Here is a 55699-nt window from a genome sequence, read left to right as displayed (position 1 = left end):
CGGAAACGCGCAAGCTAGTGCAGCGTCTGCGCCACAGCCCGGCTTCCAGTTTGGAGGCATCATCGGCGCTGCGCGAACGTATTCAGCAGGCCGAAATCAGCTTGATGGCGCAGGCGGAAACCGCCGAGGCCCAGCGACAAGCCGGTCAAATAGCCCCCGATGCGCTAAATCAGTTTTTGCTCACCTTTGGCGATCATATCCAGGGTTTGATCGATAAAATTCGCGATGCCGGTCAGCCGATAACTGCCTCGGTCATGCAGGAGTACGCGCCGATAATGGGGCAGTTCGCCCAGCGCGCAGAGGATATTGGCAGTGAAAGCACCGCCGAAATAGCGCAGGCCCTGCAGGTATTGCTCAGCCATGGTCGCGACCCATTACCGGCCGAGTTCTTGCAGTTGACCGAGCGTGCCCTCGACCAATTGATGGACGACTTGAATCAAATTGCTGCGGAAAACAGTGCCGAGGTGAATGCAGAGCTGCTTGAGCAGCTGCGCGACTTCGACGCCTCGGCGCTTGTCGAAACGCCCGCCGCTGCTCTTGCCGCTACTCCGGCATCGGCTGAGTTGTCTGAAGACAGTACCGCGATGGCAGCGCCATTGCCCGCGGCCGATATTGAGGATATCGACCCGGATATTCTCGAAATCTTTATGGAAGAGGCGAGGGACTTACTGGAGGGCTTGGACAATGCCCTGCACAGTTGGGATGAAGATCGCGACAATCCCCGCTACCTAGACGATGTGCAGCGTTATTTGCACACCTTTAAGGGCGGTGCGCGCCTTACTGGGCTAACGGCGATGGGTGATTTCGCCCACCAGATGGAAACCGAAATCTCCGAATCCCTCGCCAAAGGCGAAGCGTCGTTGGCGGACTTGCTGCCGGTTGTTCAGCAGGCGCAAGACAAACTGGTAGCAATGCTCGACGGTTTGGACACCGAGGTAGCCGCCCCAACCCCCGCAGAACCGGTTGTGACCTTAGAGGTCCCACCGGCGTCGGAGGAAGTGGCTCCTAAACCTGCTGAAGGCACGGCGCCGCAGTGGTCAGCTATACAGGCACGCGGCCCGCAGGAGATGATCAAAGTACCTTCTGAGTTGTTGGAGCGCCTGATCAACCTCGCCGGTGAAACCTCGATTGCTCGTGGTCGTATCGAAGAGCAGGTGAGTGAAGTTCATTTCTCGCTGGAAGAAATGGAAATGACCGTTGAGCGCTTGCAGGAGCAGGTGCGCCGGCTGGACATGGAAACCGAAGCGCAAATTATTCACCGCCAGGAGCAAATGGAGAGTGAGGGGGCTGAGGGCTTCGATCCATTGGAGTTCGACCGCTACTCACAGCTGCAACAGCTGTCGCGAGCACTGTTGGAGTCGGCATCGGATTTGGTCGATTTGCGCAATACGGTCGTCGATAAAAGTCGCGATATGGAAACCTTGCTATTGCAGCAGTCGCGAGTAAATACCGAGCTTCAAGAAGGCCTGATGCACTCGCAGATGGTGCATTTCTCTCGCATGGTTCCGCGTTTGCGGCGCGGCGTTCGCCAGCTCTGTGGCGAGCTGAATAAAGACGTCGACTTCAAGGTTTACAACGCCGAAGGCGAAATGGACCGCAGGGTGTTAGAGCGGATTATTCCCGCGCTGGAACACATGCTGCGAAACGCCATTGACCATGGCATAGAGTCGGCGGAACAGCGCCAGCAAAGCGGTAAGCCTGCTCAGGGTGAACTGTCGATGCGCTTTGACCGCCAGGGCGGTGATGTCGTGATTACGATTAGCGACGATGGCGCGGGTATTGATTTGGCCGCGGTTCGGGCCAAGGCTGAGCGTATGCACTTGGTTGCAGCGGGGGCTGAACTTAGCGAGCGTCAGTTACTCGATTTTATTTTCCATGCAGGCTTTTCCACAGCAGACAATGTTACGCAGATCTCCGGCCGCGGCGTGGGTATGGATGTGGTGCACAGCGAGATCAAGCAGCTCGGCGGTTCCATCGAGGTGAGCACCTCGCAAGGCCAGGGCAGCCGCTTTGAAATTCGCCTACCGTTTACGGTGTCCGTTAACCGCGCTCTCATGGTCAGTGTCGGGGGCGAGGTCTATGCCGTACCGCTGAACAACATCGAAGGCATCGTGCGCGTCAGCCCTTATGAGCTGGAGGTTTACTACGAAGACGGTGGCCCGGATTTTGAGTATGCCGGCCAGCAATACAAGCTGCGCTATATGGGGCAGTTGATGGGCGTGTCTGCCCCCCACCTAGAGGGCCAGTTGGAGCCGAAACCTGTACTGCTGATTCGCAATGCCGAGCCGGCCACCGCAGTGCAGGTCGACTCATTGATGGGCTCGCGGGAAGTAGTGGTGAAATCACTGGGGCCGCAGTTTGCCGCCGTGCCGGGATTGTCTGGCGCCACGGTGCTGGGTGACGGCAGTGTGGTGGTGATTTTGGATATGCTGGCCAGTATCCGCGCCGACGCAACGCGGCGCTTGAGTGGTTCCGAAATGCAGGGGCAGTTGCCGAGCAGTGACGTTCCCGTCAAACATGTCATGGTTGTCGACGATTCGGTGACTGTGCGCAAGGTCACGTCGCGCTTGCTTGAGCGCCAGCAGATGAAGGTCACACTGGCGCGCGATGGGCTGGAAGCCGTCAACCAGTTACAGGAAATGGATGCGCTGCCGGATGTCATATTGCTGGATATAGAGATGCCGAGGATGGACGGTTTTGAGGTGGCTAGCCGCCTGCAGAGCTCGCCGCGCTTCAAGGACATTGCCATTATTATGATTAGCTCGCGAACCGGCCAGAAACACCGCCAGCGAGCGTCAGGCCTGGGTGTCACGCGCTTCCTGGGTAAACCTTATCAGGAAATACAGCTGCTAAAAGCGATTGAGGAAGTTATGTCTAAGGTGGACGCGGAATGATGTATGCCTTACCTGATGCCTCCTTGGCGAACCTGATCATGCCCATCTCCGGTGGCGGGCTGCTGCTACCGAATAGCTGCGTGGTGGAGGTTGCCAGTGCGCGACAGTTGAGCTCTGCCATGTCATCGACCTTCATCTTGGGGATGTTGCGCTGGCGCCAGCGCGAGATTCCACTGGTGTGCTTTGAAGGCTTGCGCGACGGTGAATTGCCTGCGGAGCCAGCGATCCGGCAAGTGGCGGTGATGGCCGGACTAAACGACCGCGAGCGCCTGCCGCACTACGCGATCTTGCTGTCGTCAGTGCCCCACTTGTTAAGTGTTCACGCCGGCGATGTTAAAACCTTGGACCACTGCGAGGATCAGCCGGCGATTTTTGCCGACGTTGAAGTGCATGGCCAACGCTTGTTGATACCGGACATTGACGTACTTGAGGAAAAAATACTCACCGAACTCTCCCCTGCAGAGCAGGCGGAGTGATCGCTAGGTAAAATCTCCCCAGCGCGCCTGAAGAACACTGATTGCCGCCAGTGGCGCCGTTTCGGTGCGCAGAATTCTCGGCCCCAGGGCCATGCAGTTAAAGCCCAGGTCGATGCTGCGGGTAACCTCATCGTCAGTGAGCCCGCCTTCGGGGCCCACCAGTAAGGCAACACTTTTTGGGGCCGCGGATGGAGCGACGCCGTCGCTGTGGTGAGGGCTGAGCACCGCTCTGTAATCGGCGCGGCAGCTATCGATCCAGTGCTCAAGTTCCTGAGGGGCGGCGACATCTACCAGTTGAGTGCGGCCAGATTGTTCGCAGGCGCTGATCATGACTTGCTGCCAATGCCGCCATTTCTTTTCTTCGCGCTCGGCATTGAGCTTCACATCGACCCTTTCGCTGCGCAAGGGCACTATCCGCGCAACGCCCAGTTCAGTCGCTTTCTGAACAACCCAGTCCATGCGGTCGCCCTTCGAGAGGCCAATGCCCAGCTCGATTCGCAGCGGTGACTCGCAGTCCTGCGAGCTGTCGACATCGGTGACTGAGCACCACAACTGGCGCCGGTTGGCGTCGGAAATAGTGGCCAGATAGTCGTTGCCGTCGCCGTTAAACAGGCGCACAGAGCGGCCCACTTTCATGCGCAGCACCTGCAGCAGGTAGTGTGCTGCGCGCTCCTCCAACTCAAGCTGCTGGCCATTGCTTAGGGCTTGCGAGGTATAGATTCGGGGAATTCGCATTATCTAACTACCTTCCCCGTTAAAGTGCTTTGATAAACGCTTTTGAGTTGCGTTGAAAGTTGTAGAGTTTCTGTTTGGCTTCGGGCAATTCGGTAAAGGGGCATTGCACATAGCCCTGCTCTTGAAACCAATGAGCGGTTTGCGTGGTTAGTACAAAAACCTGGTTTAGCCCCTGTTGCCGGGCTTCCCGCTCAAGTTGGGCCAGCAGTCGCTCGGCGCGATCGGCGCCGCGGTAGTCGGGATGCGTGGCGACGCAGGCTATTTCCCCGGCGCCGGATTCGGCGTAAGGGTAAAGTGCTGCGCAGGCGATGACCATGCCATCGCGAACCAAAATCTTGAAATGACCGATTTCATTTTCCAACAACTCGCGCGAGCGTTTCAGCAATACGCCCCTCGCCTCCAGCGGCTCAATTATCGCTAAGATGCCACCGATGTCGTCAATGCTGGCGGTGTGGAGTTGCTCGTAATGCTCCTGGGTTACCAGCGTACCCGCGCCGTCGCGAGTAAAGAGCTCTTGCAATAGGGCGCCGTCCTCGGAATACGACACCATGTGGCAGCGATCAATGCCAAGGTCTCCGGCGTCAACAACTGCTTGCACGATACTGTCTCTTCCCAAGGTGGGCTGTCGTTGCAGCTCGGCATCGACATCACGGTATTCGCACTGGCGGATCAGGCGCTGTTCGCTGTCTAATAAACCTGCGGCGCCAGTGAGCAAAATCAGCTTGTCGGCTTTTAGGGTCGCGGCGGTATGAACGGCGACGTCTTCGGCGCTCAGGTTGAAGATTTCTCCCGTTGGCGAATAGCCGAGTGGCGACAACAATACGATGGCCTGCTGATCCAGCTGCTGGCGGAGTGCGCTGGCATCGACCTTGCGGACCACACCGGTGTGCTTAAAGTCGACACCGTCGATCACGCCCATCGGGCGGGCTGTGACAAAGTTGCCTGAGCAAACGCGAATGGCCGCCCCGTGCATGGGCGAGTTGGCAACGCCCATCGACAGCAGGGCTTCGATATGGGCGCGCAGTGAGCCGGCGGCATCGGTTACGCAGCGCAGCTCTTGTTCGTCAGTAATGCGTAAGTCATTGTGGAATTGGCTGGACAGGCCTGCGTCGCTGACGCGCTGTTCTATCTGAGGTCTGGCGCCGTGTACGAGCACCAGCCGCACCCCAAGGCTGTTTAGCAAAGCGATATCGTGCACAATATTTGCAAAATTGGCATCGGCTATCGCCTCGCCGCCGAGCATCAGTACAAAGGTTTTTCCACGGTGGGCGTTGATATACGGTGCGGAATTTCTAAACCATTTCACGTATTCGGTGTGTTCTGACATGGCGGTGGCCGCTTGCTGTGTTAATAGGAGTATTTTGTTTGCATGGTCAGTAGCTTACAAGGCATTTTTGAAAAATGCTCGGGCCTAGTGAGCGCAGGTGACCGCGGTGAGCTCTAGCCGGGAGTCTTCGCGGGCTGTGGAGCAGTGGGCGAGCGAGCTGGCCGAGGATATCGACCGGCACTTCCTGCAAGCGCATGAGCGGCTGGATGACGTGTACCGTCGCGAGTTCAGGGCCTTGCCCGCCGTTGTGCGCCGTCACTGGCAGCACCGCCGAGATATTCCGGCGGATTTAGCGGCACTGCCGCGCAGCCTGTGGCGGATCGTTCGCCGCAGACCTCACAGCGTTAGGCCACTTACCGGTAAAGAGCAGGCTGTTGCCCAGCTGTTGGCAGACCACGTGATTGACCTCAATGGGCTGCAAACGCTGCTGATGAATCGGCTGGCGTCTCACCCAGATTACGACCCCAATGCGGTCGCGCAGCTGCAGTCCGAGCTGGCGCCCTTGCAGCCAGAGTTGGCTGAGCGGCGCCTGAAGCAAGCCGTCGCACGATGGGGGCTAAGCCAGGATAGCAGTCGCGATATGCTGGTGTTCCTCGCTCTGGGGCTTGCCGGCAGAGGCCTGAGTGACAAAGTGTTGTTTGGCAGCGCGTCTCTGTTGGGGGCGTCGGCAGCCAGCTCTTTATATATCGCCAATCAAGGCTGGTTAGCCGCCTGGTGGTCGAGTTGGGTTGGTGTGCCTGCGTGGGTTTCTATCAGTGGTGCGGCGGCGGGGATGGTGGGCGTATTACTGCTGACACCGCTAGCTGCGCCCTTTGTTGAGTGTGGCATGAACCGGATGTGGCGTCGGCAACGCTTGCACCGATTGTTAGACGAGGTGCATCGCCAACTGCGCCCGCCGCTGCGCGAGCAGCTGTGGCATTACGGCAGCTACTTGCAGTTTTTGCCTGATTTATTGTTGCTGCTGCGGCAGCTCAAATAAAAGATGTATTGGCAGGGCTGGCGCGGGTTACACTCCGCGACTTTCTAGCCGCTATTTTCTGGGGGTGGTGTGGCAACAGAGCCATTGGACAGCGCGCAGTCGCGCGAAGCGATGTTTGATGAGCTGGCAGCGGCGCTGTCGGAGCGCGGCTATGCGGTTATTCAATCTGCGCTTCCCAGCCGCTTAGCGAGCCCGTTGCAGCAGCGAGTCGCTTCTCTGGATGACAGTGCCTTCCGCCCTGCGGGAGTGGGGCGACAGCAGGCCTATCAGCGTGACGACTTTGTGCGCAGCGACCATATACGCTGGTTTTCTGACAGCGAGCCGAGCGAGGCGGGGTATTTGGCGTGGATGGAAATGCTGCGCGTCGGTATCAATCGGCGGCTTTTTCTCGGCTTGTTTGATTATGAGTGCCATTTTGCGCGCTACGCTCCGGGTAGTTTTTACAAAAAACATGTCGACGCTTTTCGCGGACGTAGCAACCGCGTACTGTCGACGGTGTTCTATCTCAATCCGCAGTGGGGTTCTGCCGATGGCGGTGAGCTGCTGATATACAGTGGTGACGGTCAGGTGGAGGCGTCGGTTAAGCCGACGATGGGAACCCTGGTGGTGTTCCTCAGCGAGACGGTTCCCCACGAAGTGCTCCCCGCCGCGCGCCTGCGCCATAGCATTGCGGGTTGGTTTCGGGTCAATGCGAGCTTGGGGGCAAACATCGACCCACCGTCGTAGCTTACAGGCGCCGCAAAATACCCAGACTATTCACACGCTCGACCGCTTCAAATAAGCCGGAGGCAAGTGCCAAGCGATAGATAGCAATAGGCGCTTGACCGCCCTCTTCGGGGTTGGGAAATAGGTCGTGAATAGCCAGAATGCCGCCGCGTTGAATGTGGCTTGTCCAGCACCGGTAGTCGTTTAGGGCTGCCTCGAGACTGTGCCCACCATCGATGAAGACCATTGCTAACGGGGTTTGCCAATGCTTGGCACACACTTCGGAGGGCGCAACCAGCGGCACCACCCACTGCTCAAAGTTAGCGCGACGGATATTTCGGCGAAACTCTGCAAAGGTGTCGAAGTGGGCGTCGTTGGCGTTGTACAGCTCGGGGTCGTGAAACATTTCCCCCAATTGGTGTTCTTCGGAGCCGATGTGGTGGTCAACGGCGTACACAACACCGCTCTCTGGGGCGCTATCCTGGCAAGCCTTGGCAAGATAGAGAGTAGATTTTCCGCAATAGCTGCCCACTTCTAACAGGGCGCCCCGCGGGGCTTGCTCGCAGCCGTGGCGGTACAGGGCATCGGCTTCGTCATCGGCGAGAAAGCCTTTCACAAGGGCGATATCGATGGGCAGAGAAACGGGCATGGTGTTCACCAAAAAATACGGAAGCGAAACCTTAGCCAAAGTCCTGTCGGTGAGCAACTTACCATCCTGTCAGCTTTCACTCTGTTGTGTCGCGTGTCTATACTGATGAGCTTATTACCTCGATCTGGAGAACAACATGCTTAAGCTCTATGGGTTTGCTGTGAGTAATTATTTCAACATGGTTAAGCACAGCCTGTTGCATAAGGGCATTGATTTTGACGAGGTCACGGTATACCCGAGTGCCGAGCCCGACTACCTGCGCAAGAGCCCACTGGGCAAGGTGCCTTGCATTGAAACCGATCAGGGCTTCCTCGCAGAGACCAGCGTGATAGTGGAGTACTTGGATGCGCGCTACCCAGACCAGCCGCTGCTCCCAAGTGACGAGTGGCAGCGAGCGAAGTGTCGGGAGTTAATGAAGATTATCGAGCTGTATTTAGAGCTTCCTGCTCGCCGGTTGCTGCCAGCGGTGCTGGGGGCAGCAAAAGCCGATGACAGCGTTGTCGCCGAGGTTGCTGAGGCACTCGACAAGGGCGTTCGGGCGCTGTCGGCGCTGGTTTCGCCTCAGCCCTTTGTTATGGGTGAGCAGATGACGGCTGCGGATATTGTATTGCGCTACGCTCTGGTCGTTGTTGAACTGGTTAGCGGCGCCTTGTATCAGCGAGATATCTGCGCCGAAGTGGCCGGTCTGCCTGAGTGGAAAGCGCGCATGGCAGAGATGCCCATCAGCCAGCAGCTGGATGCGGAGTCTGAAAAAGCCATGGCGGCCTTCATGGCAATGGTTCAGGGCAAATAGCCCGCCAGCACTGGTAGGCTCAGTCTGCCAGTGCTTCCAGTTGTTCTTGCAGTTCCAGCCACGCCTCTTCCGCAGTGTTGTTTTCTGTTTGCAGGCGCGCCTGCTCAGCCAACAGTGTTTTCAATTGTTGTTTGTTGGCCTCATCGTACAGGCTGGTGTCGGCGAGCTGAGCTTCTATGGCCTGCAACTGCTCGGAGACTTTTTGCAGTGTTCGCTCTAGTTTTTTTATCTCATTGTTGAGGGGGGCCAGTTTTGCGCGTTTCGCGGCGGCGTCTTGGCGCGCTTTCTTCTTGTCGACAACGGGCGCCGTGCTGGCCGACTGCGGCTTATCGCCAAGTTCTCTGTTGCGGCTCAATAGCCATTGGCGGTAGTCATCCAGGCTGCCGTCGAAGGGGCTAACCGAGCCATTGTCGACCAGCAGTAGCTCGTCGACGGTATTGCGCAACAGGTGGCGGTCGTGGGAGACCACAATCACCGCACCTTCAAATTCCTGGAGGGCGCTGGTGAGCGCGTGACACATCTCCAGGTCTAGGTGGTTGGTGGGCTCATCGAGTAGCAGTACGTTGGGCCGCTGCCAAACAATAATGGCGAGCGCAAGGCGCGCTTTTTCACCGCCGGAGAAATGTAAGCAGCTACCCTCGGCGCGCTCACCCTTAAAGTTAAAGCCGCCGAGAAAGTTACGAATATCCTGCTCTCGGGCGTCGGGCCGAAGACGCTGAAGCTGCAACAGCGGGCTGGCATTGAGGTCCAAAGACTCCAACTGGTGTTGGTGGAAGTAGCCCATGTGCAGGTGTTCGCCGCTGTGGAGCTGCCCGCTGAGTGGCGTTAGTGTCCCCGCGAGGGACTTCATTAGTGTCGACTTACCCGCGCCATTAGCACCGAGCAGGCCTATTCTGCTACCTGGGTGAATGCTCAGGTTTACCTTGTTGAGTAAGGGCTCACTATACCCCAGCGCGGCATTGCTGAGTCCCAGCAGCGGGTCGGAGTACTGGCTCGGCGCATAAAAGCGAAAATGGAAGGGGGAGTCTACATGCGCGGGAGCGATCTCGCTCATGCGCTCAAGGGCTTTAAGTCGGCTTTGTGCCTGCTTGGCTTTACTGGCTTTGGCGCGAAAGCGGCGCACAAAATCTTCCATATGGGCGCGCTCAGCCTGCTGCTTTTCATAGGCTTGCTGTTGCTGCGCCAGGCGCTCTGCTCGCTGGCGTTCGAAGGCACTGTAATTGCCGCGATAGCGATGGAGTTGATGGTGTTCCAGGTGAACGACAAAGTCGCAGCAGGCGTCGATAAAATCGCGGTCGTGGGAGATAAGCAGCAGCGTACCTTCATAGCGTCGCAGCCACTGTTCCAGCCACAGACTGGCGTCGAGATCCAAGTGGTTGGTCGGTTCGTCGAGCAGCAAAAGGTCCGATGGGCACATCAGGGCCTGGGCTAGATTGAGGCGGATGCGCCAGCCCCCCGAAAAGTCACTGACCGGCTTGTCCACCTCTGTCAGCGCAAAGCCCAGCCCCTGCAGGAGTTGTTCGGCGTCGCTGCGAATTTGGTAGGCGTGGATCAGCTCCATCTCCGCCAACAGCTCGGCAAGGCGATGGTCGTCATTGCAGGCCTCGATATCGGCCTCGATGCGGCGGTAGTGCTGGTGGCCGTCAATCACGTATTCGATTGCCGGCCGGTCACTGGCCTCTACTTCCTGGCGCATTTGCGCGATCTGCCATTGCGCGGGCATCTGCAGGTCGCCGCTGTCATAGCTGAGCTCATTGCACAGCAGTTTAAACAGGCTGGATTTACCGCTGCCATTGGCACCAACCAGCGCCATGTGCTCGCCGGGATTCACGCGCAGCGACGCCTCCTCTAGCAAGGCTTTGCCACCGCGTTGTAAGCTGAGATTTATCAGTTCAATCATGGGGCGCGATTATAGCGCGGGTGTATAGGTGAGTCGGCAGATTTTATGGCAAGCGAGACAGATTCTTCACAAAGCGGTGTGTTGTGGGACTATGCGCTTGAGCGTTATGCGCGCGATGGCGTCGCCGAATGCTGCATAGCCTTGCAAGATGAAGCCGGGGTAAACGTACTGTTAATTATGGTTGCGGCCTATCTGGCCGAGCGCGGCATACCGCTGACAGGGCCGCGTGTGCAAGTGCTGGTTAGCGGCGCGAGCGCGCTACAGGATTCGCTGATAGAGCCGCTTCGCGCGTTGCGGCGTGCCAGCCGGCCCCAGGGCGGCGAGGCCTGTGAGCGGCAGCGCGATACCTATCAGAGCCTGAAACAGGCGGAGCTTGCGGCCGAGCGCTGGCAGCTGGCACAGCTAGAGGAGCTAGTCTTGCCTTGGAATCCAGAGCAAGTGCCAACGCTGCAATTATTGCAACGTAATATCCGCGCTGTTGCCGGGGCCGCCGAGAAGACCGTTCTTGATCGTCTCGTCAGGGCATTAAGCACAGAACGGTAAAGGCGGTGTTAGAAGTCGTCGAACAGACTTGCCAGGCGGTCTTCGGCCTTATTCGGGTGGCTGGGAATGTCGCTCATCCGCTTGGGCAGACGTTGTCGTGGTGTGGCTTTCTTCGCCAGCGTTGCGGTAGTGCTGGTAGCGTCAGCGCTTTTTGGCGTGGCTGGCGCTTTTGCTTTCGGCGGAACCTGGCTTTTTTTCGGTGTTACAGGCGTTTCAGGCTTTTTGGCGGCTTTTGGTTCTGACTTCGGCTTCGGCTTTGACGCGGCTTTGGTCGGGGAGGAGCTTTCTTTCGGTGCGGCCTTGGTACTTTTTGTTGCGGGTGCTTTCGCCGTTTTGGTCACTGCTGGCGCTTTTTTTGTCGCTTTGAGTGATTTTTCGGCATCATTCATTGCTTTGATTACCGCTTTTTCTTTGCGCAACTGGAGCTTTAGGCTCAATGCTTCACTGCGCAGCTCCGCAAGCTGGGTTTGTGCATCGTCCAGCTGTTGTTGGGCCCTGGTCAGGCTGTCTTCCGCCCGCTTGATCAGGCTGGGTTTCTCGCCTTGCTTGTCGCGCAGCCGCTGTTTCGCTTCACTGTGGTTGTGGCGCGCCTTCTCTGTTTTTGTTTTCTGCGTTTCTACTGATTTTTCAATGGCTTGTAGCTGTTTTTCGAGGGTGGCGAGCTGTTTGGCGCGCAGCGTTTCCAGTTCTGACTGGAGGCGCTGCAGCTCGGCCAAGGGCTTCTCTTTTACTTTCTTTTTATTAAATACCATAGTTATGGGCCCGCGGAATGATTAAAAAACCGTCAAATTCCATTATACAAACTTGTTGGCGGGAAGCTATCTGCTGGTTGGCGCCAATTTTTGTCTGCGCCTGTGTCTATGTGAACGCTTGTGGCAGACTATGGTCTGACACAGGTGTCGCCGAATGACTCGGCGGTTCCCAATTCCCTAAGAACTAAGGTAGTTTCATGAAAAAAACAGTAGTGGGTGCGGTGGTAATGAGCGGGTTGCTGGCTGCCTGCGGTGGCAATAACTCTGAACCATCATTAGATTCCGAGATTGCGAAGGTAAGCTACGGAATTGGCGCAAATATTGGTTCGCGATTCGGCGACGACTTACCGCTGGATGTCGATGCATTTAGCGCGGGTGTACGCGACGCCATTGCCGGCGGTGAGCTGAAAATGAGCGATGAAGAGATTATGTCAACGCTGCAGGCTTACCAGCAAAAGCAGATGGCCGAACGTCAGGTGGAATCTCAGGCCCTGGCTGAAACAAACCGTAAAGAAGCTGAGGCATTTCTGGCAGAAAATGCGTCTGCCGAGGGTGTTGTCGTCACCGACAGCGGTCTGCAATACAAGGTACTGGCAGAAGGAGATGGCGCGAGCCCGAGCGAGAGTGACACGGTAGAAGTGCACTACGAGGGAACATTGCTGGATGGCAGCGTGTTTGACAGCTCCTATCAGCGGGGTGAAACCGTAAGCTTCCCGGTGAATGGTGTGATCGCGGGCTGGACTGAAGCGCTGCAGATGATGAAGGTTGGCTCCAAGTGGAAACTGTTTATCCCCTCTGACCTGGCCTACGGCCCTGGTGGCGCGGGACAGATGATTGGCCCCAATGCGGCACTGGTTTTTGAAGTGGAACTGCTGGGCATTAAAGGCAAGTAAACGAAGATAAGGGCTCTTTTGTGCGGGTGCTCAGAGAGCTCTTATTGGCATTTTACCCCCAATAAAAAAACCCCAGTGTTCGCTGGGGTGAATTCTTTCTAGATCGGAGATAGTGCCTCAGGGAGCTTTTGCTGAGCGATGGTATAACGCCGCCATTGTGCATAGTTTGGGAAAGAGCTGCAAAGCCGTCTCTGCATAATGTGGTGTTTCACTGCCTAGCAGAAAACCCAAGTGGTGCGATACGTCCTTGTATGCACCGGTGTCATCCTTGACACCTTCATCATAGCTTTTCCTCGTTCTGCCACCAGACGAGATCAGAGCGAGATAATGTGAGACATCGTCTACTGGTGACGGTCGGGGTGTTGGAGCGCATCGTCGAGCATACGGTCAATGGTGGGAAAGTCGAAGGAAAAACCTGCCCTCAGTAAGCCGTCAGGAATAATGCGTTGGGAGCAGTAGAATAACTCCCGCATTTCTCCAAACAGGATCTTCGCGGCAAATTCAGGAATTGAAAACAGCAGGGGCCGCCGCAGTTTATTTGCCAGTAACTGGCTGAACTCGCGATTTGTGACAGGCTCGGGCCCGCTGATATTGAATGCGCCCTCTAACTCCTTGTTCTCAATCAAAAAGAGCAGCGCTTTAACGGCGTCATGGCGATGGATATAGGCCTGCCACTGCTTGCCGTGGCCGAAGTAGGCGCCAACACCGAGTGAAAAGGCCGGCCGCATTTTCGCCAGAGCGCCTGCCTCTCTGTCTCTGTCCAGCACGACCGCAAACCTGGCGATAATGGTCCGGCAGGGGCTGTTGATGCTCTCTTCCCAGCGTTGGCAAAGTTCAGCAGAGAATCCTCGGCCAATTGGGGAATTTTCATTGAGCGCTTTGTCACCGCCATCGCCATAAATGCCGATCGCCGATGCATTGATGAAGGTGTGAAGTGACGGCCAGTGTTTTACCGCGACGTTTACTTGCTCGGTCGCTGAGAGGCGGCTGCTCAGTAGTCGGTCTTTTTGCTGTGCGCTCCATCGCTTTGCGGCAATGTTTTCCCCGGCCAGATTCACCACGATATGGGCGTCGATCTCACGCAAGGTGCTGTAATCATGCAGCTGGATGTCAGCTTGCCCTTCCCCAAAAATTGCTTGTAAATGGGCCTTCGAGCGACCCACCGCGTGCACCTCGTAGCCCTGAGCGAGCAGTTGGCAGCACAGTGCCTGGCCTATAAAGCCGCTGGCACCAATAACCGCGACACTTTCCTGTTGTGTTCCCATAACGTGCTCCTTGGCTACCCGGTTATAGATACGGCGCCAGTTGGTCTTCTAGCCACTGTTCTAGCCAGGCTTGTTGCGATGCACTGGGCTCGGTGCCCGGTATTACCGACGTCGGGTGCGGCTGCCGGTCTAGCCAGAGCGCTCCGCTGCGCGGTAATTTCGCTGCGGATGCCAGCCAAACTGCGGTATCTGCAGCCATTCGGCTGTCGCGCAACACCCCGGACATCAGTCGGTTAAACGCAGGCAGTGACTTTTCCACGCCGGGGGTGGCCGCCCAGCCTGGGTGCATAGCGTAGGTGGCTGGCAGAGTCTCTTGCTGTTGAATTTGGGTATAGCACAGCAGCGCTCGCTTCGCGTTTGCGTAAGCGCCACTGCCGTTGTACTTCGACTTGCGCCATTGCATGTCCTGTTGGCGAAGGGCCGACAAATACAGGCCGCCAGACACAACATTGACGATCCGCGAACTGTCAGTAAAAGCGGGGCTGAGCAGTTTGCTCAGCAGCACTGGGCTGAGCAGATTTACCGCCAAGGCAAGTTCGTTGCCTTCTTCGGTTTCTTCACGTTCAGCAAACAGTGCTCCGGCATTGTTGATGAGCACATCAATGTTTGGAAAGTCAGTGAGCAGCTGTTTGGCCGTCGCCGAGGTTTGTGCGAGGGAGGATAGCTCGACGTTGTAAGAGTGTATGTTACTGGTCTCGCAACCACTGCTGTTGAGAATGTTGCGAGTGCAGTCCCGCAAGCGCTCGTCACCGCGCCCGAGTAGTACCAACGTAGCCCCCAGGCCGGCCAGAAGTTTAGCCGCGGCGAGCCCCAAACCGCTGGTAGGCCCCGTTAACACCACGACTTTGCCATCCATGCGTTCGCTCAGCGCTTTGTCTGCCATGCTTAAATAGCCGTGCTTACTGAAATTTATGGCGCCGGGCAGGATAAGTTGGTCGTGAATACGCGTTGACAGTTTGGGCTTGGCGCGGGGGCTAGGCTTCGGATTCAGGGCATCGGCAATCCCCTTTGCCACGCGTTTACTGAGCCGGTTAAGGGCAGGCTTGAAAAGCGGAGAAAGTGCCGACGGTAAGCCGTCGAAGGTGAGCGTTGCGCGGTAGCGAATTTCGGTGAGTTCGGGCCCGAGCGCTTCAAACTCGATATCGTCCACGGCGTGCAGACGGCCGGGGTTGTCACCGCCGTCATCTGCCAGTGAATAGCCCTCCAAGGACACCAATTTATTTTCCTCAGCGTGGGTTTCCCGATAGTGCATGGTCAGCTGTTTGCTGGGCCTGTTAAAGCTGAGTCTGTAGTTAGCGGGCACCGATGAGGCGGCCTCGAGTTTTTCGGCGCGATACACCGACGGATCCCACTGCTCGATGTTGGAGAAGTCGCGCAGGTACGAATAGCACTCGCTCACGGCTCGCTGTACCCGGATACGCTCAAATAATTGCTGTTGCATCTCGTCACTCCCTGAAGGATTTATCACATTTACGCGGTGCAAATGTTTACAGATCAAGGACGAGTGGTGTCGGTAAGGCCGTGGCTTAGTGAATCTCTGGGAGGAATAAGGCCAACACCAGCATGGCACCGGTGAGAATCATAAGGTGGTTATTCAGGGTGTTATTAAACATAGCTGCGTTCCTTCGTGGCAAAACCGTCGGATCCATCCGAGAGACGCATTATCTAATAGCCGGTAACAAAGCCCTATCGAGAATTTTGGCAATAATATTAGGCCGAAGGGGTGAGGCACTGCGGAAGAGAATGGAAAAAGGCCGCGAATGGCCCGCCCGAGAGGATTCGAACCTCTGACCTTCGCCTCCGGAGGGCGACGCTCTATCCAGCTGAGCTACGGGCGGTTTAGCAGCGCGCAACTATAGCAGAGCAAGGTGGGACTCTCAATTTGGAATTTCGGCAGATTCATGCCTTGCCACCGGTTCTGCACGGGGCTTGGGCTGCGGCATTTTGGTCAGTGGAGTAATAGGCAGCATGTGGATATAATGCGCAGCAGAATTTTTAGGCTGAGCAGCCGCAATTTCGAGAGGGTGGAAAATCGTGATGAATCAGATGGGTAAAATGCTGGTAGTGGTCGTTGCGTTGCTGGCCGGTGTTTCAGCATGGGCAATGACTGATAAGCAGCGTGCAGAGGTTGAGTCTCGCATCGCGCCAGCTGGCCAAGTTTGCTTGCAGGGCGACAGCAGCTGTGGCGCCACCGTGGCGGCTGCGGGCGGCGCGGCGAAATCAGGCGAAGAAGTGTATACCAGCAGCTGTCAGGGCTGTCATGCGGTTGGCGCGGGTGGTGCGCCAAAGTTGGGTGACGTTGCTGACTGGGCGGCGCGCACGGAAAAAGGTTTGGACGCCGTCTATGCTAATGCTATTAACGGTTTCAGCAACATTGGCATGATGCCGGCGAAAGGCCTGTGCATGAGCTGCTCAGACGACGAGGTGATCGCCGCCGTCGACTACATGATTGAGAACAGCAAGTAATTGCTATTCAGTCTGCCGAAGCCGCGCTAGTCGCGGCTTTTTTTTTGCGTTGAAAAAGGTACTGGCGGCATCTACACACTGTGACATTCCGTAGAGTTTTGAGTAATAGCTGCGTACATTATGCAGTAACTAGCGAGCGGGGCAGGCGAAACGTGATGAACAAGGTACTCATTCTGATAGCGGCAGGTTGCTTGATAGCCGCCTGTGGTGGCTCCTCCTCGAGCGGCGGTAATACGCCGAGTTCACCGGAGGCCCCAACAGGGGGCGGTCAGCCGCCGGTGAGTGGCGGTGGTGGAGCCGTGAGCTTTGGCGAGCCGCTGGCGACTCAGATACGTCCCGGTGTTGAGGTTGTTGCCGACGGCTCCAGCTGCACGAGTAATTTCCTCTACCAGCTCAACGCCGAAACGGTGTTTCTTGGGGTGGCCGCACATTGCTTTAGCCCAGACACCAACAGCGGGGTTGACCCCTGTGAGAGCCGCAGCTTGGATATCGGCTTTAATCAGGTGATAGTCGAAAATGCTCAGCAGCCAGCGGAGCTGGTATATAGCAGCTGGCGGGCGATGCAAGAGGTGGGTGAAACCCCCGGTTCAGATGCGTGCCGCTACAACGACTTTGCCCTGGTAAAACTGCACCCCGATGATATTGCGAATATTCATCCTGCCACCGTCGCTTTTGGTGGCCCCGTTGCGCTGGCCACTGGCACGGCTGACGTGGGAGAGGATATTTTTCTCTACGGCCATTCGTCACTGCACTTTGGTGTTCGGGAGTTAGAAACGATGGTGGGGAGTATTGTTGCGGTTGAGGGTGGCGGCTGGTCTTACAGCGTATCTACCGATACGCCTGCGGTGCCGGGAGACAGTGGCGGGCCGGTATTAGACAGTCAGGGCCGAGCGCTGGCAACCACGAGTGTGCTTTCTGTTGGTGTGCGACTCGATCCGCTGAGAAATGGCGTTGTTAATCTTGATCGGGCGTTGCGATATGCCAAGGACAATGGCTTTGTCGACAAGGGGTTGAGCTTGATTACCTGGCCAGACTTTCGCCCCGGCGGTGATCTCTAACTCAGCCAAGCATGTCGCGCAGGCTGGCCAAGGTTTCACCGCCGCGTTTTTGATTTTGCGCCGGGTCGGCGTCGGCGCGACCTTCCCACTCGACATCATCCTGCGGCAGCTCAGCTAAAAAGCGGCTGGGGTCACAGCTGGTAAATTCACCGAAGCTTTTGCGCTTGGCGCAGTAGGTCATCGTCAGCGTGCGTTGGGCGCGAGTGATACCGACGTAGCAGAGCCGTCGCTCCTCTTCCACCATGTCATCGTCGATACTGTTTTGGTGAGGTAGCAGCCCTTCCTCCATGCCGATCATAAACACGTGGGGAAACTCCAAGCCTTTTGCAGCGTGCAGTGTCATCAGCTGCACTTGATCGGCACTTTCTTCCTCGTCGGCCTGGCGCTCCATTAAATCGCGGAGCACCAGTCGGCTAATCGCTTCCTCAAAGCTCTCGTCGCGTTCCTCGTCGTTGAGGTTTTGCTCCAGCGAGGCAATGAGGGTGTGCACATTGTTCATGCGTCGTTCGGCGACGGCGACCGATGAGCTGTTTTGTATCAGCCAGTCCAGGTAGTCGATATCGTTGCAGAGCTGTTTAACGGCTGCGATGGCGTCGTCCTCGTAGCAGCGCCGCCGCATCCCGTCCAGCCATTGAGTGAACTCACGCAGGCGGGTGATGGCCGATTCCGGCAGTCGTTGAGCCAAGCCCATTTCCTCGCAGGCGCTGTATAGGCTAATTTCCCGCTCGGTGGCGTAGCTCCCCAGGGCTTCGAGTGTTGAGGTACCAATTTTGCGGCGCGGCACGTTGACGATGCGCAGAAAGGCGTTGTCATCATTCTGGTTAATGATAAGCCGCAGATAGGCCATGATGTCCTTGATCTCGTTGCGACCAAAGAAGGAGGTACCGCCGCTCAGCTTGTAAGGTATTTGGTGGCTTTGTAGTTTGAGTTCCAGCAGGCGTGACTGGTGGTTGCCGCGATAAAGCACGGCGTAATTACCAAAGCGACCGCCGGTGCGAATCTTGTGGTCGAGAATCTCGACTGCCACCCGCTCGTTTTCGGCATCTTCATTGCGGCAGCGAATAATGCGGATGGGGTCGCCAAAGCCCAGGTCCGACCACAATGCCTTGTTCAGCTCGTGGGGGTTGTTGGCGATAACGGTATTGGCCGCTTTAAGAATGCGCGCGGTAGAACGGTAGTTTTGCTCAAGCTTGACGACCTTCAGGTGAGGGTAGTCCTTGCCGAGTAGTGACAGGTTTTCCGGTTTTGCACCGCGCCAGGCGTAAATGGACTGGTCGTCATCCCCCACCACGGTGAGGCCGCCCCGGTCGCCGACCAATTGCTTCACCAGCGTATATTGCGCGCTGTTGGTATCCTGATATTCATCGACCAGCATGTAGCGAATTTTATTGCGCCACTTGTCGAGGATGTCGGGGTGCTGCTCAAACAGCAGCGCTGGCAACAGGATCAGATCGTCGAAGTCCAGGGCGTTATAGGCTTTCAACGCTTTTTGGTAGCGAATGTAAGCCTGGGCGCAGAGCATGTCAGCGGGGCCTTCCGCCTCAGCGACGGCCTGCTCGGGCATAACGAACTCGTTTTTCCAATGGGAAATACGTTGCTGGATACGGTCTGCTTGATCGCCGTCGCTGCCGTGTTCTTGAATAAGTAGGTCGCGAATCAGGGCCTGGGCATCTTGCGCATCAAAAATTGAGAAGCCCGATTTGTATTTCAGGGCGGCGTATTCACGGCGCAGGATATTCATGCCGAGGTTGTGGAAGGTCGACACGGTGAGGCCGTGAGCGGCTTTGCCTTTGACGAGTGTGCCCACTCGTTCCTTCATTTCGCGGGCCGCTTTGTTGGTGAAGGTAACCGCCGCGATATGCCGGGCGGGAATGCCGCATTTTTCGATCAAATAGGCCATCTTGCGCGTGATAACACTGGTCTTGCCGCTGCCTGCACCGGCTAATACCAGCAGCGGGCCGTCGATGTACAGAACCGCCTCGCGTTGTCGATCGTTGAGTTTGCTCACGCTAAATCACTGGGCCGAAAAAAGGCTGGCAATTGTAGCAGTGCCATCGTTAATTCGACACCGCTATCCCTGCGCTGAGCGCAGTTGCTTCTTTACTGCGGGCGGGGGAGTTAAGCGCGGAAGTGCTCGAGCAATAACCCGTTTACGGTCTCGGCCTGGCTGAGACTCATCCAGTGCCCGCCATCGAGCTTTTGGTAGCGCCACGGCCCATTGACCCGCGCTGCAGAGTCGCGCATTTGATCCTCGGTTAAAAAGGCATCTTGCGCACTCCACAAACCGAGCGTCGGCGCGCTAACAGGCGGCTGCTTGCGCAGTAGTATTTCGGCAAAATTGGCGCGATAAATGCGCACTGCTGCACGCATTCTGCCGGCTTGGCGTAAACGCGACATCACCTCGTCCATATTCGGGTGAGAGCCGAAGATCCGGCGGAGTGAGAAGCGCCCGCTACCGGCGAGTAGGCTGTCCGCCAGGCCGCGCAGCTGGAAAAACAAAGTATACCAGCCCGCGCGTTTTTGGGCCCAGCCCGCGCGAGCATAAACGGTGGGGTGGCCGACCGACATAACCGCCAGGCGCTGGACACTGCCAGGATGCTTCGCCGCCAATATCCAAGCGATAACGGCCCCCCAGTCGTGGCCGACCACATGGCTTTGCTTGATTTTTAGGTGCTTAAGCAGTGCCAGATGATCGCTGACGATGTTGTCGGCGTGATAATCGCTTTGTTTGGGGGCAATGTCGGAATGGCCACAGCCTACGGTGTCTGGGGCAATGCAGCGAAAGCCCGCTTGGTGCAGAGCCTGTATTTGTGGTTGCCACATTTCCGCTTGGTCGGGGAAGCCATGCAGCAGCAGTGCCGTTGGGCGTAGATGATCATTAGGAGCGGAGTCCAAATAGGACAGGTGAAGCCCTCGATGGCTGAAAGCATGGCGTTCGGGTGTCACGGTGCACTCCTCAATGATGACCTTTATGCAGCAGGCGGCGGATCATGAACTGCATTACTCGGTTAAAAATCCACGGACAATACCTGGCAAGGGACGCCGTAAACCGACTGCGTACACCGGGAATGATCATCCAGCGGCCCGCATCCAAGCCGCGCATTATGCCGTCAAGTGCGGTGTTGGTATCCAGTGAACCGGCGAATTTTTTAAGCTCCAGAGAGATTGGGTCGCCCTGCTGGCGCTCACTCTCAACCATGGGCGTCTCGACCTCGGGTGGGCAAATACAGGAGATGCCAATTCCAAGAGGCTCGTATTCATAGCGCAGTGTGGTTGCTAAGCCGACAACACCGAACTTGGACGCGCCATAGGCGGCGTAGCCATAGTTGCTGACCAGCCCTGCCATTGAAGCAACCAGTGCTAAGCGACTGCCCGCCGCCATGTGGGGCAAGACCGCTCTGGCAAAGTGCACGCTGCCGCAGAGGTTGACCTCAACAACGCGGGCAAAGTCCTCGGCGGTCATCTCTGCAAACCGGCAGTTGAGTATGACCCCGGCACAGTTGATTGCCAGCTCGATAGTGCCATAGTTGTCTAAGGCGCTGGCGGCGGCTTCTGCGCAGGCCTGCGCATTGCGAATATCCACGGTGTAGGCCTGCCAATGCGCGCTTGATGCGGCGGCTTGTGACAACTGTTGCTTGGCGCTTTCGCCAAATGAGAGGTCGAGAATACTGAGGCGGTAGCCGCGCTCGAGCAAACGAAGTGCCAGTCCAAGGCCGAGACCGCTGGCGCCTCCGGAGATAATACAATGAGGGGGTGTTTTCATAGTGTTATTTCGCCTTTAGCGCTCGCCGATCTCACGAAGCCACTGCGCTGAATATTCCATGCCCTCAGCGAGGGAGACTTTGGGCTCAAATCCTAATAATTCCCGGGCTTTACGGCCATTAAAGGCCCCTTTTCGGTTGAACATGCGCATCGTATCCGGGCAGGCCTCATCGCGCACGCCGCGCCATCGATTAAGGGTGTGTATTGCTTTTGTTAGGGGAATGGCGGCCTGCAGCGGCAGGCTGGGTGGCCGACCGCGTCGCCCTGCCCAGCGCCAGTGGTAACTGAAAAACTCCCCGCAGCTGACGGTTTGCTCTCCCCACAGGATGAAAATTTGCCCGCTGGCCGCCTCGCTGTGCGCCGTGAGCAGCGTGCCGTCTATCAGATCGTCGATATAGATGGGCGTAAAGATACCGCGACCGCCATTGGGCAACAAAAGCCTGCCGGATCGCGCCATTTTAATGGGCTCGAGCAGCCAGGCTCGCGACCCGGGACCATAAACGTCGCCAGGGCGAATAATGCAGCAGTCGATGTTGCTGCTGGCGTGGGCGGCGAGTACCAGATGTTCGCTGGCACCTTTGGCAACACCATAGCGACAATCTTTGCCGATCACGACGGGAGCCTGCTCGTCAGCGCCATCAACGTAGTCATAGCCCATCGCAAGAATCGAAGAGAAGTGCACGAATCGTCGACAGCCAGCGCGTTGCGCATTTGCCAAGGCGTGGCGCACACCGTCGACGGTAATGCGCCGATACTCTGCCCATGATGCCGACAGTGACACGACCGCTGCGGTGTGTATGAATAACTCACAACCCTCCACATGGTGGGCCCACTGCTTGGGCTGGCAGAGGTCGGCGGCGACGATGCCTTGCTCTGGATTGCCCTGCAAGTCCATGCCGCGCACGTCACAGCCGAGGTCCCGGTAGCGCCTCATTAACTGCTGGCCGATAAAGCCTTGTGCGCCTGTGATGAATACCCGCTTTGGCAGTGGCGCTGTGGTCATGCTGTGGGGCACGTGTAGTCGGCAGCCGCGGGGCGAATATAGCGGGCGGGTTCCATGCCGCGCTCGGCGACCAGCTCGTCAAACATATGCATGATATCGCTCGCATCCATAATGCCGAGGTAGTTGCCTTCATCGTCGAAATTGACGTTGGCGCCATAGACCACCATTACGGCAACGGCTGGCTCGCTGGCGTCGGCAGGCACCGTAAATTGGTGGATAGAGCCGCCGGGTTCATAGAGATAGCTGCCCGCAGTTTGGGGTTGGTCGGGATATTCCACATAGTTCCAGCTGCCCGACAGGGTGAACAGATGCACAGTGCCGGTATGGTAGTGCTTGGGCAAGACAACGCCAGGGTGAAAGACGGCGCGAAGCACCCAAATACCCTGGTGGGGGTCGAGGAACAGGGGCTGCGCATCAACACCGGGAACGCCTGGCAAGGCATCTTTGTACATGGGCATTTCGTGGGTGTTCAGCGTGAGTAATGCTTTGTGATCCATAGCGGGTTTGGGGAGCATGGTGAGCGCCTCTTACATTATTAGCGTTATTGCAGGCTGGAGCTTATCTACGTTTTCGTGGTCAGGCTTGATATATTGCGAGTCAATATTTGATAAAGCGCGAGTCTGCCGTGCAGCATTTTGTTCGAAGTGGTGCCCTACTGGGTTTTTCTGAGTGGGTGCGAGATTGCGGCCAGAACCCCAATGCGCTGATGGCGGAATTTGGTTTGACGCCCGCGGTGGTACACGACCCGGATCTATACCTTTCCTATACCGTCTTAGCGCAGTTAATGACGGCTGCCGCCGAACGCTGTGGACGCGAGGATTTTGGGGTGCAGTTGGGAGTGCGGCAGGGGCTAGAGGCCGTGGGGGCGCTGGGTTCGGCTATGTGTTTGCAGGCAACGATAGCCGATGCCCTGCGAATGATGCAGCGTAACCTCGATTTTCATGCCAAGGGTGTGGTGGTTAGCGCAATATCCAGCGAGCGATTCATCGAAATACGCATGGACTTTGCTTTCGCCTCGGTGGTGGATTGCGGGCAGCTGGCAGGCTTGAGTTTGGCGTTGTTGGCGCGTTGCTTGGAGCAGTTGCAGAGCTCCCCCGTGCGTCCAGACTCCCTGGCTCTGCGAGCGCAGGCACCTGCGGCGGCGGAGCTTTCGGCGCTGTTTGGCTGCCGGGTAGAGCCCGATGAGGGCTGCGATGCACTGCGTTATCCATTGTCGCTGATGAGCTCGGCGGTCGATGTAGAGCCCGGCCTGCGCTCACGCTTAAGCGCGCAGTGGCGGGGCGCATCTGAGCCGGCCTCGTTAAGCCTGCGCCAGCAGTTGGATCAAACGATAACGGCGTTGCTGCCAACGGGAGAGTGCAGCTTAAGCATGGTGGCTAGGGTGATGGGCTTACATCCGCGCAGTCTTCAGCAGCGCCTGCAGTGCGAGGGAAGCAGTTTTGCTCAGGTGCTGTCCGCGCGTCGCCAATATTTGGCCTGCGAGCATTTAGCGCACAGCGATATTGACCTGACAACGCTGGCTTTGAGCTTGGGTTATTCTGAGCTGGCGGTATTTAGTCGGGCCTTCAAAGTGTGGACGGGGGTGTCGCCAAGCCAGTGGCGCAAGCAATTGGCTTAAGCCCTACACAACAATGCGATTGCGACCGGATTCTTTCGCTTGGTAAAGCTTGCTGTCAGCCATTTTTATCAGTGTATCCAGACTGTCATCTTGGCCATTGCTCAAGCCGCCGCTGACGGACAGCGTAATATCGTAGCCGTTTTCCTTGACCGGATTGTTGGCCAGTTTGCGGCGAAAGTCGTCGAGTCGATCAAAGGTGTGTTCGGCATTTTGCTCGCTGAGTATGCAAAATTCCTCACCGCCGAAACGGGCGATCAGATCGTCAGGGAAGGCGGATTGCAGCAGCGCTGCGAGGTGTTTTAGCGCCGTGTCGCCAGCGTCGTGGCCGAGGCTGTCATTAATATGCTTAAAATGATCGATATCCAGCATGGCAACCGACAGCGGCAGTTCTTGAAACTGCGCTTGCTGATGACGCAATTGCGCCTCACTGAAAAAATAGCGGCGGTTGTAGAGCTTGGTCAGGTAGTCGCGATTTGCCGCGTCTCGTATCTCGTCGATGCGATCCATGTATTCCAGGTTTTGGTTTACCCGGCAGAGCAGCTCCTCGTAGCCAAAGGGTTTGCTAATAAAGTCATTGGCGCCACTTTTTAGAAAACGCGCAGAGAGCCGGGCGTCGTTAGAGCTGGACAGGCCAATGATCGCTAGTTGATCCTTCGCGTACTTGGCGCGTACTTGTTGAATAAAGTCGAAGCCGTCCAATACCGGCATATTGTAGTCAGTCAGGACCAGGCGGATATTGGGTTGCTCGCGAATACAGTCGAGGGCCTCTTGGCCGTTGTGGCAAACCAACACATTCAGACACTGAATTTCCAAGTAGCGCTTCAGCATGGCGGCGGCCGATGGCGAGTCATCGACAACCAATACCTGCGTGCTGCGATTGCGATGAATACGCTCAACCAGCCGACTGGCATAGTCGTAGGCGCTAATGTTCTTCTTTAGCACGTAGTCGACAACACCGAGCTCGATCATGCGATTGCGCAGCTCGTCGCCGAAGAAGCCGGTTAGCACCACCACGGGGATGTCAAAGGATTGCACCACCGGTACCACTTCGCCATTGGGGGCGTCAGGTAGGTTTAAGTCGACGAGGGCGGCGGTAAAGGGCGTTTTGGTGTCGCGTATTAACTGTTTTGCTTCAGCGCCGCTGGCAGCGACACAGGCCTGAAAGCCGGGAATATCCTCGATAATTGCTCTGGCCATGCTGGCCAGCGAGCGGTTGTCCTCGACGATCAAAACATTCGGCATAACCCCGAAATCCTAGAAGTTCTTCTTATATGGTGTTCGATTGTAAGTGCCGATGGCTGTGAAATAGATTCGTATAGTCACCTACCTGGGGTCAGAGTTCTCCGCGGTAGAGCGCGGCCTCGCGCAAGTGCTTCAGGCCAATATCGTTGCTGCTTTCGAGGTCGGCGATGGTGCGCGCCGTCTTTATCAGGCGGTGCTGGCCGCGCGCACTGAGGTTGATGCGCGCTTCGATGTCCCGGATGAAGGCTTTACCCTCGGTATCTAAGGGGCAAAACCGGCTGAGCTGCCCGGCATCAAGCAGGGCGTTGCTGCAGCCCTGGCGGTCGAGCTGGCGCTGATGCGCTGCGCTCACCCGAGCGCGTATGGCGTCGCTGGGTTCGCCCTCAGGGCTGTCTTGTAGCTCACCGGCGGCCATGCGATTCAGGCGCAAGCGCAAGTCAATCCTGTCCAACAAGGGCCCCGATACACGGCTGCGGTAGCGCAGTATTTGGTCGGGGGTGCAACGACAGGCCTTTTGGGGATCGCCGTCAAAGCCGCAGGGGCAAGGATTCATGGCCGCTACCAAAGCGAATCGAGCCGGAAATCGGAGTTGATGGCGCGCTCTGGAGATGACCACCTCGCCCGATTCTATGGGCTCGCGCAGTACTTCCAGCACTTTGCGCGGGTACTCGGGCAATTCATCGAGGAAAAGCACGCCGCGATGAGCAAGGCTGATTTCACCGGGGCGCGGGCTACTGCCGCCGCCGACAAGCGCGGCGGCCGAGGCGGTGTGATGTGGGTTGCGAAATGGGCGCTGAAGCTGCAGTGGTTGGCCAACGATCGACTGGACAATGGCGATTTCGCGACATTCCTGCTCGGTAGGGGGCGGCAGAATGCCTGGCAGCCGACTTGCTAACAGCGTTTTACCCGTGCCGGGAGGGCCGCTAAATAGCAGGCTGTGAAATCCCGCTGCAGCGATCTCCAGCCCACGCTTTGCCAACAACTGACCGCGTACATCGCGCATGTCCGGATAGGCAGCGGGCCGTGTATCGGCGGCGTCTGTCGGCGGCCCCAAACTCTGCTGGCCCTTTAGAAAAGCCACCACGCCAAGCAGATCTGTGGCCTCCTGCAATGTATCCGGGGGGAGCAGCTCTGCCAGTGAGGCGCTGCCGGCGGGCAAGACCAGTTGCCTGGATGCGTCTGTGGTTGCCAGGGCGGTGGGCAGGGCAGCATTGACCGTTCTCAGCTCGCCGCTTAGCCCCAGCTCACCGATGAACTCATAGGACTCGGTCTCGCGTTGTTGTAATTGGCCGCTGGCAACGAGGATGCCGATGGCGATAGGCAGGTCAAAGCGGCCGCCCTCTTTGGGTAGGTCTGCTGGCGCTAAGTTGACGGTGATGCGGCTGACGGGAAAGGTAAAGTGAGAGTTGATCAGCGCCGAGCGCACGCGGTCTTTGGCTTCGCGTACGGTTGCTTCCGGCAGCCCGACAATATTGAAGGCCGGAAGTCCGGCGGAAAGGTGCACCTCTATGGTGACGAGTGGGGCATCTACCCCGAGGCGCGCACGGCTGTGTACAGTGGCCAGTGGCATAACTCAATCCCTGAGTATTTTTGCAATTGCGAGCAACCGTCCTGCTGCGCGCAAGACGGTTTATTTATTCTCGGCACTTTCCAAACTGGCAGTAATCTCGGCCAGCTGCCGCTCGGCGGCTTCCAGACGAGCGCGGGTGCGATTGAGCACCGCGGTTTGCGCATCGAATTCGTCTCTCGATACCACATTCATCTTGCTGAAGGCGCTTTGTAGTAGTGCCTGCAGTTTGGCTTCGATGTCTTGCTGAATATCCGGGCCTTGGCTGATCAGGCGCCCGGCCTGTTCAGCAAGTTGGGAAATAAAGTCGGGTTTTGCCATGGCGATACTCTCTCGTTGCTGGCGACAGTTTATCGCACTTTTGCACGGCGTCGCAGAGCGTGCACAGTTTTTGTTCCCGGCGATGTTTGCGCTGTTTAGGGGCGGCAAACGAGAGTAATGTGAAATTGCACCGATATGGTGCTTAGCTCAGGTGTGTTGTTGTTTTGTGATCTGAAATAGTGCGGAAAGGGGCGTGAAGGGGTGTTTTGTGGCGGGAAAGCCCTGATTTTGGGCGCTTTAAAACCTGGCACGCCCCATGCATAGAGCTAGGCATGTGATGTTCAGGGCCTTCCCTTAACCGCATACGTTCAACGAGAGAAGACTATCGGAGACTAGAACATGAACACTTGGAAAAAAATGCTTGGTGTAGCAGTTGTAACAGCAGCCCCTTTCGCGGCGTCAGCTGCGGAAATTAGCGGTAACGTGACAATGGCAACGGACTATGTGTTCCGTGGCTACTCACAAACTAGTGAGAAAGGCGCCATCCAAGGCGGCTTTGACGTCGACTTTGGTAACGGCTTTTACGTTGGTACTTGGGCGTCTAACGTCGATTTCGGCAGTGAAGTAACCACCGAGATGGATTTCTACGGCGGTTATGCCTTCGATGTAGCTGAAGGTGTCGGCCTTGACCTGGGTGTTGTTCACTTTATGTACCCCGGTGATGAGGCAGCTCTGAATTACCAAGAATATATTGCGTCGGTATCTGTATCGGACTTCAGCTTTGGCCTGGTGTACTCACCTGATTACTTGGGTGATGGCAACGGTGACGCAACGGTAATTAACCTCGACTACAGCATGAGCGTAGCGGAAGACGTAAGCCTTGACTTCCACGTGGGTCAAACAACCACAGATGAAGACGGCCTGGTCGATGACGACGATAGTTACATCGATTACATGATCGGTGCTAACTACGACGTTGCCGATGTGACGCTGACGTTGGCCTACTACGGCACTGACGTTGACAACGACGCGGCGGCTGACGGCGCTGCAGACGACCGTTTCGTCTTCTCTATCTCAAAAAGCCTGTAATTAGATCGCGGCGGGTACTCCAGTGCCCGCCTGCCCTCAAGGCTATTAGCAGGAGAACAACATGAAATTAATTACAGCGATTATTAAGCCTTTCAAACTCGACGACGTTCGCGAGTCCCTGTCAGATATCGGTGTGCAAGGCATCACCGTGACCGAGGTGAAGGGTTTCGGGCGACAGAAAGGTCATACAGAACTGTACCGCGGCGCGGAATACGTTGTGGACTTTCTGCCGAAAGTGAAAATTGAGGTAGCAGTCGCCGATGGCGATGTCGAGGCTACGCTCGAAGCTATCAGCAAGTCTGCCAATACCGGCAAGATTGGTGACGGCAAAATCTTTGTCTCTGCCCTTGAGCAGGTGATCCGTATTCGTACCGGCGAAGCTGGCGAAGACGCGATCTAAGAGTAGCGGGCTACCCGCCACGCGGTGGTGGTAAAGCAGTAGGCCCCCAAATTTTTCCGGAGGAATCCCAGTGGAAAATCAAATTTTTGAACTTCAGTACGCAATGGACACGTTTTACTTTCTTGTCTGTGGCGCACTTGTAATGTGGATGGCTGCAGGCTTTGCCATGCTAGAAGCGGGCTTGGTTCGCAGCAAAAACACCACAGAAATCCTGACTAAAAACGTCGCGTTGTTTGCGATCAGCTGCATCATGTACTTGGTGTGCGGTTACGCGATCATGTACGGCGGTGACATCTTGTTAAGTGGCATTGGCGACTTCGACCTTGAAGGCGTGTTGGCAGACTCGGCAGAAGCCGGCTTTGACGGCGGTTCAGTGTACTCTGGCGCTTCCGACTTCTTCTTCCAGGTAGTCTTCGTTGCAACCGCAATGTCGATCGTATCCGGTGCAGTGGCTGAGCGCATGAAGCTTTGGGCATTCCTGGCCTTCGCGGTTGTGATGACGGGTGTGATCTATCCGCTGGAAGGGTCTTGGACCTGGGGTGGCAACGACGTATTCGGTTTGTATAACCTCGGCGACCTTGGCTTCTCTGACTTTGCTGGCTCGGGCATTGTACACATGGCAGGTGCCGCTGCGGCGCTGGCTGGCGTGTTGCTGCTCGGTGCTCGTAAGGGCAAATACGGTGCAAACGGTCAGGTTAACGCGATCCCTGGTGCAAACCTGCCACTGGCGACCTTGGGTACTTTCATCCTGTGGATGGGTTGGTTCGGCTTCAACGGTGGCTCAGTACTGAAACTTGGCGATGCTGCTAACGCACACTCTGTTGCCATGGTCTTTTTGAACACCAACGCGGCAGCAGCCGGTGGTGCCGTAGCAGCCCTGGCGGTAGCCCGCATCTTATTCGGCAAAGCTGACCTGACTATGCTGCTGAACGGTGCGCTTGCTGGTCTGGTAGCGATTACTGCAGAACCTTCTACACCTACTGCCTTGCAAGCGACCTTGTTCGGTGCCGCGGGTGGTGTACTGGTGGTATTCAGCATCCTGGCTCTCGATAAGCTGAAAATCGACGACCCCGTTGGTGCCATCTCTGTTCACGGTGTTGTGGGTCTTCTGGGTCTGCTGCTGGTGCCAGTTACCAACGACGGTGCGAGCTTCAGCGGTCAGCTGATCGGCGCTGCAACCATCTTTGGCTGGGTATTTGGTGCAAGCCTGGTAGTTTGGCTGGTACTGAAAATGGTCATGGGTATCCGTGTTACCGAAGAGGAAGAATACGAAGGCATGGACTTGGCAGACTGCGGTATGGAAGCATACCCCGAGTTTGTGAAGAGCTAAGTCAACGCCTCCTTTTGATCAGGGCGCCCTTGCGGCGCCCTTTTGCCGTTGTAGGGATAGGCTGCGGCAATGGCGCTACGCTTGCCAAGGGTACTGGGCCTAGGCTAAGTTAGCGCAAAGTCGACATTTGGGAGATAGTTTCGAGATGAAACTGGTAAGTGCAGTAATTAAGCCGTTTAAGCTGGATGACGTGCGTGCGGCCTTGTCTGAAATTGGTGTTCAAGGGGTTACGGTTACCGAGGTAAAAGGCTTTGGGCGCCAGAAAGGGCACACTGAGCTATACCGCGGCGCGGAATATGTTGTTGATTTTCTGCCGAAAGTGAAGCTGGAAATCGCGGTGGCAGATGACCTGCTGGAGAAGGTCATCGATACCGTTACTAAAGCGGCCAATACTGGCAAAATTGGCGACGGTAAAATCTTTGTTACCGCGCTGGAGCAGGTTATTCGTATTCGCACCGGCGAAACCGGCGAAGAAGCGATTTAACCGGCAGAGCTTTTTAGTGAATGGCGCTTCGGCGCCATTTTTTTTGCCTGAATGTTCGTCAATCAACGCATTATTATTGTTTGAGTAGATATTGCCTGAGTGACATAACGAAAAAGCCTAATAAGGCGCTTGTCAGCCCGGCTGGGGTCGCAGTATAAAGCGGTGACGACTGACTGTTCTCCAACGCGGAGGGTAAGCTGATGGGATCAAAAGTTCGAGGCGGTGATACAAAAAAAACACCTTGGCTTAGGCGTGAATGAGCCGCTGACGAGTCACGACCGAATGCGGGAACAACTCGCTAGGGACGTCGCTGAATTCCTGGCGCACGGTGGTCATATTACTGAGCTTGAGCCGCATATGCGCAGCGGGCACGCGGATGCTGATCTAGACGGCGTTTAACGCCTATTTTCAGCCTGCTCGATAAGCGTGGGCAGCTCGCGCCAATCTGTAAAGTGGCCTTGAGCCCCCGCGTGCTTTTCGCGGCCAATGCCAGGCATCAGGGCTTGAATGCTGGTTAAGCCCGCCCCCTGCGCGCCGTCAATATCATCCCGTGGGTGGTCGCCAATATGAAGCAACTCATCCTTCGCACAGCCGGCGGCAGTGAGCGCGGCGTGAAAGGCAGCAGGGTCGGGTTTGCTAATGCCGATGTCCTCCGCTTTTATGCAGGCGTGAAAATGTCGACTGCAGGGGTGCTTGCGCAGGTCCGCGTTGCCATTGGTTAAGCTGACCAAAAGGAATCGCTCGCTAAGCGTGCGTAACACCTCTTCTACATGCTGAAAGAGTTGAACATTTTGGCGAGCTGCAATGAAGTGAGTAAAGACTTCGGCAGCGATCTCGGGACTCTGCTCGCCATAGCCGCAATCGCGCAGGGCAAGTTCCAAACTGAGTCGACGCCATTCACTGATCTGGTGACGCAGTGCGGGTTGCTGCTTCAATAACGCAAGGCGATGCTCGCGCAGCGCTTCGGCGGGGTAATTTTCCGCGAGCTTTGGTGCAAGCTCCAGTGCTTTTTGCTGAAACACGCGCTCTGCGGACTCCAGCACCGGGCGGCTTGGCCAGAGTGTGTCGTCGAGATCAAAGCTAATTGCGCGAATGCGTGCCATGGCTAGTCCTTTCTGGTTTTGCGTCCCGCTCTGGGGTGAGCCTGATCATAAACCTTGGCGAGGTGCTGAAAATCCAAGTGCGTATATACCTGGGTCGTGGATAAGTTTGCGTGACCCAGTAATTCTTGTACGCCGCGCAAGTCGCTGCTGGATTCCAATAGGTGGCTGGCAAAGGAGTGCCGCAGCATGTGTGGGTGAAGGTTTTCAGGGATACCTTGCTGCCGGGCCCGAAGTTTGATGCGACCCTGAATTGCGCGGTGGCCAAGGCGCCCGCCGCGCATGCTGGTGAAGAGCGCGGTGTCTTGCGGCTGGGGGCGACAGCGCAGCCAGCGCTTAACTGCCTGGCACGCCAGCCGGCCCACAGGGAGTGTGCGGCTCTTGCGTCCTTTGCCGGTGACCGCAACTAGTCCTTCGCGCAGATCAATATCGTCGACGTCCAGGTCGGCGAGCTCAGCGAGACGCAGGCCCGATGAATAAAACAACTCCATTATGGCGCGGTCACGCAGATCAATCGGCTCACTTCCCGGAAAGGCAAGCAATTGCGCTATCGCTTCTGCATTGAGTGTTTTAGGCAGGGGGCGCCCCCGTCGCGGTGCGGCGATTCCACTGGCGGGGTTTTTCTTCGCACCGAAATCGCGTTGACGATGCTGGTAAAAACTGCGCAGTGATGACAGTTGCCGCTGGATGCTCGCCGGAGAGGCGCCACTGCTTCGTTGCTGGGCAATTAACTGGCGGATATGGGCGGCGTCGAGCGCGTCGCTGTGCGTCAGTTTGCGCTCTTGGCAATAATTGGCGAGCTTGCTCAGGTCGCGCTGGTAGGCCTCCACTGTATGGGGAGAAAGCCGTCGGACATCGCGCTGATAGTCAAGGAATTGCCGGATTTCCTGCTCAAGCATACGGTTGGCCTGTGTTCGAAGGTCTCAGCTTAGGTTGTCGCGCGCCAGTGGGCAAGGCTAGGAGCTTATCTCGGCACATGCGGGCTTTCATTTAATGGAGAATATGATAAAACGAGGTGAGACGCTGATAAATAATAAGGACAACAATGACGGATAACGCGCTGCCCAAAGTGACGGAGATGCCGCCGTGGTGGTTGAGTCTCCCAGAAGATTTTTACAGTCAGTCCGACGGTACCGAGCTCGACGGTGAGTCCCCCTTGCAAGTTTACGGAACCGCTGCGGTAGACCGTGTGCTGCGCACCGCGTTGGGGTCGGCGATCAGTGCATCGTTGTTGCCCAAACTACTGTTAAACCCCAGCGCCTTGGCAGATGAGCGCCGGTTCATGGACTTTTACGCCGGACTGGCCGCACAGCGCGATGTCACGAAGGTTTTTAAGACGCCCCCGCAGGTGGATGTAAAGGCTGTGCAAACACCGCGTTGGGCCGGATGGCGAAAGAAAGTACCCACCCTTCAGCTCAGCTTCGACAGCCCCTTTGAGCCACTGAACCCGGATATGGTGGACCGCTACCTCAGCCATCAGCGCAATCGCCGCGCGCAGGTGCAGTACTGGAGTCACCCGGAGGGGTCGCGACCGACGCTGATTTTTGTGCACGGCGTGGTAGCCAGCGACTACGAGTTCAATAGCCGTTTCTTCTCGTTGCCGTGGTTTTACGAGCGCGGCTATGACATTGCACTGTTTACTATTCCCTTTCATGGGCAGCGTGCAGGGCGTTTGTCATTGTTTAGTGGTCAGGGTTTGTTTAGTGATGGCTTTGCTCAGATGACCGAGGGCATGCTGCAATCGATCTGTGACCTGCGAGTATTGGTCGACTTCCTCGAACGGCGCGGTGCGCCGCATATCGGGATTTCCGGTTTGAGTTTGGGGGGCTACCTAAGCGCCTTGTTGGCGGCGGTTGAGCCGCGTCTGGCCTTTTGCATACCCAACTCCCCATTGGTTGCGCCGGTAGACACCATTCGAAGCTGGCAGCCGACCCACGAGATTATGGAATTGATCGAGCGGCGTTCTGGCTTTTCGGCCATGGACTTGCGTCGAGGAATGGCGATACACAGCCCCTTGAGTTATCAGCCTCTGTTAGACCCCGAAAAAGTGATGATTATTGGTGGTGCGGGTGACCGCTTTACACCGCCGCGTTTTGTGCGGCTACTGCACGGCCATTGGCCCGATAGCCATTTGCACTGGTTCCCCGGCAATCATGTTATCCACCTGGGACGCCAAGAATACCTGAAGCTAATGCTGAGCTTTATGGACAGCCACTGCCAGGGACAGACGCTACAACAACGTGCGCAGGTCTAGCTGGCGATCGGCGGGTCTTCGCCAGGTGCGGGCGGGGAGGCCTCGGGTTCAAAAGCTTCCATAATTTCGTTGTAGTGCAGCAGCGCCTCGTCGATATCCGCTTTATATTTGGCGATGTGAAAGAGCGCGTCGCCCTCGTAGATCAGCGGCAGATAAGTGCGGCCGATAACGATGCCGGCATCATTCGCGACGATCTCGACATCCCCGCTACTATCGCCGATAGGGTCAGAGATAACGGCAATAACCTCATCTTTCTTGACGAATGCGCCCAGGGGAACGAGTGCTCTCAGTACGCCGCTAACCCTGGCGCGTACCCAGTAAGACTGATCGGTCACCATCGGCGTGCGCTTTGGGCGCTTGCTGCGGGACGCGGGCAACATGCCAATCTGTCGCATCACGTTGATAATCCCCGACACACCGGCCCGAATGGCCACCTCGTCGAAGCGCAGTGCTTCCCCAGCCTCATACAGCAGAATGGGTATCTTTTGGTCATTCGCCACCTCGCGCAGCGAGCCGTCGCGGGTTTTCGCGTGCAGCATTACCGGCGCGCCGAAGGCTTCGGCCATCGCGCGGGTGCGCTCGTCTTGAAGGTCTGCGCGAATTTGCGGCAGGTTTCCGCGGTGGCGAGCGCCGGTGTGAAGGTCAATCCCGTAGTCGCAATGGGCAACCACTTCATTAAAAAAACTGTGAGCAATACGGCCCGCCAATGAGCTTTTGGGCGAGCCGGGGAAGCTCCGGTTGAGGTCTCGGCCGTCGGGCAGGTAGCGGCTGTTGTTCAGAAAACCGTGTACATTGACCACGGGGATGGTGACCAAGGTGCCGCGCAATGAGCGCAGGGAGCGATGCTGGAGCAGGCGCCGGACAATCTCTACGCCATTAATTTCATCGCCGTGAATGGCGGCGCTGACAAAGAGGGTTGGCCCCTCGCGTTTGCTGCGCACGGTTTTGATGGTGATGGAAAGCTCGGTATGGGTGTAGAGCTTGGCGACCGGCAGCGCCAGCTGTTGGCGGCTGCCGGGAATAATCTCTGTGCCGGCGATAACAATGCGTTTTGCCTGTGGGCGGCTACGCCGTCTGCTCGCTGTGGGTTTTTCAGACACTCAATAAGGCTCCGGAACAAAAGGGCGGAGTTTAGCCTCGGCCACGTGTTTTAGTTTTATTAGGGCCAGCATTTTCTTCGATAAACTTGACGATTTCACCGGCGACGTTCTTGCGGCTGGCCGTTTCAATCCCTTCCAGTCCGGGGGAGGAGTTGACCTCCATAACCAGAGGGCCACGCGAGGAGCGCAATATATCTACCCCGGCGACATTCAGGCCCATAATTTGTGCGGCCTTGACCGCTGTGGCGCGCTCCGCCGGCGTCAGCTTGGTGAGTTCGGCGCTACCCCCGCGATGAAGGTTGGAGCGAAACTCGCCGCTCGCCGCGGTGCGCTGCATGGCCGCCACCACTTTGCGGCCGATGACCAGGCAGCGTACATCAGAGCCGCCCGCTTCTTTGATGAACTCCTGGACGAGAAAATCAGCTTTGAGCTCACGAAACGCATCGATAACACTTTCGGCGGCCTTGGCGGTTTCTGCCAACACCACGCCCCGCCCTTGAGTACCCGCGAGCAGTTTGACGACGACCGGTGCACCGCCCACCAATTTAATGAGTTCCTTGGTGTTGTGCACGTCGTGGGCGAAGCTGGTTACGGGCATACCGATATTTTTGCGCGACATTAATTGTAGGGCGCGCAATTTATCTCGGGAGCGGCCCAGCGCCACCGACTCGGTCAGGCTGTAGGTGCCCATCATTTCGAACTGGCGGATAACCGCCAAACCATAGGTCGTGATAGAGGCGCCGATGCGCGGAATAATGGCGTCGAAATCTTCCAGCTTTTCGCCTTTGTACCACACCGCAGGCTCGTTAGAGCTCAGCTCCATATAGCATTTGAGTGTATCGAGCACGCGCACTTCGTGGCCCCTTTCCTTGCAGGCTTCGACCAGTCGCCGGGTGGAGTAAAGGCGGCTATTGCGTGACAGTATGGCGATTTTCATAGTCGGTACTCTCCGTGCACCTTCGGTGCGCAGTGGGTTAAGGCTGGGGCTCGCTCGCACAGTAAGAGCGACTGGGGTCGACAATATAGTTTTTCATTGCCGTGCGCCCAATGAGCATTCGAAACAGCATGTCAGAGCGGTCGGCGAGGGTCATCTCGATAGACAACCGCTGATCGCCGAGCGCAAGGGTCGTTTCAATCACGTAACGCATGCTGCGGTGACCGCCGGAGTCGGTCACCTGGCGGTAGTCTTTAATTTCGGCTTCGCAGCAAACTGTTTCCGTGTCGTCGTGTTGCTGAGGGTGTACTTTAAATTTCACCCAGGGCTTGCCGTCGCGGTCGAAGGTTTGAATGTCGAAGGCGTGGAGGGACGAACTGCGGGCGCCGGTGTCGACCTTTGCCTTCAGGTGGCTGATGCCCAGGTCGGGCAGGCCAACCCATTCTCGCCAACCAAGAACGCTTTGTGTTGTTAGAGGTGCTGCCAAGCGATAAGCCTCACGCTGTATTGACGGTATAAAGGGTTATAGCGTTGACCCTAGCATAATGCGCGGATTATGCGCGAACTCGGGGGGGAAGGAGAAGGACTATTTTCAGTAAATGCGGCCGCCGTTTCGGGCGGCCGCACAGGGTGCTACTTACGGATCATGGCGTTCAGTGTTTTGTCTGCCTTGTCACCGTAGGGTGGCAGCATGCCGCCCAGCTTTTGAAAGTTGAGATTACTCTGTTTGTAGACCGCTTTAGCGTGGCTAAATGTGCGGAAACCATCGACGCCATGGTAGTTGCCCATGCCGCTAGGGCCAATGCCGCCAAAGGGCAGGTCTTCACAACTAACATGGAAGATAACGTCGTTAATGGTCACTGCGCCGCTAATGCTGTGGTCGAGAATCCGGCGCTGCTCGGCGTCGTCTTTGCCAAAGTAGTACAACGCCAGGGGCCGGGGGCGGGCATTAATATAGTCCAGACAGTCGTCGAGCTTGCGGTAACTCTTCACGCAAAGAATGGGACCGAACAGCTCCTCTTGCATGACCTTGAGCTCGTCACTGGGATTAACAATGACGGTTAGCGGCAGTTTGTGAGTGCCCTCCTGCTGGTCGAAGTTTTCATTCGCAGGGTTGAACTCGCGAACGTCAGCACCTTGTTCGAGCGCGTCAGCCAGATAGCTCTGTAAGCGCTGGAAGTGGCGGCCATTGACCACGGACGTGTAATCCGCGTTGTCCAGCAGTGAGGGAAACAGACTGCCCAGGTGGTCCATTACCGCGCTGATAAAGTCTTCAAGCTTGGCTTCTGGCACAAACACATAATCTGGCGATAGGCAGACCTGGCCAACGTTCAGAATTTTGCCGTTCACAATACGCTCGGCGGCTTCTTGTAGCGCGTAGCTGTCGCTGATTATCACTGGCGACTTACCGCCCAGCTCCAGCGTGACCGGCGTAAGGTTGTCGGCGGCGGCGCGCATGATATGGCGAGCGATGGAGGTCGCGCCTGTGAAGATGATGTGGTCGAAGGGGGCCGCTGAGAAGCTGGCGCCCACATCGGGGCCACCGTTGATGGCAACCAGCTCATCTTCTTTAAAATATTTGGCAACCAGTTTTTCCACCAGCTCGCCGGTTTTGGGTGTGACTTCCGAGCATTTAATCATCGCGCGGTTGCCTGCGGCCAGCACGCCCGCCAGCGGTGAAAAGATCGTATTAATGGGGAAATTCCAAGTGCCGATAATGCCGACAACGCCCACGGGCTGGTATTCGACACGCGCCTTGCCACCTAACAGATTCATTGGGAAGGGGGCCTTGCGTTTTTCGTGCTTCATCCACTTTTTGAGGTGCTTTTTGCTGTGCTTTAAGCATTCGATAGTGGCATAAATGTCAGACATCAGTGACTGATGGCTGCTGCGGTGGCCAAAGTCTTCACTCAGGGTCGCGACAATTTCGTCGCGGTTGTCGAAGATCAAATCGATCGCGCGCGTCAGTCGGTCGATGCGAGTTTCGGCGCTGACGGCGCCGCCGGCAATGTAGGCATTGCGTTGCTTGTTTAGGATGCGCTGGATATTTTCTGCTGCGCTGTTGTCAACCTGACTGTTCATTGTTGTTCTCCCGCTTGATGAGTGGTGGTGACGCACGTTTATAACGGCGTCATATTATTGTCCGGGGCATTGCCGCCGGTGTGATTATGGAATGATTCAGAGAAGGAAGCCCAGTCCCATGAATTTGTTGCGAAATGTACTGCTGAGCCTGTCGGTGTGCCTGCCTTTGCCACTGTTGGCATCGGCGCTCCCCGATGATCCCCATATTGTTGTGCAGGGCTACGGTGAAGTTGAAGCGTTGCCCGATAGCGCCGAATTGCGTCTTCTGGTGTCTGACACGCAGAGCACGGCCTCTGCGGCAAAAGCCAACGTCGACCGACGCGTGGCGGCGGTACTGGCGGCCGCGCGTGCACAAGACATTGCTGATACGGCTATTCGTGCATCGCAGATCCGAGTTCACCCCGACTATGTCTGGGAGGACGGTAAGCGCAGGTTGCGGGGACAGCGGGTCGAACGCCATGTCGATATTTCGCTGGCTGACCTGAGCCGCTACGGGGATCTTGTGGATGGTTTGATGGCGGCAGGCATCACTGAATTGGGCCAGGTGCAATTTGTTGTCGCCGACCGCGACGTGTTGGCCGAGCGTGCCCTGCTTGCTGCGGTGGCTGACGCTCGCCAGCGGGCGACGGTGCTGGCCAGTAATCTGGGTCGCAAGCTGGGCAAGGTGTACCGCATTGACGCGAGCAGTGCGCCGGCGGTGCCGCGTGGCAACCCCGGTGTGATGATGATGGAGGCGAAGGCCAGTGCCGATGCGCCGATGCTGCTGGGTAAAGAAACCGTGTCGTCGCGCTTGTCGCTGGTGTTTTTGCTCGACTAGCGCGCGGCGGGCATAAAAAAAGCACCCATCATATGGGTGCCAAGCGGGGGTGCTACTATGGAGACGTTCGCTAGCGGCTGCTTGCATTGAAGCGGTCGCTGTTAAGCATGACTCCACTATAGCCATTGCCCCCATGTCACAATATTCGTAATTGTGCCTATCGCTGTAATGGCTGGCCGCAGGCGGGTATGGTTCACTCAAGGTGTCACGTCCTTGAACGTTAACAAGTGCTGCTCGGCATGACTGAAATCCCGTACAGTGCCGGCCATGCGATAGGCCTGTTCTATTTGTGGCGAGGTATAGGTATAGCAGGCGCCATACATAACCTCTCGCGAATCATTAGCCGCCTCGCCGGCCATTGCGTCCAGGTCGTATCGCCGCGCGCTGGAAACAAAGTAGGCCTTCTGTAAGGCGAAGGCGGCGCGTTGCTCCTCTCCCTGAAATGCGCGACCGGCCCAGGCCGTAAAGCCTTTGAACAAGACATTCCCTGCGAATTCGGCGGGCTCGAGAATTGTCCAATCACGGCAGCGCCAGCGGTGCACCAGCTCGTCGTTGACGCGGACTTCGGCAATACCGCCTTGCTCACCGGTTTCATCATCGATGCGCATATCGTAAACCTGTTTACCTTCACCGCGTGCTGCCTGAGCAATGGCGAGCAGGCAGAGGTCGTAGAGGTGGGTGCAATTGGCGGTTGGATTACTGTGGGCAAGCAGTACCTGGCTGTCTTGCGTGACGGGCAAACCCACCAAGCCCTGCAGTGGCGTGACGGCGCCTGGGCAGGTCGAAAAAGGAATGCGCAGTGTCTCCGCATTGATGGCGGTTACCGTGCTGCCGTCGTGGTCCAGGGTTAAGCGAAAACCGTGGTTGTGGTCTTCCAATTCGGCAATCACCTGAAACTCAGAGGCGCGCAGCTGTATTCGGCGGCGAAAGCAGCCGCTTCCGTAGTTGGGATTCTCTGGATAACTGTTGTAGGTCGACATGGTATTTCTCCAAGCTCAACCCTTGATACTACCCGCTCTGCGCGTGCAGTGATTGACCGTTCCGGTCGATTTGGGTGACGCATGAGGTCACTCGCTGACGGCGTGGCTTTTCGCGCCTATTCTCAGTATGTTGGTGACTGCGCAGAATAACGGCTGATTCTCTCCGCGCCGATGCCAGTTAGGGGGGATTGCAGCAAATCTGTTGGCCTGGCCGAGGAACGACAAGTGGATGAGTATCAACAGCTAATTAGCCTGATATCACTGACCATGGGGGTGGCATGGGCCAGTGGCTTGAATCTCTATGCGGCAATTTTGGTATTGGGCTTGGGCGGTGCCAGTGGCGGCATCGTATTGCCTGAGAATTTACAGGTCGTGCAAGACCCGGCAGTGATTATGGCTGCGGGTCTGATGTACGGGGTGGAATTCTTCGCCGATAAAATTCCCGGTGTTGATACCGGCTGGGACGCGCTGCATACGTTTATCCGTATTCCCGCCGGGGCGCTACTGGCTGCTAATTCATTGGGTGATGTGAGCCCGGCGCTGCAACTCGCTGCGGGCATTGTCGGCGGCTCGGTGACGTCGGTAACCCACGCTGCGAAAGCCAGCAGCCGTATGCTGATCAATACCTCGCCAGAGCCGGTAAGCAATTGGGCGGCCTCGATCGGCGAGGATGTCGCCGTGCTTGGTGGCCTGTGGATGGCCTTGAATCACCCGCTGGTGTTCCTGATCCTATTTGTGCTGTTCTTGTTATTGCTGATTTGGCTGCTGCCGAAATTGTGGCGTGGCATCGCGCGCATATTCCGCAAATTGGGGCAGTGGCTGGGCTTAAGCGAGGCCGCCGAGCAGGAAATTGCGCCAGATGAGGGCGAGGCGCTGGCAGACTCGCTCAAAGAGTTAGAGGGCATGCATCGCTCCGGCAGCCTTACCGATGATGAGTTCGCGCAGGCCAAGCAAAAACTATTGCGAAGCTAAGCCCTGCGCACAGGGTTGGGAGCCTCAAAGCCCGGCGGAAATGCCTCCAAACCCCAGACCGAAGCTGCCTTTTGCTCATTGTTGCCGCATAATGTCGCTGTCCTCAGCCCGATTGGGTTGGGGTCACGCACCGTCGTTCCTATTCGCGTTATTGAAAACAACAGAGAGTGCCCCATGTTCAGCCCTTTTTGTCGCCAACGTTTGCTGGCTCTCGGCCTGGTTTTGTTGGGCAGCAGCGTACCTGTTCACGCTGGTTTACTGGCCGACTTGAGCCGAGCATTAGGCTTACTGCCGGTGCTAACGGCAGTGAGCGATACAACAGGGCTGGCTCTGGACGAAACCGTGTTGGCGCTCGACGCCTCCTTGTCGGGAGACTCAGTTTCTATGGCACCGCTAGCCCCCGTTGGGTTGGGAATGTCTGAGCGCGAGCGCTCACAGCTGGCGGCGATGGATGCGCCGGCGAGCCAGGCGCTGGTGGCAGGGCCCCTTGCCGAGGGTGGTGATCAGCCAGCGCTGGGTGAGGTGGAGTACCGTGACCCCCGCTATGAAGTTGCCTATGCCCAGACCGGTCCTCTCGATTGCCGCGACGGTGATGGTGATGGCGTTTGTGACCGCGACGACCAATGCCGAAGCACACCGCCGTCACGCCGGGTAATGGCTAATGGCTGTCATTTGGAATCGGCAAGCCCGTTGCGTCTGGATGGGGTGCATTTTGCCAGTGGCCGCTGGCAGTTGAGTCCGTCCGCGAAAGCCGTGTTGAACTTGGTGGTGGATGTCCTGCGTGAAGCGCCTTCGGGGCGCATTGAAATTGCCGGTCATACCGATAGCTCGGGCAGCGAGGCCTATAATCTTCGCCTGTCTGAGCGCCGTGCGGGAGCCGTTCGCGACTACTTAATAAGCAAAGGGGTTAGCGGCGAGCGTTTGCGAGCAAGAGGGTATGGCGAAGCGCAGCCGGTAAGTTCCGCCGAGCCGGCGCGCAACCGTCGTGTTGAGCTTCGCCTAAAAGCTGAATAGTTAGTGACGCCGATAATTCCAGTCTAAGGAGAAAGAACATGGCAATTGATTTGCCACCCGTGATGCCGCCGCAGCTCGCGACGCAACAACAAGTCGAGTTTGCGACACAATACCAGGGTAGCTACGTGCAGCGGGAGATTAACGGTGTGTTGCTGCGTGTTCAGGAAGCGCCTTACCTTTCAGAGGCGCAGCTGCAGGCGATCCTGGACGGCGCAGATAGCCCCTCTGCCGCGATCACTGCACTGAGTCGCCGTTACTACAATATGGGGCACCTGTTAGTGGGGCTGAGTTATTTCCGTCTTGGCGACACCGTGACGGTAATGGTCTCCCAAAATCGTGTGAAGGGCCTTCGAGGTGCGCCCTTGCTCACCCACTTTTTCTCCGGCCTGGTCGGTGATGACAACCTGCAGCTGCACGAGTTTGACCGCGCTCGGGTGCCCGCGTCGATATACGCGGAGCGAGCGGGGCTGGAGTACAGCATTAGCTACGAGGCCCATGCCGACAACGAGGTGATTCTGGACTTCGTAGAGCGCGAGGCTGCCGATAGCGATGCCACGGATGTTGATGTGGAGCTCAATAACCGCGGTAGCCGGTTTTTGGGGCGATATTTTGCCCGTGTGGGCCTTGCCCATCGTTTTGCCACTGGCACCGAACTGAAGGCCAATGCGCAAACGGTTATTCGCGACTGGGGTGAGACCGGTGATGGCGATGATTACCAGCAAGTCGAGGTCAGCGTCGACCAGCCGTTACGCTACGGGCTCTACGGCATTGATCTATCCTATATTCGCTATGAGCGCGCCCCCGAAGTTGTCGTAACGAGCAGCGGGGGTGGGTTTTGTCTGCCGCCATTGATCAGCTGTCCTATTCAACAGCAGGTGCTGACACTGCCGCTGGATGCCGAGATTCAGCAGGCAAGTCTGCGTGGTGAGCAACTGCTGTTTAGTAACCCCCTGCGCCGTTTCAATGTCTTTGAGCGCCTCTCCTATGTGGACTCACGCATTGAGCCCCAAGCCGATGGCGATGCGCTTTTGGAGGAACGCTTCGTGTCGCTGGAGCTCGGTGCGCGCTACACCCTGCGCGAGCAGTGGTTGGGTCGCCCGGTATTCGCGCGAATGGAGTTTGCCACGGAGCTGGGGCTGAGCGATGACGATGGCAGTCTTGGCCAAGAGCCAACAGCGAAGGTTGCGATTGGCCGACGCAGCGCCGAGTATCTGATTGCCAAGCCCGCGGTGGCGATGACGCTTGCACTGAATGGCAGCACGGAGTTGCGGCTGTCGGCGCAGGGACAATGGTCCGACAATACGCAACTGCCTCAGCAGCGCCAGTGGGTGCTGGGTGGCGGCAGCAGCTTGTCAGCCTGGTTGCCGGGCACGCTTGTTGGCGATGACGGTGTGCACGCCAGTATGGCGATTCAGCGAGAGTACGCATGGCGCGATCTTACGTTAACGCCTGCGCTGTTTGTTGAGTATGGTGCCGCCAGGTTTACTGACACCGACGATGAACTCGGCGAGTGGCAAAACCTGGCCGATGCAGGCCTTGGGGTGAGCTTGGAGATGCCCTACGGTTTGAGTAGTCACTGGGTGGCGGCAGTGCCCCTGGCCGATGACGTCGACGACGAGGCGCGCCTGGATAGCAAGGAAGTCGATTTCTATTGGAGCTTGCGCTGGCAGTGGTAGGCGGCTAAGCGCACTCTTAGCGTGCCAGCAGCTGATCCAGTAATTGGCTAAGCTGTTGGCGCTGATCATCAGTCAGTGGTGCGAGCCACTGTTTTTGCAGCTCACAAAGTGTTGTCATCGCCTGTTCAGCACGGCGTATTCCCGAAGGACTGAGTTTCACTAATTGGCTGCGGCCATCATCGGGATTGGCAGGGCGCTCAATCAAGCCCGCCGTTTCCAGCCGTTTCAGCAGCTTGGTTAAACCGCCGCTGCTCATCAACAAGGCCTTGCACAGCGCTGTCGGGCTAACGCAGTGCGGCGGCGGTTGGCGGCGCAGTGCCGCGAGCACATCAAACTCTGCTGGCAATAGGTTGTGGCTGGCTAGCTGCTCGCTGCCGGCACGCAAATAGTCATCGGCGCTTCGCAGCAGTCTCAATATCGAAGGTTGGCAATCTCTGTAGGCTTGGGGCCAGTTCTCGCGTTGCTGTTCACGCAGCTCGGCAATGCCTATGCGTCGGTCGTCCATCGCGCTGTTTCCGTCGTGTGGGAACAGAATTTTATCTTGCTAGAAAGATAGTTGCCAGTTACTCTGCTCGCTTGCCTAACTGGAGCCGTTATGAACTCGCGAGCGGTGTCGCTGCCCATTACCTTTCTGCTAGCGTCGATTTTTGCCCTGTCACCTCTGGCTATCGACCTGTATTTGCCGACAATTCCGGCTATTGCCCGGGACTTTTCTGTGCCGGTGCAGCAGCTGGCGATCACCGTAAGTCTGTATATTTTGGGCCTGAGCTTTGGACAGTTTTGCGGTGGGCCCCTCAGTGACTACTGGGGCCGCCGGCCGGTGTTGTTTGGTGGTCTGGCGATCTTTTTTGTCGCCAGCTTAATTCTGGCCTTCGCTGAGAGCCTGGAGGTCTTTTGGTTTGCCCGGGTATTGCAGGCTGTCGGCGGTGGCTTTGCTTCGGTTGTGGTGCCGGCGATTATTCGCGATAACACGGAGGGGCAGGCGACTGCCAAACTGTTCGCACTGTTCGCACTGATCGCGTTGATTACGATCTTCGCGCCTGCCATCGCGCCAGCACTGGGCACCCTGCTCTATACCTTGAGCGGCTGGCGAGCCGTTTTCGTTGCCCTGGCGGCCTACGCCTCTGTGGTGCTGCTGGCAACGTGGCGCTTCCTCCACGTTACCGACGCCTCAGCATTGCAGGGGCCGGCGCAGAGTTTGTTGCAGCGCTATCGTCATGTGTTGCGCCACCGCGTGGCCATGCGCTACGTGTTGGTACAAGGCCTGACTTTCGCGGTGATGATGACCTTCCTGGTCAATTCCGCGGTGGTGTATATGGAGCACTACGGGCAGAGTGAGACCGTGTTTTCGATTCTGTTTGCGGCCAATATTGTTACCCTGGCGATCGCCAACCGGGTGAATAACTATCTGCTCAATACCTTGCCTGCGGCCAAAATACTCTATGGTGCGGTGATGCTGCAGGGGCTGGCGTGCCTCGGTTTGCTGCTTGTCACACCGTTTAACCCGCCTTTGTGGTTAGTGGTCGGGCTAATTGTGGTGAGTGTGGGTGCTCTGGGTGGGGTTATGGGCAATACCCAGGCCTGCTGTTTGCACTTTTTCCCCAAGCACAGCGGCATTGCTTCGGCGTTGCTGGGCAGTGGCCAGTATTTAATTGGCGCGCTTGTCAGCGCCCTGTCCACGCGTTTTGTCAGTGACCAGCTGTGGCCGATGACGATAACCATGGCGCTTTGCTCTGTGCTGGCGCTAATAGTCTTGCCGCGCCCCTCTCTCTACGCTCGCCAGGTGGAAGCGGATAGTTATGCAGAGGCTCACTAGGGCCTGTTAACAGGCCCTAACTGTTTTGGCATAGCTCGAGCCAGCGAATGATCCCCTCGCTGCGGTATTTTTGGCGGTGCAAAATGAAGTAGAAGTTGCGTCGCAGGTCTCGGCTCGGCGTGGGGAGAGCGATGATGCGGCCGCTATCTATGGCCGCTTCCAGTGAGACGCGTGACAGGCAGCCGATGCCCAGGCCGTTCTCGACCGCGCGTTTGATCGCTTCTGTATGTTGCAGCTCCAGGCCAATTGTCATGTTTGGTAGCAGATCGTGCATGGCGCGATCAAACGCTTGGCGTGTACCCGAACCCGGCTCGCGCAGTATCCACTGAGCCTTTACAAGGTCGTCGTCCGTCAGTGAGCTTTTCTTGGCAAGTGGGTGCAACGGGCTGCAAAACACTTGCAGTTCGTCCTCTCGCCAGGGCGTTACTTCCAAGTCGGGGTGTTGGAACTCGCCTTCAATCAGCCCCATATCCAAATTAAAGCTGAGTACCTGTTGGCCGATGGCCTCGGTGTTGGCGACATGCAGCTGCACGCTGGCGCTGGGGTGGCGTTGAATGAACTCCGCCATGATGTCTACGGCAAGGTAATTACCAATGGTCAGCGTAGCGCCAATTTTAATTTCACCAATGCAGTCATGTTGTTTAAAGGCGTGTTCTAAGGCCTGTGCCTGGTCGAGTAAAGATTCTGCTTGCGGCCTGAGGGCGCGGCCTAACTCGTTGATTTGCAGTCGTTTACCGACGCGGTCAAACAATTGAATAGAAAACTGTTTCTCCAGGTCTTTTAGTGCGCTGGACGCGGCGGACTGGGACATTGATAGCTGTTGGGCGGCGCGAGTGATGTTCTCGGTATGGGCGGCCGCGAGAAAGACTTCTAGCTGGCGAAGTGTGTAATGCATATCAATTGATCCGATTATTTAAATTCAAATAAGTTGTTTTACCGATATGTTAGCCGCGACGTAAAGTAACTGCAAATTCAATGGCAGCAGCCAAGTAGCACAGTATCAGCGAGGTGAGCAATGAAGACGATAAGTTCTGAGCGAGTAACGAGCGTGCACCATTGGAATGATACGCTGTTCAGTTTTAAAACCAGCCGTGACCCCTCATTCAGATATAAAAACGGTCACTTCACAATGATTGGTTTACCGCAGGCCGGACGCCCGCTGATGCGTGCCTACAGCCTGGTGAGTGCTAACTACGAAGACGAGCTGGAGTTTTTCAGTATTAAGGTTCCCGATGGGCCGCTGACGTCGCAATTGCAAAAAATACGCGTGGGCGACGAGGTGCTGGTGAGCCGTAAACCGACCGGAACATTGGTAGCAGACAATCTGTTGCCCGGGCGCAACTTGTACCTGCTCTCTACGGGAACCGGTTTGGCGCCCTTCATGAGCCTAATTAAAGACCCGGAGCTCTACGAGCAGTACGATAAGGTGATTTTAACCCACGGGGTTCGTTACCAGAGCGAGCTGGCTTACCAAAAGCTGATTTGTGAAGAGCTGCCCGGCAACGAGTACTTTGGCGACCTGGTGCGCGAAAAGCTGTTGTATTACCCAACGGTAACCCGAGAGGCGTATCGCAACAATGGCCGCTTAACAGACTTAATACGCTGCGGAAAACTCATGTCCGATGTGGGTTTGCCGGCCCTGAATCCCGAACATGATCGCTTCATGTTGTGCGGCAGCCCGGCCATGCTAAAGGAGAGTACGCAGTTGCTCGACAGCCTGGGGTTTCGCGAAACACGCGCGGGCGACTACGGGCACTACGTGATTGAACGGGCATTTGTTGAACACTGAGGCTGGGAGAGGCGTGGTCGCGGGATAAAAAAGTTGCCTCTGGCTGCTTTTTTATCCCGATATTGATGGCGAATGTGGAGTCGCGGCGCGGCTCTTGTTAAGTTACGGCTTTCTGTTTCTCGTAAGATAGCCGCATATGTTAAAGAAAATTCTTTTGGCACTCTTGGTGCTCGTCGGAGCGGCTGCCGCCGTATTTGTCTTTACTAAAAAGCCTGAACCTCTGGCGGCTGATTCGGCATCGGCGCAGTGGTTGCAAGCCGGCCCCCAAGAAGTGACATTTTTTGATGTCACGCTTGTAGACGACACGCGGCCTATGCAGGCGAACGGCGATTTTTCCGGTAGCGATGAGCGCGAGCTGAAAACGCGTATATGGCTGCCAGAGGTGCTGCATGGTCGCGCACCGCTGGTGATATATAGCCACGGCTTTATGTCGGACCGAACCGGCGGCCGTTATTTGGCCGAGCATTTGGCCAGCCACGGTTATATTGTGGCGGCAATGGACTACCCGCTTACCAATTTTAATGCCCCTGGCGGCCCATTGGTAAAAGACGTGGTGAATCAGCCTGGTGATATCAGCTTCCTGATTGACCAATTCCTAAGCTGGAATGCCGAGCAGGGCAACCAGTTTTACCAGCATATTGACGACTCGCGTATTGCCGCGATTGGATTGTCGCTGGGCGGTATGACATCGACAATGGTCGCCTTTCATCCGCGTTTGCACGACCCCCGTGTCAGTGCGGCGGTGTCGATTGCCGGCCCCAGCTACATGTTTGGCCCTGCTTTTTTCCAGAGCCGACCACTGCCTTTTATGATGGTAGCCTCGCCCATAGACCCGATGATCAGCTATCAGGATAATGCCGCCGATATTCCTCAGAGGGTGCCCGGTGCGACACTGGTTACCATTGATGGCGCCTCGCACACCGGCTTTGCCAGCTTGGCTCGTGCCCTGCGATGGATGGACAACCCGGACAGCTTGGGCTGCCGACAAGTCAATCAAGGCTTAGAAAAGACCGAAGACGATGATTGGAGTCACGAATTAGGCAGCCTGGAAGAGGGCTTAATTTTTGCTGAGCAGCCCAAGCTGTGTACGCAGATGCCGCTGCCGACGGCGATGAACCCGATTCGTCAGCACTGGCTAAATACCCTGGCGATTTATGCATTCTTAGAATCACATTTCGCTTTAGGCCAGCAGCAGCGTGTGGCTGCTAAGCGTTTTCTTGGTGAGCAACTGCCGGCCGAGCAAACAGATGTCAGCGTACAGCTGCCATAACTCATTTTTGGGGCCTTTCATGAAAAAGGATATTTAATGACTCGTCCCCCTCGCTTTTTTTGCCGCGCGCGAGCCTTGCTCGCCGTATGTTTCTGCGGGCTAACCTCTGCGGTGTTGGCGCAATCGTTAGTTCGTCCGCCGCTGGAATTTTTACCTGATGTGGATGCCGAGCCGGAGGCGGTATCGTCACTGTTGCGGGCCGAGCAAATGCAGCTGGCTAAGATGGATAGCTATCCCCGCGGTGGGCCCGATGCGATTGCCGGCGTGGGTGATTGGTGGCTGAGTAACGGTGTACTTTGCGCGGCGATAAGTGATGTAGAACACGATGCGGGCATCGTTAGCGGTGGTGGCAGCTTGGTCGATCTTGGCTACTGTGACCGGGACGATGACCAGTGGAGCTACGCCAATTTCCTGACGGGTTTGAGCAAAGACACCGCGATTCCCGTGCAGCGCATTCACGCCGAAATTCGTGATGGCGGTGCCGAAATCGTTACCCTAGGCCAGCGCGATGGCTTGCGTCAGATTGTTCGCTACCGTCTTGAGGAAGACAGTCAAACGCTGAACGTGCAGGTAGAGATAAGCCGCTACGCCGAGGGGCCGGCACTGCGTTTGAGCGGTTTGTTTACCCTCTACTCGCAGCGGGCACTGTCGCCCTTTAGCTATTCGAGCTATGCGCCAGAGGCGACACTGGGCTTTGCACAAAAGCAGATAGATCGCCACGACACCGCTTCGTTGATCAATGGTCTCATGCCCGCAGACTGGAATATTCTGGTTGGCAGTGACGCCTATGAGGCCGGGGTCAGTTATGGCGTCCAGCTTGAGTCTGCTGAGCTGATTACTGCCAGTGGCACGCGACGCTCGCTGCCTACGTTCCTGGCGGTGTTTCCCGATTACAGCATGCACGGCTGGATGACGCGCCCGTTGTGGATGCAAAGTGAGCGCCTGAACTGGTTGTCGATGTTGCAGAATCGATTTATGGATATCGACAAAAAGGAGCGCTTGCTCGCCAATTTTAATGTGGTGGTAGGCAAGCGCAGCGACGTGGCATCGGTCACCGACCAGATCTATCGGGGTCCCGAGCTGCGCGGCTATAGCAGCCACCAAGCGGTGTCCTTTTCGGTGTGGGACCGGCATGAAAGAGCCGTAACGCAGGTGCGCCCTAATGCCGATGGTAGTTTTCGCGTGCGCCTGCCCGATCGTGCCCAGCGCGTCAGGGTTAGCGCAGTGACCCCCTGGGGGCAGCGCAAAGCGAGAGAGCTTTCGGTGGTGGATAGCCGCAATGACTCGGGACGTTGGGTGTTTACCCAAAATGGTGAACTCAGTTTGCCTCGCAATGTTGCCATGAGTTTGTATTTTTTCGGCGTGGATGGCACGGCCGACCCCGAGTTTGGCGACGACTTACTGGCGTTTTCTGAAGGGGGGATTGCCCTGCGCAATGAAGACCAGGGGAATCGCATTGACCTTGCCGGCGTTCCCTCTGACCCCGAGCATATTTCTCTGCCCGAGGGGCACTACCGCGTGCTGGTGGGGCGCGGAATTGAATATGACATCGAAGAATACCTGCTGACCGTTGTCGCCGGGCAGCGCAGTGAATTGCCTATTCGGCCGCCCCAGCGGGCGTGGTATAGCGAAGACTGGCGAAGCGCTGACTTACACGTTCACAGTGGCGCCAGCTTTGATTCCGTGCTGCCCCTGCAAGAGCGTCTGCGCAGCTTTGCCGCGCAGGGCGCCGAACTTCTGGTCGCTTCAGAGCACAATCGCATTGTCGATGGTCGCAATGCGGTGGCGGCGATGGGCTTGAACGGGGTGCTGCAGCTTGTAGTAGGCAGTGAGTTCACGGGTATGGCGCACACCGCCGAGGCGCCGTTCACAATCGGCCACAGTAATGCATTTCCCCTGCAGGCGCGGCCGGAGCAATACGCTGGGGGCATTCCCAAAATTGAAGGTAGGGCGCTGCGCGAATTGATTGCCGATGTTAAGCGTCGTGACCCAGGCGCACTGTTTCAGCTAAACCATCCACGGGCTGTCGCTCCGCTAGACACTGACTTGGCGTTTTTCGAGCACCTTTCTGTCGGGAAAGAGTATGACCCTGCGCTGCCCTTGAATAGTGAGAACAATAACAGCCTGCTGAAGGTGGACCCGGCCAGCGGTGCCCGCGATATTGATTTTGACTTGTTGGAAGTGCTCAACGGCAGTGAGTTTGCGGTGTATGAGGCAGTGCGTGACGACTGGTTCTCGCTGCTGAACCAGGGCGCCCGACGCGGTGCGACGGGAAATAGCGACTCCCATGGTCGTCGTCAGCACGCTGCGATCCCAAGAAATTATATTTATCTGCCGGAGTCCGGCGGCTTGCCCATCAGCGAGGCAGCGCTGGTGGAGGCGCTGTCAGAGGGGCGCAGCTTTATGACGACCGGCCCGTTCATGGCGCTCACTCTGCGAGAGGGTGACCAACAAGCGGGTATTGGCGATACCTTTGCGGGGCGTAGGGCAGAGCTGCATGTGCAGCTGCGCTCGGCGCCCTGGGTCGAGCTGGAGCAGATGACAATCTGGGTAAACGGTCGCATATATCGTCAGCTGCCATGCCGGGCTAACGACCACAAAGTAATCGAGCTGGTGGTCGAGGAGGATGCCTGGGTAGTGGTTGAGGTAAGCGGGCCTGCGGGCGACCGTTACCGCCAGCTTTACCCCGGTTTGCATCCGCTGGCACTGAGTAACCCCATTTACTTTGATGCCAATCGAGATGGAAAGTGGCGCGCACCGCTGAACTAGGACTACTATTTAATTGTCATAAGCCACAGTAATAATACTGGATGTGAATAGTGGCCCTTTTTTATTGGAAAGCTTGTGCCATTATCGAGTCAGAGTCTGTAGCAAAAACAGACATACCAAAGTGTTAGGGGGAAATATGATCCGTATTCAGAAGTCCATGCGCCTCGTTGCATGTATCACCGTCGCGCTATTTGTCACTGCGTGTAGCATCGACCCGTACACAGGGGAAGAAAAGGCCAGTAATACCGCTAAGGGTGCCGGCTGGGGTGCACTAGGGGGTGCGGTACTGGGTGCGGCAGTATCCAGTAAGAAAGACCGTAAAAAAGGTGCGTTGATCGGCGCTGCAGCCGGCGCTGCTGCGGGTGGTGGCTACGGTTATTACATGGACCGCCAGGAAGCCAAACTTCGTGCTCGCCTGGAAGGCACTGGCGTTGGCGTGCAGCGTGTGGGCGATACCATCAAATTGATTATGCCGGGCAATATCACCTTTGATACCGGTAGTTCCGTCATCATGAGTGGCTTCACCAGCGTATTGGACAGCGTCGCGTTAGTCGCTAAAGAGTTTGATAAAACGCTGATGCAAGTGAATGGTTACACAGATTCGACCGGTAGTTTTCAGACTAACCAGACACTGTCAGAACAGCGTGCAGGCAGCGTCGCGCGTTACTTTATGAACCAAGGTGTTGCGTCGAGCCGTATTCGCGCAACAGGTTATGGTCCTCGCGACCCAATTGCGGACAACAGCACAGCCTCCGGGCGTGCTCAAAACCGCCGTGTAGAGATTGAACTGCTGCCCATGCAGCAATAGGTCACTACTCTTCTGCTTGGGGCGCCGCTCGGCGTCCCTTCTCTTTTCAAGGCAAATTCCGTGAATAAATTCTTTGTTGCTGCCATTGCGCTGCTGTTGAGTGCCTGTGCAAGTTTTAGCCCTATTACCAAGCCAGAAGTGGCGATAACCCGCATTAATGTTGGTGCGTCCAACGGCCTTCAGCAGCAATTGCTGGTGGGCTTGCAGCTGGATAACCCAAATGGCTTTGAGCTGAATTTGGGACGGCTGCGTTATGAAATGCACCTGGCTGGCAGCAAGCTGGCATCGGGCAGCTTTAATGAAGAAGTGCGGGTGCCAGCGAATGGCCAGAGCAATATTGAGGTGCCAGTGGGTATTAACCTGCTCAGTGGCATTGGCTTACTGCGCAATTTGCTGAGTAACGTTGGTGCCGACCTGGATTATGAGCTCAAGTTGAGTGCAGATGTGGGCAACTTTGGCCTGGGGGATATGACGGTCGTCAAGAAGGGCGTTGTCGGTATCAATGGCCGAGCAACGCCTTAGTTGCAGTGCTATGCCCGGCGTGCGGCCTTGCTGCCGCTGTCGCTCAAGCTGTCGTGCAGTGCAATCAACTGCTGCGTGAGTTTGTGGGAGGGGGCAAGGTGCACAAGCGGCAATTGTCGGTTGCGCGATTCCTTCATTTTTACAGAGCTGCTCAGGTATTGTTCGAAAACGGGCAGCTCGTTAGCACGCAGGCTGTCTACCAACTGGGCGGGCAAGCTCGCCTGGGCCTGAAACTGATTGACCACAATGCCTTCTAAATGCAGCCCGGGGTTGTGGTCTTCGCGAATCTCCTCCACGGTTTCCAGTAAGCCCATCAGTGCGCCCTGCGAAAAGCTATCGCAGTCAAAGGGGATGACCAGGCTGTCGGCGGCAATCAGGGCTGAGCGGCTGTAAAAATTCAATGCGGGTGGCGTATCGATATAGATATGCTCATATTCTTTTTCCAGCTCACGCAGGGCATCGCGGAGTTTGTAGATTTTGTGTCGGCTCTCGAGTTCGCGCTCGATCACGGCTAACTCGGGGCTTGACGGCATCAAGTAGAGATTGTCGAATTCGGTTTCGTATACGCAGTCACCCGCGTCTTTGCTCTTGCCAAAAAGAGCCAGCTTTTGCTTAAAAAAGCTGGCGGCATTGTCGTCGAGGTCGCGAAACTGTTCACCGACGAGGTACTCGCTGCTGTTGCCTTGGATGTCCAAGTCGATCAGCAGGGTTTTAAAGCCTTTCCAGGCGCTGATAGCTGCCAGGTTGCAGCTGATACTTGTTTTGCCCACGCCACCTTTTTGGTTAAAGATAACCCGCTTCATTGACTCGCCCTATTGCACATTGTTCGAAGTGGATAATGCTAGCAGTTCCGCGGGTTGTGGGCTATGGCTGATGACTTAGACTGCGGTAGATTTACGCTCATTCAGCCACGCCGACGTTCGGCCTAGGCCAAGTAGCAGCACGGTAATGTAACCCAGCGCCAGGTTGTTCGCGTAATCGCGGTGCAACTCTTTGCGGAAGATGAGGCATTCACAGAAGTGAGCGGCTAAAAGGCCGTAGCCGACCCAATTGATCCAGTGGCTGCTGTCGCCAGCCAAGGTTTGGAAAAAGTTGATCACGAAAGCCAGCCAAAATACCAGTGTGGCAATGTTCATTATACGGAGTCCCATAGGCACCTCTTGTTGTTATTACTTTGCGGATAATTGTTGGCCACGCATAATGCGATATTCGTAGTATTGCTGCAATCACTAGCCAGGAGTTGATGGATGTATACAGGCATTGTTCAGGGCGCCTTCCCCCTGTGTGGTTTGATCGATGAACCGGGTTTGCGACGCCTGGCTGTGGATCTGCCCGAGTCTCTGCAAGATGATCTGAGCATTGGTGCCAGTATTGCGCTAGATGGCGTATGTATGACGGTCACTCGCATCGATGGTCCGACAGTGCACTTTGACGCGATGCAGGAAACGCTGTCGCTCACCACGTTGGGGCAGCTAAAAATGGGTGACAGCGTCAATGTTGAGCGTTCCGCTAAGCAGGGGGCGGAAATCGGCGGTCATCTGATTTCCGGCCATATTGATGGGCGGGCCAAAGTCTGTGAGGTGCAGTGTTCTGAAAACAATGTGAGTTTGTTTTTCCAGTTGCCCGAGGCCTTGTGTAAATATGTGTTCCACAAGGGCTTTATTGGCTTGCACGGTTGCAGCCTGACCGTGGCGAGTATGGATAAAGAGCGCGGTATTTTTTCCGTCTGTTTGATCCCGGAAACGCTTCGCAGTACTAATTTAAGTGCACTGGTGGTGGGCAGCGAAGTGAATATCGAGGTGGATCGTCAGACCCAGGTTATTGTCGACACGGTGGAAAGGGTGTTGGCAGAGCAGGGCGTAAACCGGGAGTAAAAACGGCGCCTTGAAGGCGCCGTTGTTTCGGGGCTTTTACGCGTCTGGCATCAAGCTATTGATTCGATCCAGCGCGTCGACGTACTCGTTGATCAGGCGGAACACCACATTGCGGGTGGACTCGACCTCGTTGATTTGTCCGACGACCTGTCCTACCGGGTTGAAGGCAACTTTTTGACATTCGCCCACTGCGGCATATTTGGCGGTGCGACGAATGCCGTCGCCAGTAACCAAGCCTTGCAGCGGCATGCCCAGCGGCTCAGGGTTGCCGGGGGTCGACCACGCATCGGTCCAATCATTCTTGAGCATTCGGCAGGGCTTTCCGGTCCAGGAGCGTGAGCGCACAGTGTCTTCACTGGTTGCTTTTAGCAATGACTCTTTCTGTGCAGGTTCGGCATGCGCCTCTTCAACGGTCAGCCACAGTGAGCCGCTCCATGCACCAGCGCAGCCCATTGCCATCGCCGCCAGCATTTGTTCGCCGCTACCAATGCCGCCAGCAGCCAGTACGGGAATGTCGCCCGCCGCTTTTACGGCCTGTGGCCAGAATACGATAGAGCCAACATCACCAGTGTGGCCGCCACCTTCGCCGCCTTGGGCAACGATAAAGTCCAGACCCGCTTCGCGGTGAGCTTTTACCTGCTTAACTTTGCCGCACAGTGCGCCAACCAGGCGGCCGCTGTCTTGAATCATTTTGACCTTGTCAGCCGGTGGTGTGCCGAGGGCGTTCGCGATCAGTTTACACTTAGGGCGTGTGAGGGCTTCTTTGAGCAGTGGAGTTGCTGTGGCTTCTGTCCAGCCAAGCAGGCCCATACCCTTGCTACCGTCTGGCCACTCGGGAACGCCATGGTCGGCCAACAGCTTCTGTGCGAACTCCACGTGTTCCTCGGGCACCATATCCCAGAGCTGCTTTTCCAGCTCTTCGGGGCTCATATCGCCCATGCCTTCATATTTTTGCGGAATAACGATGTCCACGCCGTAGGGCAGGTCACCAATGTGGGCGTCGATCCAATCAAGTTCTTCTTTTAGTTCTTCGGGCGAAAAGCCAACCGCGCCGAGTACGCCGATACCGCCGGCTTTACTTACGGCAACCACCACGTCACGGCAGTGAGTGAATGCGAAGATTGGGTACTCGATACCCAGTTTTTTACATAGTTCGGTTTGCATTACCTAAGCCTCTGAATCAGGGCAACACCCGCTGGCGTGCCGTTCGATGAATACGCGCTACAGTATTGCCAAGGCTGTGGGGGGCAACAATGGCGTAAGTTATCATTGCCCAGTGACGAAAAAGATCAGTGGCTTGCCCTGATGACGCTTGTTTTCGCATGGCCGGGGGGGTAACAATAAGGGCTTCGATCCAACCCTGGAAAATGACCGTACTATGGATAATTGCCTTTCTGCAGGTGCGCGTCTATTGCTGCTCAAGCGCCGGCATCGCGCCTTAGACGAAGAAATTTCGTTGTTGGCGTCGAATCCCTGGCAAAATCAGCTGCTGTTGCAGCGCCTAAAAAAAGAAAAACTACGCATTAAAGACACGATCGAACGCCTGCACAGCGAGATGATTCCCGACATTGACGCCTAGTGTTTGTGAGATATATCTCACAACACGGGCTGGTGATAACGCCTGTTGGCCCAACGTCGAGCCTGCTCTAATAGCAGTCGTCAGGAAGACTAAGGCATTCAACGGATTGGATGCGACAGTGGAAGTCGAATTTTCAGAAAGCCGGCGCTTGC

Annotated in this window: 56 protein-coding genes and 1 tRNA gene (2 of these 57 cut by a window edge); 29 read left to right on the top strand and 28 right to left on the bottom strand. The window is 56.6% G+C overall.

Annotated elements, in window-relative coordinates; all coding sequences use genetic code 11:
* Together HNR64_RS01070 and HNR64_RS01065 are read left to right on the top strand one after the other, a co-directional pair.
* Positions 1-2894, top strand: the 3' portion of a protein-coding gene (locus HNR64_RS01070) for a hybrid sensor histidine kinase/response regulator (protein ID WP_204994775.1). The gene continues 2368 nt to the left of window position 1, outside the view; the window shows 2894 of its 5262 coding nt (coding positions 2369-5262); its start codon lies beyond the left edge, outside the window; the stop codon is at positions 2892-2894.
* Positions 2891-3370: a CheW domain-containing protein gene (locus tag HNR64_RS01065; protein ID WP_204994774.1), complete on the top strand. Its 480-nt coding sequence runs from the start codon at positions 2891-2893 to the stop codon at positions 3368-3370. The genes HNR64_RS01070 and HNR64_RS01065 overlap by 4 nt, the downstream gene beginning before the upstream one ends.
* 3 nt (positions 3371-3373) lie before the next feature.
* On the opposite strand, the gene HNR64_RS01060 is transcribed toward HNR64_RS01065, so the two are convergent.
* Complete coding sequence (locus HNR64_RS01060) at positions 3374-4105, bottom strand: 16S rRNA (uracil(1498)-N(3))-methyltransferase (RefSeq protein ID WP_204994773.1); 732 nt, start codon at positions 4103-4105, stop codon at positions 3374-3376.
* A gap of 19 nt (positions 4106-4124) precedes the next feature.
* Positions 4125-5432 (bottom strand): amino-acid N-acetyltransferase, encoded by a 1308-nt coding sequence (gene argA, locus HNR64_RS01055; protein WP_204994772.1) that lies wholly within the window; start codon positions 5430-5432, stop codon positions 4125-4127.
* Positions 5433-5538: 106 nt separating this feature from the next.
* Here argA and HNR64_RS01050 point away from each other — a divergent pair, with 106 nt between their 5' ends.
* Together HNR64_RS01050 and HNR64_RS01045 are read left to right on the top strand one after the other, a co-directional pair.
* On the top strand, positions 5539-6411 hold the full coding sequence (locus HNR64_RS01050) for a hypothetical protein (RefSeq protein ID WP_204994771.1): 873 nt from the start codon (positions 5539-5541) through the stop codon (positions 6409-6411).
* 69 nt (positions 6412-6480) lie between these two features.
* On the top strand, positions 6481-7137 hold the full coding sequence (locus HNR64_RS01045; protein ID WP_288363741.1) for a 2OG-Fe(II) oxygenase: 657 nt from the start codon (positions 6481-6483) through the stop codon (positions 7135-7137).
* A gap of 1 nt (position 7138) precedes the next feature.
* On the opposite strand, the gene HNR64_RS01040 is transcribed toward HNR64_RS01045, so the two are convergent.
* Positions 7139-7765: a class I SAM-dependent methyltransferase gene (locus HNR64_RS01040; protein ID WP_027873251.1), complete on the bottom strand. Its 627-nt coding sequence runs from the start codon at positions 7763-7765 to the stop codon at positions 7139-7141.
* A gap of 136 nt (positions 7766-7901) precedes the next feature.
* Here HNR64_RS01040 and HNR64_RS01035 point away from each other — a divergent pair, with 136 nt between their 5' ends.
* Complete coding sequence (locus HNR64_RS01035; RefSeq protein WP_204994770.1) at positions 7902-8558, top strand: glutathione S-transferase family protein; 657 nt, start codon at positions 7902-7904, stop codon at positions 8556-8558.
* A 19-nt stretch (positions 8559-8577) separates the two neighbouring features.
* On the opposite strand, the gene HNR64_RS01030 is transcribed toward HNR64_RS01035, so the two are convergent.
* A complete protein-coding gene (locus HNR64_RS01030) occupies positions 8578-10458 on the bottom strand; it encodes an ATP-binding cassette domain-containing protein (protein WP_204994769.1) in 1881 nt (626 codons plus the stop codon).
* Positions 10459-10503: 45 nt separating this feature from the next.
* Between HNR64_RS01030 and HNR64_RS01025 the strand changes: the two genes are divergently transcribed.
* Positions 10504-11001, top strand: coding sequence for a TIGR02444 family protein (locus HNR64_RS01025; protein WP_204994768.1), 498 nt, complete (start codon positions 10504-10506; stop codon positions 10999-11001).
* A gap of 8 nt (positions 11002-11009) precedes the next feature.
* Here HNR64_RS01025 and HNR64_RS01020 read toward each other — a convergent pair whose 3' ends face one another.
* A complete protein-coding gene (locus HNR64_RS01020; protein WP_027873248.1) occupies positions 11010-11753 on the bottom strand; it encodes a hypothetical protein in 744 nt (247 codons plus the stop codon).
* Positions 11754-11950: 197 nt separating this feature from the next.
* Here HNR64_RS01020 and HNR64_RS01015 point away from each other — a divergent pair, with 197 nt between their 5' ends.
* Positions 11951-12646, top strand: coding sequence for a BamJ family beta-barrel-assembly machinery protein (locus tag HNR64_RS01015; RefSeq protein WP_027873247.1), 696 nt, complete (start codon positions 11951-11953; stop codon positions 12644-12646).
* Positions 12647-12987: 341 nt separating this feature from the next.
* On the opposite strand, the gene HNR64_RS01010 is transcribed toward HNR64_RS01015, so the two are convergent.
* The 3 genes from HNR64_RS01010 to HNR64_RS01000 all read right to left on the bottom strand — a co-directional run bounded on the left by HNR64_RS01010 (position 12988) and on the right by HNR64_RS01000 (position 15749).
* A complete protein-coding gene (locus HNR64_RS01010) occupies positions 12988-13911 on the bottom strand; it encodes a TIGR01777 family oxidoreductase (protein WP_204994767.1) in 924 nt (307 codons plus the stop codon).
* A gap of 22 nt (positions 13912-13933) precedes the next feature.
* A complete protein-coding gene (locus HNR64_RS01005) occupies positions 13934-15352 on the bottom strand; it encodes an SDR family NAD(P)-dependent oxidoreductase (protein WP_204994766.1) in 1419 nt (472 codons plus the stop codon).
* Between the two features lie 320 nt (positions 15353-15672).
* Positions 15673-15749: transfer RNA gene (locus HNR64_RS01000), tRNA-Arg, on the bottom strand.
* Between the two features lie 199 nt (positions 15750-15948).
* Here HNR64_RS01000 and HNR64_RS00995 point away from each other — a divergent pair.
* Both HNR64_RS00995 and HNR64_RS00990 read left to right on the top strand, forming a co-directional pair.
* Positions 15949-16377, top strand: a complete 429-nt coding sequence (locus tag HNR64_RS00995) for a c-type cytochrome (RefSeq protein WP_204995020.1) — start codon at positions 15949-15951, stop codon at positions 16375-16377.
* Between the two features lie 155 nt (positions 16378-16532).
* Positions 16533-17435 (top strand): S1 family peptidase, encoded by a 903-nt coding sequence (locus HNR64_RS00990; protein WP_204994765.1) that lies wholly within the window; start codon positions 16533-16535, stop codon positions 17433-17435.
* Between the two features lies 1 nt (position 17436).
* Here the strand turns inward: HNR64_RS00990 and rep are convergent, their stop codons facing one another.
* The 5 genes from rep to HNR64_RS00965 form a co-directional block, all read right to left on the bottom strand.
* Complete coding sequence (gene rep / locus HNR64_RS00985; protein WP_204994764.1) at positions 17437-19443, bottom strand: DNA helicase Rep; 2007 nt, start codon at positions 19441-19443, stop codon at positions 17437-17439.
* A 110-nt stretch (positions 19444-19553) separates the two neighbouring features.
* Positions 19554-20381 (bottom strand): alpha/beta fold hydrolase, encoded by an 828-nt coding sequence (locus HNR64_RS00980; RefSeq protein WP_204994763.1) that lies wholly within the window; start codon positions 20379-20381, stop codon positions 19554-19556.
* Between the two features lie 10 nt (positions 20382-20391).
* Entirely contained in the window at positions 20392-21198 is an 807-nt protein-coding gene (locus tag HNR64_RS00975) for an SDR family NAD(P)-dependent oxidoreductase (protein WP_204994762.1), read from the bottom strand.
* A 15-nt stretch (positions 21199-21213) separates the two neighbouring features.
* Entirely contained in the window at positions 21214-22200 is a 987-nt protein-coding gene (locus tag HNR64_RS00970) for an NAD-dependent epimerase/dehydratase family protein (protein ID WP_204994761.1), read from the bottom strand.
* Positions 22197-22715, bottom strand: a complete 519-nt coding sequence (locus HNR64_RS00965) for a 2,4'-dihydroxyacetophenone dioxygenase family protein (protein ID WP_204994760.1) — start codon at positions 22713-22715, stop codon at positions 22197-22199. The genes HNR64_RS00970 and HNR64_RS00965 overlap by 4 nt, the downstream gene beginning before the upstream one ends.
* Before the next feature lie 110 nt (positions 22716-22825).
* Here HNR64_RS00965 and HNR64_RS00960 point away from each other — a divergent pair, with 110 nt between their 5' ends.
* Entirely contained in the window at positions 22826-23818 is a 993-nt protein-coding gene (locus HNR64_RS00960; RefSeq protein WP_204994759.1) for an AraC family transcriptional regulator ligand-binding domain-containing protein, read from the top strand.
* A gap of 3 nt (positions 23819-23821) precedes the next feature.
* On the opposite strand, the gene HNR64_RS00955 is transcribed toward HNR64_RS00960, so the two are convergent.
* The 3 genes from HNR64_RS00955 to HNR64_RS00945 all read right to left on the bottom strand — a co-directional run bounded on the left by HNR64_RS00955 (position 23822) and on the right by HNR64_RS00945 (position 26948).
* Positions 23822-25060, bottom strand: coding sequence for a GGDEF domain-containing response regulator (locus HNR64_RS00955; protein WP_027873231.1), 1239 nt, complete (start codon positions 25058-25060; stop codon positions 23822-23824).
* A 91-nt stretch (positions 25061-25151) separates the two neighbouring features.
* Positions 25152-26630 (bottom strand): YifB family Mg chelatase-like AAA ATPase, encoded by a 1479-nt coding sequence (locus HNR64_RS00950; protein ID WP_204994758.1) that lies wholly within the window; start codon positions 26628-26630, stop codon positions 25152-25154.
* Positions 26631-26690: 60 nt separating this feature from the next.
* Complete coding sequence (locus HNR64_RS00945; protein WP_027873229.1) at positions 26691-26948, bottom strand: accessory factor UbiK family protein; 258 nt, start codon at positions 26946-26948, stop codon at positions 26691-26693.
* Between the two features lie 339 nt (positions 26949-27287).
* Here HNR64_RS00945 and HNR64_RS00940 point away from each other — a divergent pair, with 339 nt between their 5' ends.
* The 5 genes from HNR64_RS00940 (at position 27288) to HNR64_RS17515 (ending at position 30590) form a co-directional block, all read left to right on the top strand.
* Positions 27288-27977 (top strand): TorF family putative porin, encoded by a 690-nt coding sequence (locus tag HNR64_RS00940; protein ID WP_204994757.1) that lies wholly within the window; start codon positions 27288-27290, stop codon positions 27975-27977.
* A gap of 61 nt (positions 27978-28038) precedes the next feature.
* On the top strand, positions 28039-28377 hold the full coding sequence (glnK, locus tag HNR64_RS00935) for a P-II family nitrogen regulator (protein WP_027873228.1): 339 nt from the start codon (positions 28039-28041) through the stop codon (positions 28375-28377).
* Positions 28378-28447: 70 nt separating this feature from the next.
* The gene (locus HNR64_RS00930) at positions 28448-29707 is read left to right on the top strand and encodes an ammonium transporter (protein ID WP_204994756.1); all 1260 of its coding nucleotides are present in this window, start codon (positions 28448-28450) and stop codon (positions 29705-29707) included.
* A gap of 145 nt (positions 29708-29852) precedes the next feature.
* Positions 29853-30191 (top strand): P-II family nitrogen regulator, encoded by a 339-nt coding sequence (gene glnK / locus HNR64_RS00925; protein ID WP_027873226.1) that lies wholly within the window; start codon positions 29853-29855, stop codon positions 30189-30191.
* 222 nt (positions 30192-30413) lie between these two features.
* On the top strand, positions 30414-30590 hold the full coding sequence (locus HNR64_RS17515) for a hypothetical protein (protein ID WP_420853742.1): 177 nt from the start codon (positions 30414-30416) through the stop codon (positions 30588-30590).
* Here the strand turns inward: HNR64_RS17515 and HNR64_RS00920 are convergent.
* Both HNR64_RS00920 and xerC read right to left on the bottom strand, forming a co-directional pair.
* The gene (locus tag HNR64_RS00920; protein WP_204994755.1) at positions 30587-31294 is read right to left on the bottom strand and encodes an HAD family hydrolase; all 708 of its coding nucleotides are present in this window, start codon (positions 31292-31294) and stop codon (positions 30587-30589) included. The two genes, HNR64_RS17515 and HNR64_RS00920, sit on opposite strands and share 4 nt — an antisense overlap.
* 2 nt (positions 31295-31296) lie before the next feature.
* A complete protein-coding gene (gene xerC / locus HNR64_RS00915) occupies positions 31297-32190 on the bottom strand; it encodes a tyrosine recombinase XerC (RefSeq protein ID WP_204994754.1) in 894 nt (297 codons plus the stop codon).
* Between the two features lie 146 nt (positions 32191-32336).
* Here xerC and HNR64_RS00910 point away from each other — a divergent pair, with 146 nt between their 5' ends.
* Positions 32337-33545, top strand: a complete 1209-nt coding sequence (locus HNR64_RS00910; protein WP_204994753.1) for an alpha/beta hydrolase family protein — start codon at positions 32337-32339, stop codon at positions 33543-33545.
* Here the strand turns inward: HNR64_RS00910 and HNR64_RS00905 are convergent.
* From HNR64_RS00905 to HNR64_RS00890, 4 genes are all read right to left on the bottom strand, one after another.
* The gene (locus HNR64_RS00905) at positions 33542-34645 is read right to left on the bottom strand and encodes a succinylglutamate desuccinylase/aspartoacylase family protein (protein WP_204994752.1); all 1104 of its coding nucleotides are present in this window, start codon (positions 34643-34645) and stop codon (positions 33542-33544) included. The two genes, HNR64_RS00910 and HNR64_RS00905, sit on opposite strands and share 4 nt — an antisense overlap.
* Before the next feature lie 31 nt (positions 34646-34676).
* On the bottom strand, positions 34677-35582 hold the full coding sequence (rimK, locus tag HNR64_RS00900; protein WP_204994751.1) for a 30S ribosomal protein S6--L-glutamate ligase: 906 nt from the start codon (positions 35580-35582) through the stop codon (positions 34677-34679).
* A gap of 37 nt (positions 35583-35619) precedes the next feature.
* Positions 35620-36066 carry an ATP-dependent zinc protease family protein gene (locus HNR64_RS00895; RefSeq protein WP_204994750.1) on the bottom strand — a complete coding sequence of 149 codons (447 nt, stop codon included), beginning with the start codon at positions 36064-36066 and terminating at the stop codon, positions 35620-35622.
* 146 nt (positions 36067-36212) lie between these two features.
* Complete coding sequence (locus HNR64_RS00890; protein WP_204994749.1) at positions 36213-37661, bottom strand: coniferyl aldehyde dehydrogenase; 1449 nt, start codon at positions 37659-37661, stop codon at positions 36213-36215.
* Between the two features lie 118 nt (positions 37662-37779).
* Here HNR64_RS00890 and HNR64_RS00885 point away from each other — a divergent pair, with 118 nt between their 5' ends.
* Positions 37780-38478, top strand: a complete 699-nt coding sequence (locus HNR64_RS00885; RefSeq protein WP_204994748.1) for an SIMPL domain-containing protein — start codon at positions 37780-37782, stop codon at positions 38476-38478.
* 197 nt (positions 38479-38675) lie between these two features.
* Here the strand turns inward: HNR64_RS00885 and HNR64_RS00880 are convergent, their stop codons facing one another.
* A complete protein-coding gene (locus HNR64_RS00880) occupies positions 38676-39458 on the bottom strand; it encodes a DUF2889 domain-containing protein (protein ID WP_204994747.1) in 783 nt (260 codons plus the stop codon).
* A gap of 225 nt (positions 39459-39683) precedes the next feature.
* Between HNR64_RS00880 and HNR64_RS00875 the strand changes: the two genes are divergently transcribed.
* The 3 genes from HNR64_RS00875 to HNR64_RS00865 all read left to right on the top strand — a co-directional run bounded on the left by HNR64_RS00875 (position 39684) and on the right by HNR64_RS00865 (position 43120).
* Positions 39684-40430: a DUF4126 family protein gene (locus HNR64_RS00875; RefSeq protein ID WP_204994746.1), complete on the top strand. Its 747-nt coding sequence runs from the start codon at positions 39684-39686 to the stop codon at positions 40428-40430.
* A 174-nt stretch (positions 40431-40604) separates the two neighbouring features.
* Complete coding sequence (locus HNR64_RS00870; RefSeq protein WP_204994745.1) at positions 40605-41444, top strand: OmpA family protein; 840 nt, start codon at positions 40605-40607, stop codon at positions 41442-41444.
* Between the two features lie 38 nt (positions 41445-41482).
* Complete coding sequence (locus HNR64_RS00865; protein WP_204994744.1) at positions 41483-43120, top strand: ShlB/FhaC/HecB family protein; 1638 nt, start codon at positions 41483-41485, stop codon at positions 43118-43120.
* Positions 43121-43136: 16 nt separating this feature from the next.
* On the opposite strand, the gene HNR64_RS00860 is transcribed toward HNR64_RS00865, so the two are convergent.
* On the bottom strand, positions 43137-43625 hold the full coding sequence (locus tag HNR64_RS00860) for a MarR family winged helix-turn-helix transcriptional regulator (protein WP_204994743.1): 489 nt from the start codon (positions 43623-43625) through the stop codon (positions 43137-43139).
* A gap of 90 nt (positions 43626-43715) precedes the next feature.
* On the opposite strand from HNR64_RS00860, the gene HNR64_RS00855 reads away from it, so the two are divergent.
* A complete protein-coding gene (locus tag HNR64_RS00855; RefSeq protein WP_204994742.1) occupies positions 43716-44936 on the top strand; it encodes a multidrug effflux MFS transporter in 1221 nt (406 codons plus the stop codon).
* Positions 44937-44952: 16 nt separating this feature from the next.
* On the opposite strand, the gene HNR64_RS00850 is transcribed toward HNR64_RS00855, so the two are convergent.
* Positions 44953-45831, bottom strand: coding sequence for a LysR family transcriptional regulator (locus HNR64_RS00850; RefSeq protein ID WP_204994741.1), 879 nt, complete (start codon positions 45829-45831; stop codon positions 44953-44955).
* 120 nt (positions 45832-45951) lie between these two features.
* Between HNR64_RS00850 and HNR64_RS00845 the strand changes: the two genes are divergently transcribed.
* The 5 genes from HNR64_RS00845 to HNR64_RS17005 all read left to right on the top strand — a co-directional run bounded on the left by HNR64_RS00845 (position 45952) and on the right by HNR64_RS17005 (position 52094).
* A complete protein-coding gene (locus HNR64_RS00845; RefSeq protein ID WP_204994740.1) occupies positions 45952-46725 on the top strand; it encodes a ferredoxin--NADP reductase in 774 nt (257 codons plus the stop codon).
* 136 nt (positions 46726-46861) lie between these two features.
* Positions 46862-47995: an alpha/beta hydrolase family protein gene (locus HNR64_RS00840; protein WP_204994739.1), complete on the top strand. Its 1134-nt coding sequence runs from the start codon at positions 46862-46864 to the stop codon at positions 47993-47995.
* Between the two features lie 36 nt (positions 47996-48031).
* Positions 48032-50764 (top strand): CehA/McbA family metallohydrolase, encoded by a 2733-nt coding sequence (locus HNR64_RS00835; protein ID WP_204994738.1) that lies wholly within the window; start codon positions 48032-48034, stop codon positions 50762-50764.
* Positions 50765-50921: 157 nt separating this feature from the next.
* Positions 50922-51572, top strand: a complete 651-nt coding sequence (locus tag HNR64_RS00830; RefSeq protein WP_204995019.1) for a YiaD family glycine zipper/OmpA-like lipoprotein — start codon at positions 50922-50924, stop codon at positions 51570-51572.
* Between the two features lie 60 nt (positions 51573-51632).
* A complete protein-coding gene (locus HNR64_RS17005) occupies positions 51633-52094 on the top strand; it encodes an LEA/WHy family protein (protein ID WP_027873210.1) in 462 nt (153 codons plus the stop codon).
* A gap of 8 nt (positions 52095-52102) precedes the next feature.
* On the opposite strand, the gene HNR64_RS00820 is transcribed toward HNR64_RS17005, so the two are convergent.
* Both HNR64_RS00820 and HNR64_RS00815 read right to left on the bottom strand, forming a co-directional pair.
* Entirely contained in the window at positions 52103-52897 is a 795-nt protein-coding gene (locus tag HNR64_RS00820) for a ParA family protein (protein ID WP_027873209.1), read from the bottom strand.
* A gap of 75 nt (positions 52898-52972) precedes the next feature.
* Entirely contained in the window at positions 52973-53245 is a 273-nt protein-coding gene (locus HNR64_RS00815; protein WP_204994737.1) for a DUF1145 domain-containing protein, read from the bottom strand.
* 96 nt (positions 53246-53341) lie between these two features.
* Here HNR64_RS00815 and HNR64_RS00810 point away from each other — a divergent pair, with 96 nt between their 5' ends.
* Positions 53342-53968 carry a riboflavin synthase subunit alpha gene (locus HNR64_RS00810; RefSeq protein ID WP_204994736.1) on the top strand — a complete coding sequence of 209 codons (627 nt, stop codon included), beginning with the start codon at positions 53342-53344 and terminating at the stop codon, positions 53966-53968.
* 36 nt (positions 53969-54004) lie between these two features.
* On the opposite strand, the gene HNR64_RS00805 is transcribed toward HNR64_RS00810, so the two are convergent.
* Entirely contained in the window at positions 54005-55132 is a 1128-nt protein-coding gene (locus HNR64_RS00805) for a nitronate monooxygenase (protein ID WP_204994735.1), read from the bottom strand.
* Positions 55133-55346: 214 nt separating this feature from the next.
* On the opposite strand from HNR64_RS00805, the gene HNR64_RS00800 reads away from it, so the two are divergent.
* Both HNR64_RS00800 and HNR64_RS00795 read left to right on the top strand, forming a co-directional pair.
* Positions 55347-55547: a YdcH family protein gene (locus HNR64_RS00800; RefSeq protein ID WP_027873205.1), complete on the top strand. Its 201-nt coding sequence runs from the start codon at positions 55347-55349 to the stop codon at positions 55545-55547.
* Positions 55548-55657: 110 nt separating this feature from the next.
* A protein-coding gene (locus HNR64_RS00795; RefSeq protein WP_204994734.1) for a methyltransferase crosses the window boundary here: on the top strand, positions 55658-55699 show its beginning. The gene runs 873 nt beyond the window's last position; 42 of the gene's 915 nt are visible here — the first part of the coding sequence; the start codon lies at positions 55658-55660; its stop codon lies off the right edge, out of view.

The organism is Spongiibacter marinus (assembly GCF_016906995.1).
In the GTDB taxonomy this organism is placed as follows: Bacteria; Pseudomonadota; Gammaproteobacteria; order Pseudomonadales; family Spongiibacteraceae; genus Spongiibacter; species Spongiibacter marinus.
This window is presented reverse-complemented; position numbering and strand designations above follow the sequence as displayed.

Excerpts from the sequence above, each read along its gene's own strand:
- HNR64_RS01065 (WP_204994774.1), top strand. The coding sequence starts at position 2,891 with ATGATGTATGCCTTACCTGATGCCTCCTTGGCGAACCTGATCATGCCC.
- HNR64_RS01060 (WP_204994773.1), bottom strand. The coding sequence starts at position 4,105 with ATGCGAATTCCCCGAATCTATACCTCGCAAGCCCTAAGCAATGGCCAG.
- argA (WP_204994772.1), bottom strand. The coding sequence starts at position 5,432 with ATGTCAGAACACACCGAATACGTGAAATGGTTTAGAAATTCCGCACCG.
- HNR64_RS01040 (WP_027873251.1), bottom strand. The coding sequence starts at position 7,765 with ATGCCCGTTTCTCTGCCCATCGATATCGCCCTTGTGAAAGGCTTTCTC.
- HNR64_RS01035 (WP_204994770.1), top strand. The coding sequence starts at position 7,902 with ATGCTTAAGCTCTATGGGTTTGCTGTGAGTAATTATTTCAACATGGTT.
- HNR64_RS01030 (WP_204994769.1), bottom strand. The coding sequence starts at position 10,458 with ATGATTGAACTGATAAATCTCAGCTTACAACGCGGTGGCAAAGCCTTG.
- HNR64_RS01025 (WP_204994768.1), top strand. The coding sequence starts at position 10,504 with ATGGCAAGCGAGACAGATTCTTCACAAAGCGGTGTGTTGTGGGACTAT.
- HNR64_RS01020 (WP_027873248.1), bottom strand. The coding sequence starts at position 11,753 with ATGGTATTTAATAAAAAGAAAGTAAAAGAGAAGCCCTTGGCCGAGCTG.
- HNR64_RS01015 (WP_027873247.1), top strand. The coding sequence starts at position 11,951 with ATGAAAAAAACAGTAGTGGGTGCGGTGGTAATGAGCGGGTTGCTGGCT.
- HNR64_RS01010 (WP_204994767.1), bottom strand. The coding sequence starts at position 13,911 with ATGGGAACACAACAGGAAAGTGTCGCGGTTATTGGTGCCAGCGGCTTT.
- HNR64_RS01005 (WP_204994766.1), bottom strand. The coding sequence starts at position 15,352 with ATGCAACAGCAATTATTTGAGCGTATCCGGGTACAGCGAGCCGTGAGC.
- HNR64_RS00995 (WP_204995020.1), top strand. The coding sequence starts at position 15,949 with ATGAATCAGATGGGTAAAATGCTGGTAGTGGTCGTTGCGTTGCTGGCC.
- HNR64_RS00990 (WP_204994765.1), top strand. The coding sequence starts at position 16,533 with ATGAACAAGGTACTCATTCTGATAGCGGCAGGTTGCTTGATAGCCGCC.
- HNR64_RS00975 (WP_204994762.1), bottom strand. The coding sequence starts at position 21,198 with ATGAAAACACCCCCTCATTGTATTATCTCCGGAGGCGCCAGCGGTCTC.
- HNR64_RS00970 (WP_204994761.1), bottom strand. The coding sequence starts at position 22,200 with ATGACCACAGCGCCACTGCCAAAGCGGGTATTCATCACAGGCGCACAA.
- HNR64_RS00965 (WP_204994760.1), bottom strand. The coding sequence starts at position 22,715 with ATGCTCCCCAAACCCGCTATGGATCACAAAGCATTACTCACGCTGAAC.
- HNR64_RS00955 (WP_027873231.1), bottom strand. The coding sequence starts at position 25,060 with ATGCCGAATGTTTTGATCGTCGAGGACAACCGCTCGCTGGCCAGCATG.
- HNR64_RS00950 (WP_204994758.1), bottom strand. The coding sequence starts at position 26,630 with ATGCCACTGGCCACTGTACACAGCCGTGCGCGCCTCGGGGTAGATGCC.
- HNR64_RS00945 (WP_027873229.1), bottom strand. The coding sequence starts at position 26,948 with ATGGCAAAACCCGACTTTATTTCCCAACTTGCTGAACAGGCCGGGCGC.
- HNR64_RS00940 (WP_204994757.1), top strand. The coding sequence starts at position 27,288 with ATGAACACTTGGAAAAAAATGCTTGGTGTAGCAGTTGTAACAGCAGCC.
- glnK (WP_027873228.1), top strand. The coding sequence starts at position 28,039 with ATGAAATTAATTACAGCGATTATTAAGCCTTTCAAACTCGACGACGTT.
- glnK (WP_027873226.1), top strand. The coding sequence starts at position 29,853 with ATGAAACTGGTAAGTGCAGTAATTAAGCCGTTTAAGCTGGATGACGTG.
- HNR64_RS00920 (WP_204994755.1), bottom strand. The coding sequence starts at position 31,294 with ATGGCACGCATTCGCGCAATTAGCTTTGATCTCGACGACACACTCTGG.
- xerC (WP_204994754.1), bottom strand. The coding sequence starts at position 32,190 with ATGCTTGAGCAGGAAATCCGGCAATTCCTTGACTATCAGCGCGATGTC.
- HNR64_RS00910 (WP_204994753.1), top strand. The coding sequence starts at position 32,337 with ATGACGGATAACGCGCTGCCCAAAGTGACGGAGATGCCGCCGTGGTGG.
- rimK (WP_204994751.1), bottom strand. The coding sequence starts at position 35,582 with ATGAAAATCGCCATACTGTCACGCAATAGCCGCCTTTACTCCACCCGG.
- HNR64_RS00890 (WP_204994749.1), bottom strand. The coding sequence starts at position 37,661 with ATGAACAGTCAGGTTGACAACAGCGCAGCAGAAAATATCCAGCGCATC.
- HNR64_RS00885 (WP_204994748.1), top strand. The coding sequence starts at position 37,780 with ATGAATTTGTTGCGAAATGTACTGCTGAGCCTGTCGGTGTGCCTGCCT.
- HNR64_RS00880 (WP_204994747.1), bottom strand. The coding sequence starts at position 39,458 with ATGTCGACCTACAACAGTTATCCAGAGAATCCCAACTACGGAAGCGGC.
- HNR64_RS00870 (WP_204994745.1), top strand. The coding sequence starts at position 40,605 with ATGTTCAGCCCTTTTTGTCGCCAACGTTTGCTGGCTCTCGGCCTGGTT.
- HNR64_RS00865 (WP_204994744.1), top strand. The coding sequence starts at position 41,483 with ATGGCAATTGATTTGCCACCCGTGATGCCGCCGCAGCTCGCGACGCAA.
- HNR64_RS00860 (WP_204994743.1), bottom strand. The coding sequence starts at position 43,625 with ATGGACGACCGACGCATAGGCATTGCCGAGCTGCGTGAACAGCAACGC.
- HNR64_RS00855 (WP_204994742.1), top strand. The coding sequence starts at position 43,716 with ATGAACTCGCGAGCGGTGTCGCTGCCCATTACCTTTCTGCTAGCGTCG.
- HNR64_RS00850 (WP_204994741.1), bottom strand. The coding sequence starts at position 45,831 with ATGCATTACACACTTCGCCAGCTAGAAGTCTTTCTCGCGGCCGCCCAT.
- HNR64_RS00845 (WP_204994740.1), top strand. The coding sequence starts at position 45,952 with ATGAAGACGATAAGTTCTGAGCGAGTAACGAGCGTGCACCATTGGAAT.
- HNR64_RS00840 (WP_204994739.1), top strand. The coding sequence starts at position 46,862 with ATGTTAAAGAAAATTCTTTTGGCACTCTTGGTGCTCGTCGGAGCGGCT.
- HNR64_RS00835 (WP_204994738.1), top strand. The coding sequence starts at position 48,032 with ATGACTCGTCCCCCTCGCTTTTTTTGCCGCGCGCGAGCCTTGCTCGCC.
- HNR64_RS00830 (WP_204995019.1), top strand. The coding sequence starts at position 50,922 with ATGCGCCTCGTTGCATGTATCACCGTCGCGCTATTTGTCACTGCGTGT.
- HNR64_RS00820 (WP_027873209.1), bottom strand. The coding sequence starts at position 52,897 with ATGAAGCGGGTTATCTTTAACCAAAAAGGTGGCGTGGGCAAAACAAGT.
- HNR64_RS00815 (WP_204994737.1), bottom strand. The coding sequence starts at position 53,245 with ATGGGACTCCGTATAATGAACATTGCCACACTGGTATTTTGGCTGGCT.
- HNR64_RS00810 (WP_204994736.1), top strand. The coding sequence starts at position 53,342 with ATGTATACAGGCATTGTTCAGGGCGCCTTCCCCCTGTGTGGTTTGATC.
- HNR64_RS00805 (WP_204994735.1), bottom strand. The coding sequence starts at position 55,132 with ATGCAAACCGAACTATGTAAAAAACTGGGTATCGAGTACCCAATCTTC.
- HNR64_RS00800 (WP_027873205.1), top strand. The coding sequence starts at position 55,347 with ATGGATAATTGCCTTTCTGCAGGTGCGCGTCTATTGCTGCTCAAGCGC.